Origin of the sequence: Gaiella sp. (assembly GCF_035710885.1) — a bacterium.
In the GTDB taxonomy this organism is placed as follows: domain Bacteria; phylum Actinomycetota; class Thermoleophilia; order Gaiellales; family Gaiellaceae; genus Gaiella.
Genome location: NZ_DASTCS010000066.1, coordinates 1 through 55421, shown reverse-complemented (window position 1 = coordinate 55421; position 55421 = coordinate 1). Strand labels below are relative to the sequence as shown.

At 72.0% G+C, this 55421-nt stretch carries 57 protein-coding genes, 1 tRNA gene and 1 pseudogene (1 of these 59 running past the window's edge); 29 read left to right on the top strand and 30 right to left on the bottom strand.

Features of this window, described 5'->3' with window-relative positions:
* The 7 genes from VFO26_RS15560 to VFO26_RS15530 form a co-directional block, all read right to left on the bottom strand.
* Positions 1-1347, bottom strand: partial view of a homocysteine S-methyltransferase family protein gene (locus tag VFO26_RS15560; RefSeq protein WP_325115976.1) — the 5' portion only. It extends 384 nt beyond the left edge of the window; 1347 of the gene's 1731 nt are visible here — the first part of the coding sequence; the start codon lies at positions 1345-1347; the stop codon falls past the left edge of the window.
* Between the two features lie 31 nt (positions 1348-1378).
* Positions 1379-2752: an FMN-binding glutamate synthase family protein gene (locus tag VFO26_RS15555; RefSeq protein WP_325115975.1), complete on the bottom strand. Its 1374-nt coding sequence runs from the start codon at positions 2750-2752 to the stop codon at positions 1379-1381.
* Positions 2752-3435: a hypothetical protein gene (locus tag VFO26_RS15550; protein ID WP_349259094.1), complete on the bottom strand. Its 684-nt coding sequence runs from the start codon at positions 3433-3435 to the stop codon at positions 2752-2754. Before VFO26_RS15550 ends, VFO26_RS15555 begins: the two co-directional genes overlap by 1 nt.
* A gap of 23 nt (positions 3436-3458) precedes the next feature.
* Complete coding sequence (locus VFO26_RS15545; RefSeq protein ID WP_325115973.1) at positions 3459-4364, bottom strand: glutamine amidotransferase family protein; 906 nt, start codon at positions 4362-4364, stop codon at positions 3459-3461.
* Positions 4365-4481: 117 nt separating this feature from the next.
* Positions 4482-5837: a type III glutamate--ammonia ligase gene (gene glnT, locus VFO26_RS15540; protein WP_325115972.1), complete on the bottom strand. Its 1356-nt coding sequence runs from the start codon at positions 5835-5837 to the stop codon at positions 4482-4484.
* Between the two features lie 81 nt (positions 5838-5918).
* On the bottom strand, positions 5919-7577 hold the full coding sequence (locus tag VFO26_RS15535) for a GAF domain-containing protein (RefSeq protein ID WP_325115971.1): 1659 nt from the start codon (positions 7575-7577) through the stop codon (positions 5919-5921).
* Positions 7578-7679: 102 nt separating this feature from the next.
* Positions 7680-8837: an aminotransferase class V-fold PLP-dependent enzyme gene (locus tag VFO26_RS15530; protein ID WP_325115970.1), complete on the bottom strand. Its 1158-nt coding sequence runs from the start codon at positions 8835-8837 to the stop codon at positions 7680-7682.
* A 21-nt stretch (positions 8838-8858) separates the two neighbouring features.
* On the opposite strand from VFO26_RS15530, the gene VFO26_RS15525 reads away from it, so the two are divergent.
* Positions 8859-9839, top strand: a complete 981-nt coding sequence (locus tag VFO26_RS15525) for a zinc-dependent alcohol dehydrogenase family protein (protein ID WP_325115969.1) — start codon at positions 8859-8861, stop codon at positions 9837-9839.
* On the opposite strand, the gene VFO26_RS15520 is transcribed toward VFO26_RS15525, so the two are convergent.
* The 4 genes from VFO26_RS15520 to VFO26_RS15505 are packed head-to-tail and all read right to left on the bottom strand — an operon-like array spanning position 9836 to position 13101.
* Positions 9836-10870, bottom strand: coding sequence for an NAD-dependent epimerase/dehydratase family protein (locus VFO26_RS15520; protein WP_325115968.1), 1035 nt, complete (start codon positions 10868-10870; stop codon positions 9836-9838). The genes VFO26_RS15525 and VFO26_RS15520 overlap by 4 nt on opposite strands.
* A 53-nt stretch (positions 10871-10923) precedes the next feature.
* Complete coding sequence (locus VFO26_RS15515) at positions 10924-12231, bottom strand: copper resistance protein CopC (RefSeq protein ID WP_325115967.1); 1308 nt, start codon at positions 12229-12231, stop codon at positions 10924-10926.
* The gene (locus VFO26_RS15510) at positions 12228-12809 is read right to left on the bottom strand and encodes a hypothetical protein (protein WP_325115966.1); all 582 of its coding nucleotides are present in this window, start codon (positions 12807-12809) and stop codon (positions 12228-12230) included. Before VFO26_RS15510 ends, VFO26_RS15515 begins: the two co-directional genes overlap by 4 nt.
* Positions 12793-13101 carry a hypothetical protein gene (locus tag VFO26_RS15505; RefSeq protein ID WP_325115965.1) on the bottom strand — a complete coding sequence of 103 codons (309 nt, stop codon included), beginning with the start codon at positions 13099-13101 and terminating at the stop codon, positions 12793-12795. Before VFO26_RS15505 ends, VFO26_RS15510 begins: the two co-directional genes overlap by 17 nt.
* A gap of 120 nt (positions 13102-13221) precedes the next feature.
* On the opposite strand from VFO26_RS15505, the gene VFO26_RS15500 reads away from it, so the two are divergent.
* Complete coding sequence (locus tag VFO26_RS15500; RefSeq protein ID WP_325115964.1) at positions 13222-13653, top strand: cytochrome P460 family protein; 432 nt, start codon at positions 13222-13224, stop codon at positions 13651-13653.
* 26 nt (positions 13654-13679) lie between these two features.
* Here the strand turns inward: VFO26_RS15500 and VFO26_RS15495 are convergent, their stop codons facing one another.
* Both VFO26_RS15495 and VFO26_RS15490 read right to left on the bottom strand, forming a co-directional pair.
* Positions 13680-14813: a CapA family protein gene (locus tag VFO26_RS15495; protein ID WP_325115963.1), complete on the bottom strand. Its 1134-nt coding sequence runs from the start codon at positions 14811-14813 to the stop codon at positions 13680-13682.
* 11 nt (positions 14814-14824) lie between these two features.
* Complete coding sequence (locus VFO26_RS15490; RefSeq protein ID WP_325115962.1) at positions 14825-15511, bottom strand: zinc metallopeptidase; 687 nt, start codon at positions 15509-15511, stop codon at positions 14825-14827.
* 38 nt (positions 15512-15549) lie between these two features.
* On the opposite strand from VFO26_RS15490, the gene VFO26_RS15485 reads away from it, so the two are divergent.
* Positions 15550-16398, top strand: coding sequence for a hypothetical protein (locus VFO26_RS15485; protein WP_325115961.1), 849 nt, complete (start codon positions 15550-15552; stop codon positions 16396-16398).
* Between the two features lie 70 nt (positions 16399-16468).
* Here VFO26_RS15485 and VFO26_RS15480 read toward each other — a convergent pair whose 3' ends face one another.
* Genes VFO26_RS15480 through VFO26_RS15470 form a run of 3 tightly spaced genes read right to left on the bottom strand, consistent with a single transcriptional unit; the run spans position 16469 to position 19133 of the window.
* Entirely contained in the window at positions 16469-16756 is a 288-nt protein-coding gene (locus VFO26_RS15480) for a metal-sensitive transcriptional regulator (protein WP_325115959.1), read from the bottom strand.
* Positions 16756-18933: a heavy metal translocating P-type ATPase gene (locus tag VFO26_RS15475; RefSeq protein WP_325115958.1), complete on the bottom strand. Its 2178-nt coding sequence runs from the start codon at positions 18931-18933 to the stop codon at positions 16756-16758. The genes VFO26_RS15480 and VFO26_RS15475 overlap by 1 nt, the downstream gene beginning before the upstream one ends.
* Complete coding sequence (locus VFO26_RS15470; RefSeq protein ID WP_325115957.1) at positions 18933-19133, bottom strand: heavy-metal-associated domain-containing protein; 201 nt, start codon at positions 19131-19133, stop codon at positions 18933-18935. Before VFO26_RS15470 ends, VFO26_RS15475 begins: the two co-directional genes overlap by 1 nt.
* Before the next feature lie 89 nt (positions 19134-19222).
* Between VFO26_RS15470 and VFO26_RS15465 the strand changes: the two genes are divergently transcribed.
* Positions 19223-19648, top strand: a complete 426-nt coding sequence (locus VFO26_RS15465; RefSeq protein ID WP_325115956.1) for a hypothetical protein — start codon at positions 19223-19225, stop codon at positions 19646-19648.
* A 104-nt stretch (positions 19649-19752) separates the two neighbouring features.
* Here VFO26_RS15465 and VFO26_RS15460 read toward each other — a convergent pair whose 3' ends face one another.
* Genes VFO26_RS15460 through VFO26_RS15450 form a run of 3 tightly spaced genes read right to left on the bottom strand, consistent with a single transcriptional unit; the run spans position 19753 to position 22041 of the window.
* The gene (locus VFO26_RS15460) at positions 19753-20301 is read right to left on the bottom strand and encodes an NADPH-dependent FMN reductase (protein WP_325115955.1); all 549 of its coding nucleotides are present in this window, start codon (positions 20299-20301) and stop codon (positions 19753-19755) included.
* Positions 20302-20304: 3 nt separating this feature from the next.
* Positions 20305-20856 (bottom strand): YceI family protein, encoded by a 552-nt coding sequence (locus VFO26_RS15455; RefSeq protein ID WP_325115954.1) that lies wholly within the window; start codon positions 20854-20856, stop codon positions 20305-20307.
* Between the two features lie 45 nt (positions 20857-20901).
* Positions 20902-22041, bottom strand: a complete 1140-nt coding sequence (locus tag VFO26_RS15450) for a nitronate monooxygenase (protein WP_325115953.1) — start codon at positions 22039-22041, stop codon at positions 20902-20904.
* 137 nt (positions 22042-22178) lie between these two features.
* On the opposite strand from VFO26_RS15450, the gene VFO26_RS15445 reads away from it, so the two are divergent.
* The gene (locus VFO26_RS15445; RefSeq protein ID WP_325115951.1) at positions 22179-22505 is read left to right on the top strand and encodes a helix-turn-helix domain-containing protein; all 327 of its coding nucleotides are present in this window, start codon (positions 22179-22181) and stop codon (positions 22503-22505) included.
* A gap of 47 nt (positions 22506-22552) precedes the next feature.
* On the opposite strand, the gene VFO26_RS15440 is transcribed toward VFO26_RS15445, so the two are convergent.
* Complete coding sequence (locus VFO26_RS15440; RefSeq protein ID WP_325115950.1) at positions 22553-23080, bottom strand: hypothetical protein; 528 nt, start codon at positions 23078-23080, stop codon at positions 22553-22555.
* Positions 23081-23164: 84 nt separating this feature from the next.
* Positions 23165-23359: pseudogene (locus tag VFO26_RS18010) on the bottom strand (helix-turn-helix domain-containing protein); the annotation flags it as partial.
* Positions 23360-23465: 106 nt separating this feature from the next.
* On the opposite strand from VFO26_RS18010, the gene VFO26_RS15435 reads away from it, so the two are divergent.
* On the top strand, positions 23466-24014 hold the full coding sequence (locus VFO26_RS15435) for a hypothetical protein (RefSeq protein ID WP_325115949.1): 549 nt from the start codon (positions 23466-23468) through the stop codon (positions 24012-24014).
* 140 nt (positions 24015-24154) lie between these two features.
* Here the strand turns inward: VFO26_RS15435 and VFO26_RS15430 are convergent.
* Positions 24155-24227: transfer RNA gene (locus tag VFO26_RS15430), tRNA-Thr, on the bottom strand.
* A gap of 104 nt (positions 24228-24331) precedes the next feature.
* Here VFO26_RS15430 and VFO26_RS15425 point away from each other — a divergent pair.
* Positions 24332-25288: a hypothetical protein gene (locus VFO26_RS15425; RefSeq protein ID WP_325115948.1), complete on the top strand. Its 957-nt coding sequence runs from the start codon at positions 24332-24334 to the stop codon at positions 25286-25288.
* Here VFO26_RS15425 and VFO26_RS15420 read toward each other — a convergent pair.
* The gene (locus tag VFO26_RS15420; RefSeq protein ID WP_325115947.1) at positions 25263-26345 is read right to left on the bottom strand and encodes a hypothetical protein; all 1083 of its coding nucleotides are present in this window, start codon (positions 26343-26345) and stop codon (positions 25263-25265) included. The two genes, VFO26_RS15425 and VFO26_RS15420, sit on opposite strands and share 26 nt — an antisense overlap.
* On the bottom strand, positions 26329-26916 hold the full coding sequence (tmk, locus tag VFO26_RS15415; protein WP_325115945.1) for a dTMP kinase: 588 nt from the start codon (positions 26914-26916) through the stop codon (positions 26329-26331). The genes VFO26_RS15420 and tmk overlap by 17 nt, the downstream gene beginning before the upstream one ends.
* Before the next feature lie 216 nt (positions 26917-27132).
* Here tmk and VFO26_RS15410 point away from each other — a divergent pair, with 216 nt between their 5' ends.
* Together VFO26_RS15410 and VFO26_RS15405 are read left to right on the top strand one after the other, a co-directional pair.
* On the top strand, positions 27133-28023 hold the full coding sequence (locus tag VFO26_RS15410; RefSeq protein ID WP_325115944.1) for an NAD-dependent epimerase/dehydratase family protein: 891 nt from the start codon (positions 27133-27135) through the stop codon (positions 28021-28023).
* Between the two features lie 29 nt (positions 28024-28052).
* Entirely contained in the window at positions 28053-28571 is a 519-nt protein-coding gene (locus tag VFO26_RS15405; RefSeq protein ID WP_325115943.1) for a LytR C-terminal domain-containing protein, read from the top strand.
* A gap of 35 nt (positions 28572-28606) precedes the next feature.
* Here the strand turns inward: VFO26_RS15405 and VFO26_RS15400 are convergent, their stop codons facing one another.
* The gene (locus tag VFO26_RS15400) at positions 28607-30562 is read right to left on the bottom strand and encodes an O-antigen ligase family protein (RefSeq protein ID WP_325115942.1); all 1956 of its coding nucleotides are present in this window, start codon (positions 30560-30562) and stop codon (positions 28607-28609) included.
* A 149-nt stretch (positions 30563-30711) separates the two neighbouring features.
* Here VFO26_RS15400 and VFO26_RS15395 point away from each other — a divergent pair, with 149 nt between their 5' ends.
* The 3 genes from VFO26_RS15395 to VFO26_RS15385 all read left to right on the top strand — a co-directional run bounded on the left by VFO26_RS15395 (position 30712) and on the right by VFO26_RS15385 (position 34852).
* Complete coding sequence (locus tag VFO26_RS15395; protein ID WP_325115941.1) at positions 30712-31266, top strand: hypothetical protein; 555 nt, start codon at positions 30712-30714, stop codon at positions 31264-31266.
* Between the two features lie 73 nt (positions 31267-31339).
* Positions 31340-31891, top strand: a complete 552-nt coding sequence (locus VFO26_RS15390; RefSeq protein ID WP_325115940.1) for a hypothetical protein — start codon at positions 31340-31342, stop codon at positions 31889-31891.
* A gap of 177 nt (positions 31892-32068) precedes the next feature.
* Positions 32069-34852 carry a vitamin B12-dependent ribonucleotide reductase gene (locus VFO26_RS15385; protein ID WP_325115939.1) on the top strand — a complete coding sequence of 928 codons (2784 nt, stop codon included), beginning with the start codon at positions 32069-32071 and terminating at the stop codon, positions 34850-34852.
* A 51-nt stretch (positions 34853-34903) separates the two neighbouring features.
* Here the strand turns inward: VFO26_RS15385 and VFO26_RS15380 are convergent, their stop codons facing one another.
* Positions 34904-35401, bottom strand: coding sequence for an RNA polymerase sigma factor (locus tag VFO26_RS15380; RefSeq protein WP_325115938.1), 498 nt, complete (start codon positions 35399-35401; stop codon positions 34904-34906).
* A 76-nt stretch (positions 35402-35477) separates the two neighbouring features.
* Here VFO26_RS15380 and VFO26_RS15375 point away from each other — a divergent pair, with 76 nt between their 5' ends.
* The 4 genes from VFO26_RS15375 to VFO26_RS15360 all read left to right on the top strand — a co-directional run bounded on the left by VFO26_RS15375 (position 35478) and on the right by VFO26_RS15360 (position 38476).
* Complete coding sequence (locus VFO26_RS15375; RefSeq protein WP_325115937.1) at positions 35478-36269, top strand: hypothetical protein; 792 nt, start codon at positions 35478-35480, stop codon at positions 36267-36269.
* Positions 36270-36456: 187 nt separating this feature from the next.
* A complete protein-coding gene (can, locus tag VFO26_RS15370; RefSeq protein ID WP_325115936.1) occupies positions 36457-37071 on the top strand; it encodes a carbonate dehydratase in 615 nt (204 codons plus the stop codon).
* A complete protein-coding gene (locus tag VFO26_RS15365) occupies positions 37061-37417 on the top strand; it encodes a cupin domain-containing protein (RefSeq protein ID WP_325115935.1) in 357 nt (118 codons plus the stop codon). The genes can and VFO26_RS15365 overlap by 11 nt, the downstream gene beginning before the upstream one ends.
* A gap of 117 nt (positions 37418-37534) precedes the next feature.
* Positions 37535-38476, top strand: a complete 942-nt coding sequence (locus tag VFO26_RS15360; protein WP_325115934.1) for an alpha/beta hydrolase — start codon at positions 37535-37537, stop codon at positions 38474-38476.
* A 16-nt stretch (positions 38477-38492) separates the two neighbouring features.
* Here VFO26_RS15360 and VFO26_RS15355 read toward each other — a convergent pair whose 3' ends face one another.
* On the bottom strand, positions 38493-39056 hold the full coding sequence (locus VFO26_RS15355; RefSeq protein ID WP_325115933.1) for a MarR family transcriptional regulator: 564 nt from the start codon (positions 39054-39056) through the stop codon (positions 38493-38495).
* Positions 39056-39679 carry an NADPH-dependent F420 reductase gene (locus VFO26_RS15350; RefSeq protein ID WP_325115932.1) on the bottom strand — a complete coding sequence of 208 codons (624 nt, stop codon included), beginning with the start codon at positions 39677-39679 and terminating at the stop codon, positions 39056-39058. The genes VFO26_RS15355 and VFO26_RS15350 overlap by 1 nt, the downstream gene beginning before the upstream one ends.
* 130 nt (positions 39680-39809) lie before the next feature.
* On the opposite strand from VFO26_RS15350, the gene VFO26_RS15345 reads away from it, so the two are divergent.
* From VFO26_RS15345 to VFO26_RS15300, 10 genes are read left to right on the top strand one after another with little or no spacing between them, the layout of a single operon-like run.
* Positions 39810-40241: a CBS domain-containing protein gene (locus VFO26_RS15345; RefSeq protein WP_325115931.1), complete on the top strand. Its 432-nt coding sequence runs from the start codon at positions 39810-39812 to the stop codon at positions 40239-40241.
* A 54-nt stretch (positions 40242-40295) separates the two neighbouring features.
* Complete coding sequence (locus tag VFO26_RS15340; protein ID WP_325115930.1) at positions 40296-42683, top strand: endonuclease MutS2; 2388 nt, start codon at positions 40296-40298, stop codon at positions 42681-42683.
* A gap of 49 nt (positions 42684-42732) precedes the next feature.
* Positions 42733-43101, top strand: coding sequence for a c-type cytochrome (locus VFO26_RS15335; RefSeq protein WP_325115929.1), 369 nt, complete (start codon positions 42733-42735; stop codon positions 43099-43101).
* A 55-nt stretch (positions 43102-43156) separates the two neighbouring features.
* The gene (locus VFO26_RS15330) at positions 43157-46066 is read left to right on the top strand and encodes a DEAD/DEAH box helicase (protein ID WP_325115928.1); all 2910 of its coding nucleotides are present in this window, start codon (positions 43157-43159) and stop codon (positions 46064-46066) included.
* Positions 46063-46791 (top strand): SWIM zinc finger family protein, encoded by a 729-nt coding sequence (locus tag VFO26_RS15325; RefSeq protein ID WP_325115927.1) that lies wholly within the window; start codon positions 46063-46065, stop codon positions 46789-46791. Before VFO26_RS15330 ends, VFO26_RS15325 begins: the two co-directional genes overlap by 4 nt.
* Positions 46792-46819: 28 nt before the next feature.
* Positions 46820-47257, top strand: a complete 438-nt coding sequence (locus tag VFO26_RS15320; RefSeq protein ID WP_325115926.1) for a VOC family protein — start codon at positions 46820-46822, stop codon at positions 47255-47257.
* 15 nt (positions 47258-47272) lie between these two features.
* Entirely contained in the window at positions 47273-47701 is a 429-nt protein-coding gene (locus tag VFO26_RS15315) for a hypothetical protein (RefSeq protein ID WP_325115925.1), read from the top strand.
* A 20-nt stretch (positions 47702-47721) separates the two neighbouring features.
* A complete protein-coding gene (locus VFO26_RS15310; RefSeq protein WP_325115924.1) occupies positions 47722-48696 on the top strand; it encodes an aldo/keto reductase in 975 nt (324 codons plus the stop codon).
* The gene (locus tag VFO26_RS15305) at positions 48693-49658 is read left to right on the top strand and encodes an ornithine cyclodeaminase family protein (protein WP_325115923.1); all 966 of its coding nucleotides are present in this window, start codon (positions 48693-48695) and stop codon (positions 49656-49658) included. The genes VFO26_RS15310 and VFO26_RS15305 overlap by 4 nt, the downstream gene beginning before the upstream one ends.
* Positions 49607-50602, top strand: coding sequence for a threonine/serine dehydratase (locus tag VFO26_RS15300; protein WP_325115984.1), 996 nt, complete (start codon positions 49607-49609; stop codon positions 50600-50602). The genes VFO26_RS15305 and VFO26_RS15300 overlap by 52 nt, the downstream gene beginning before the upstream one ends.
* A gap of 7 nt (positions 50603-50609) precedes the next feature.
* Here the strand turns inward: VFO26_RS15300 and VFO26_RS15295 are convergent, their stop codons facing one another.
* Both VFO26_RS15295 and VFO26_RS15290 read right to left on the bottom strand, forming a co-directional pair.
* Positions 50610-51134 carry a DUF6328 family protein gene (locus tag VFO26_RS15295; protein WP_325115922.1) on the bottom strand — a complete coding sequence of 175 codons (525 nt, stop codon included), beginning with the start codon at positions 51132-51134 and terminating at the stop codon, positions 50610-50612.
* Between the two features lie 27 nt (positions 51135-51161).
* On the bottom strand, positions 51162-51683 hold the full coding sequence (locus VFO26_RS15290; RefSeq protein WP_325115921.1) for a hypothetical protein: 522 nt from the start codon (positions 51681-51683) through the stop codon (positions 51162-51164).
* Between the two features lie 59 nt (positions 51684-51742).
* Between VFO26_RS15290 and VFO26_RS15285 the strand changes: the two genes are divergently transcribed.
* From VFO26_RS15285 to VFO26_RS15275, 3 genes are read left to right on the top strand one after another with little or no spacing between them, the layout of a single operon-like run.
* The gene (locus tag VFO26_RS15285; RefSeq protein WP_325115920.1) at positions 51743-52885 is read left to right on the top strand and encodes a winged helix-turn-helix domain-containing protein; all 1143 of its coding nucleotides are present in this window, start codon (positions 51743-51745) and stop codon (positions 52883-52885) included.
* Positions 52882-54048: a winged helix-turn-helix domain-containing protein gene (locus VFO26_RS15280; RefSeq protein WP_325115919.1), complete on the top strand. Its 1167-nt coding sequence runs from the start codon at positions 52882-52884 to the stop codon at positions 54046-54048. Before VFO26_RS15285 ends, VFO26_RS15280 begins: the two co-directional genes overlap by 4 nt.
* A gap of 43 nt (positions 54049-54091) precedes the next feature.
* Positions 54092-55144, top strand: coding sequence for a DNA glycosylase AlkZ-like family protein (locus tag VFO26_RS15275; protein ID WP_325115918.1), 1053 nt, complete (start codon positions 54092-54094; stop codon positions 55142-55144).
* Positions 55145-55421: the final 277 nt, after the last annotated feature.

Below are 55421 nucleotides of genomic sequence, written 5' to 3'. Positions count from 1 at the left end.
GCGCTCCTCCGGCTCCCACTGGTAGAGGTCGACGGCGTCGCCGTGCACACGGTCCGCGACGCCGCAGCGGTAGGCGTTGGCGAGCGTGTTGGCAACCGCAGCGGGGTCGATGTCCACGGCCGTCACGTCCGAGGCTCCGTTCCGGGCGAGCTGGACCGCGAGGATGCCGCACCCGCAGCCGACGTCGACGCACCGCTTCCCGGCGCCGACGCTCTCGCGAAAGAGGTGCTTCCACAACAGGTAGCTCCCCTGGGTCGGGACGAACACGCCGGGGTCGACGACGATCTCGGGAAAGGGCAGCGGCGCGAGGACTCGGCCCTGCTGGTCGCGCCACGGCGGAGGCGGCGCCCCCCCGGGACGACGGGCGGGGGCGAGTGTCAGCGGCTCCCGCCGCTTCGCGCCTCGGGGAACGGCTTCGAGGGCACGGACCGCCGCAGCGAGGTGGTCCGGGCCGACGCCGCAGCAGCCACCGATGATCGCGGCTCCCTCCTCGCGCCACTCCAGGGCCAGCTCCGCGTACCGCTCCGCGGTCACGTCCTCGTCGAAGCGCCAGGAGGGGCCGGCGAGCCGACCGAGGTTGGGGTATGCGCCGAGCGGGAGATCGGTGAAGTCGCGCAGCCACGAGAGCATCCCCGGCACGTGGTCGACCGGCAGGCAGTTGACGAGCAGTGCCTGGACGCCCATCTCCTCGAAGCGGCGGGCGGCACGACCGAAGAGGTCGCCTTCGGGCGGGCCCCAGTGCTCCCCGTACACACCGCAGACACCGTGCCGGCACCGGCGGAAGGAGAGCCAGAGGGGAAACCCGCTCTCGACGAGCAGCGCGACGACCTCGAACGTGAGCGGTTCCCGGATGAGCGTGAGGGTCTCGAGCAGCAGGAGGTCGGGCGGCTCGTCCTCCCACACGCGGCGCAGCAGGGCGACGGTCTCCTCCGGGTCTCCGCCGGTCACGTCGTCGGACATCGTGTACGCCACGGCGCATCCCCGGTCGCGACCGGAATCCGCGACGGCCTCACGGGCGAGGCGCACCGCGGACCGCGCGACGTCCATCCAGTGCATGACGTCGCCCGCCCGCGCGGAGAGCTCCGTCGACGACAGCAGCGACCACGTGTTCGTGGACACGATGTCGCATCCCGCCTCGGCGTAGAGCCTGTGTACGTCGTAGACCGACCGCGGCGCCTTGTACAGCGCGGCGCTTCCCCAGAGGCCGCCCTCGGACGGACGGGCGCCGAGCTTCTGCAGCTCGGTCGCGACGCCGCCGTCGAGCACGACGCAGCGGTCGCTCGCGAGCTTCTCGACGATGTGGGAGTAGCCGGCCCGGACCGCCGCGGCCGGAGGTATGGCTGTCACGTCCGGAGGATAGTGCTGCCGCGGCCCGTCGCTACGGCGCCGCGATCCGCGACGCGACGCGGTCGGCGAGCTCGTCGACCAGGCCGCGCTGCATCCCCGCGAGCGGCACGCCGGTCATCAGCGCCGCCTCGAGGGTGACTGCCACCAGGTCCTCGGGCTCCATGTTGTGCACGTGCGACTTCCCGCAGGCCCGTGCGAGCGTCTGGGCCTCGAGCGTGAGCACGCGGAGGTAGTTGGCGAGACGTCGCCCGCCGAGGACCGGGTCGAAGCGCGCCGCCAGCTCGTCTTCCTGCGTGGAGATGCCCGCCGGGTCGCGGCCCGCCTGCCAGTCGTCGTAGAAGCCCGCCGCGCTGCCGATCGCCCTGTACTCGTTGTCGAGCTCCGGTGCGTTGTCGCCGAGCGCGATCAGAGCAGCGACGCCGATCGACACCGCGTCCGCCCCGAGGGCGAGCGCCTTCGCGACGTCCGCGCCCGTCCGGATGCCACCCGACACGACGAGCTGCACCTTCCGATGCATGCCGAGCTCCTGCAGCGCGTCCACCGCGAGCTTCACGGCGGGGAGCGTCGGTATCCCGACGTGCTCGATGAAGACGTCCTGTGTCGCGGCGGTCCCGCCCTGCATACCGTCGACGACGATCACGTCCGCGCCGGCCTTCACCGCCAGCTGGACGTCGTAGTACGTCCGCGTCGCGCCGACCTTCACGAAGATCGGCTTCTCCCAGTCGGTGATCTCGCGCAGCTCCTGGAGCTTGATCTCGAGGTCGTCCGGGCCCGTCCAGTCGGGGTGGCGCGACGCGCTGCGCTGGTCGATCCCCTTGGGCAGGTCGCGCATCTCCGCGACACGGTCGGAGATCTTGTGGCCGAGCAGCATTCCCCCTCCGCCCGGCTTCGCGCCCTGGCCGACGACCACCTCGACGGCGTCGGCCCGGCGGAGGTCGTCGGGGTTCATCCCGTACCGCGACGGGAGGAGCTGGTAGACCAGCGTCTCCGAGTGCTCGCGCTCCTCGGCCGTCATGCCGCCGTCGCCGGTGGTCGTCGACGTGCCGGCCTCGGTGGCGCCGCGGCCGAGCGCCTCCTTCGCGGGCGCGGACAGCGCTCCGAAGCTCATGCCGGCGATCGTGATCGGGATGCGGAGCTCGAGCGGCTTGCTCGCGAACCGGGTGCCGAGCGTGACGTCGGTCGCGCAGCGCTCCCGGTATCCCTCGAGCGGGTACCGCGAGATGCTGGCGCCGAGCACGAGCAGGTCGTCGAAGTGCGGGAGCCGGCGCTTCGCGCCGAACCCGCGGATGTCGTAGATGCCCTCGCGGGCCGCCCGCTGGATCTCGGCGATCGTCAGGCGGTCGTACAGCGCCGACTCGCGCAGCCCCTGCTGCGCGGGCGAGAGCGGACGCTCGACGGCCGCCATCAGTAGGCGTTGTCGATCTTGAAGTTGTACAGCCGTCGCGCCGAGCCGTAGCGCCGGAACGAGGCGGCGTCGACGTCGCCGATCTCGGCCCGGGCGAGCAGCTCACGGACCTCCTCGACGTGCTCGGGGCGTACCTCCTTCTCGACGCAGTCGGCCCCGAGCCCGGCGACGTCGCCCGCAACGTACAGCCGCGATTCGTAGATGGAGTCGCCGAGCGCCTCGCCGGCGTCGCCGCAGACGACGAGCCGGCCGGTCTGGGCCATGAATGCGCTCAGGTGCCCGACCGACCCCCGGACGACGATGTCGGCTCCCTTGAGCGAGATCGCGCAGCGGGCCGACGCGTCGCCGTGGATCACCAGCAGCCCTCCGTGGGCGGTCGCCCCGGCGGACTGGCTCGCGTTGCCGTCGACCACGACGAGCCCGGACATCATGTTCTCCGCAACGCCCGTCCCGGCGCTCCCGCGAACGCGTACGGTGGCGCGCTTGTTCATGCCCGCGCAGTAGTAGCCCGCATGGCCCTCGATCTCCACCTCGAGCTCAGTGTCGAGGCCGCACGCGAGTGCGTGCGCGCCGTTCGGGTGGACGACGCGCCAGTGCCGCGGCCCCGCGCCGGTCCGGGCGACGTCGTGGAGACGCTGGTTGAGCTCGCGGAGCGGCGTGACCGCGAGATCGACCGTCTCCACCGCAGCCGACTGCGCCACCGCGCTCACGCCGCGACCCGCTCCCACGCGTACACCACGCCGGGGCTCGGCTCCCAGACCCGCGCGTCCTCGGCGCCCGGGAGCACCGCGATCGCGCGCACCTCGGAGGCCATCGCCACCCACTCGTCGGTCTCGGCGAGGACCGCGGGCTTGCAGGCGATCGGGTCCCTCAGGACGGCGAACCCGTCGGCCGTGCCGACGAGGAAGGTGTAGAAGCCATCGAGGTCCTCGAGGCAGCCCTCGAGCGCCTGCTCCAGCGACGCGCCCTCCCGCATGCGCCACGCGAGATAGCCGGCCGCGACCTCGGTGTCGTTGTCGGTCTGGAACGCGATCCCCTCGCGGCGCAGCGCGAGCCGGAGGCGGTTGTGGTTCGAGAGGGAGCCGTTGTGGACGAGGCAGACGTCGAGGCCTGTCGAGAACGGATGCGAGGCCTCGGTCGTGACGCGGCTCTCCGTCGCCATCCGTGTGTGGCCGAGGGCGTGTGTCCCGCGGACGTCCTCCAGCGCGAACTGCCGGGCGAAGTGCTCGGGGCGACCCACCTCCTTGTAGACCTCGATCGCGCGCCCGGCGCTCATCACCCTCAGCCCGGGGCGGTGCTCTCGCACCCAGCGCTCGGCCTCGTCGGCGTCGGCCTCGACGACGACGCACGCGTGCGTGGCGCGCACCGCCGGATCGCCAGCGCCGCCGAACGCGTCGCGGAGCGCCCCGCTCACGGCCGTCCAGTCCTCGCCTGGATCCGCCGAGTAGAGCGTGAGCTTGCTCGAGCCCGACGGCACCTCGTCGCGGTAGAACGCGACACCGGCGCTGTCCGGGCCGCGGTCCGAGAGCTGCACCAGCATCGCGGCGAGATCGGTCCCGAGCCGCGCCTCGACCCGGCTGGACTTCGCGAAGAGGCCGACGATTCCGCACACGGAGTGGAGACTAGCTCTATACGCACCCGCCGCCACGCGCCGCATTCGCTAGAAAACGGCGGGCAGGTATGTCGAATGTGCACATACACCCGCGCGGAGCGTCGGGTGCATGGGGCGTCAGACGCGGGTCAGGTATTCGCGGATCTCCCAGTCGGTCACCTGCTCGTGGTAGCGGTGCCACTCGTCGCGCTTGATCCGGACGATCCAGTCCACGATGTCCTCGTCGCGGCCGCGGCCGAACGCCGAGCGCAGCACCGCGTCACGCTCGAACTCGTCGAGCGCCTCGGCGAGCGTGGCGGGCAGCGTCGAGAGACCGGACGGGCGGGACTTGCCGGTGGAGGCCTGGTAGAGGTTCTCCGTGTTGGGCTCTCCGGGGTCGATCCCGCGCTCGATCCCGTCGAGACCGGCCGCCAGGACCGCGGTCGCGGCGAGGTAGGGATTGCAGGCACCGTCGATGGTGCGGTCCTCGATCCGTCCCGGTCCGGGGATGCGCAGCATCTGGGTGCGGTTGTTGTAGCCGTAGGAGATCCACACGGGTGACCACGTCGCCCCGGAGGTCGTGGAGCCCAGCTTGAGCCGCTTGTACGAGTTCACCGTGGGTGCAGTGACCGCGGAGTAGGCGCGCGCGTGCTCCTTGAGCCCGCCGATGAAGCGGTATGCGGTCTCCGAGAGCCCGAGCCCGCGGGGGTCGTCCTCGTCGAGGAAGGCGTTCTCACCGTCCCGCCAGAGCGACATGTGGAAGTGGCACCCGTTCCCCGTCAGGTGCGTGAACGGCTTGGGCATGAACGTCGCCAGCAGGCCCTGCCGCTGGGCGAGCGTGTGCACCATGTAGCGGAAGAAGATCGCGCGGTCGCAGCTGACCAGCGCCTCGTCGTACGTGAAGTTCTGCTCGAACTGGCCGTTCGCGTCCTCGTGGTCGTTCGCGTAGTTCCCCCACCCGAGCTCGTTGACGTACCGCGAGACGGTCGTGAGGAACTCGTAGTTGCGCGTGAGGCCCCGGAGGTCGTAGCAGGGCTTCTCGAGGTCGTCGAGCGGGTCGGCGAGCTCGATCCGGCCGTCCTCGGCACGGCGGAGGAGGAAGTACTCGAGCTCGAGGCCGATCTTGAAGTCGAAGCCGGCATCGCGCGCCCGCGCGAGCTGGTTGCGGAGGATCGTCCGGGGGTCGTACGGCCACGGCTCGCCCTCGACCGTGACGTCGCATGCGAACCGCGCGACCGAGGAGTCCCACGGGACGGGGGTGAAGCTCGAGAGGTCGGGGATCGCCGCGATGTCCGGGTCGCTCGGGACCTGGCCGATGTCTCCGGCGGCGAAGCCCGCGAACCCCGCCCCGTCCGCGATCAGGTCGTCGAGGTAGGCGGCCGGGATCAGCTTCGCGCTGGGGCGTGCGTGGAGGTCGACGAACTGGGCGAAGATGAACTCGACGCCGCGGTCGGCGATCTCCTTGCGAATCGTCTCGATGCCCTCCACGGCCACGGTGACCCCTCCTCGTCGCTCACGGGTGCACGGTTCTACCACGGCCCTCCGACCGCCTCACAGGTCGAGAATCGACACTCGCTAGGCCCCGGATGTGTCCATCCCGGACGCCAGCCGGAGCAGCACGAGCTTGACCGCGATCTCGATCATCAGCCAGTCGTCGGTGCGGAGGTCGAGGTCCGTGAGCTCCGCGATCCGGCGCAGCCGCTGCCGGAGCGTGTTCGGGTGGACGAACAGCGCCTCGGCGGTCGCGCTGATGTTCCCGCGGCGGCGGAGGAACTCGTCGAGCGTCGCGAGGAGCTGCGTCTGTCGCTGCCGGTCGTACACCGCAAGCCGCCCGACGGCGTCGACCGTCGCGTCGCGGATGGCGTCGCTCGCGATGCGGAGCAGGTACTTGTGGGCGCCGAGCTCCTCGTACATCGCCACCCCGGCCACCTTGCCGAGCACGGCCGCCCCGGTGAGCGCGTGCCGAGCCTCCTCGAACCCGTCGACGTACGCGGCGGGCTCGGAGCAGACGCTCGAGAGGCCGATCGCCTCGGCGCCGGGTGCCGCCTGGAGCGCACGCGCGGCGTCGGCGACGTGCTCCGCGCCCCGTCGGGTCACGGGGACGAGCGCCCTCACTGCCTCCCCGTCGCGATGGACGAGCGTCCCGGGCAGCGCGGACGGGAGCGCCGCATCGAAGCGCTCGTCGACCGCCTGCGCGAGGAGCACGACGTGCGGCAGGGAGAGATCGCAGCCGAGCCGCGCTGCCCGCCCCTCCAGCTCCGGGCCGGCGCGGCCGTGCGACAGCTGCTCGAAGAAGTCGGCGATCAGGTTCTGCTCGGTGAGCCGCTCGATCAGCCGCACCTTCTTGATGCCGACCGCGACCTGGCCTGCGATCGCGCGGGCCAGCTCCACGCGGCGCGTCGCGTCCGCCACGACGAGCCCGAGCAGCTCGTCGTCGGCGACGAGCGGCACGGCGACGCGTCCACGTCGCGCGCGCGTCGACAGCTCCGGCCCGAGCTCGGCGAGGGGGATCATCGGCCGCGCGGTCGCACCCGGCGGATGCGAGTAGCACAGCGTGAGGTCGTCTCCGCCGCGCTCGATGAGATACACGTGACACGCCTCCGCGTCCAGCAGCCGGCGCGCGCCGCCAGCAACCGCGGGGAGCAGCTCCTCGAGCGCCTCCGTGCGCGCGATCGCCTCCGCGAGCTCCGTCAGCGCCTCGAGCTCCTGCACCCTCCGGCGCATCTCGCCGTAGAGGCGCGCGTTCTCGATCGCGCCCGCCACGAGCGAGGCGGTGGTGACGACGAACTCGACCTCCTCCGGCGAGAACTCTCGCGGGGCCTCGGTGTGGGCGGAGATGACCCCGATCACGTCGCCGTCCGTCCCCACGATCGGGACGGAGAGCAGTGACTGGAAGCGCTCTTCCTCCAGCTCGGGGACGTACTTCACACGGGGATCCGCGAGCAGGTTCTCCGGGATGAAGGCCGGCTCCCGGTGCTCGGCCGCCCACCAGGCGAGCCCCTCGCCTCGCGGCAGGTCGATCTGGCCCGCAAGATGGCCGTACGGCTCGGAGGCGGCGCGGAGCACGAGACGGCCGCCGCTCGATTCCATCAGGTACACGAAGCACGCGTGCACCGCGCTCGCGTCGGTCAGGAGGCGGACGACCGCGGCGAGCACCTCGTCCAGCTCGAGCGAGGAGGAGACCGTCGACACGATGCGTGTGAGGAACGAGTCCTCGCGTGCGCGCGAGCTCACGCGCAGAGGCTAGTAGGTGGCGCCGCACGGTGCAGGCGCAGGGGCGCGCGGGTGGGCCGTCGGCCGTTCGCTAGCCCGCCGGCGGAGGGTGCCGCCCCTCGCTCAGTGCTGCGCGAGGGCCCCCAGATGCCGCACGTGGGCGCCCGTCTCCAGGATCTGGCCGATCTGGTCGAGGACGAAGCGGAGCTCGTCGTCGGAGGTGTAGTAGTGCGGCCCGAGCCTGATGCCCGCGTCCGGGCGGAAGTCGCAGAGGATCTGCCGCTCGGCCAGCTCGCGGTGCACCGCCGGGAAGTCGGGTACGTGGACGGTGACGGTCCCTCCGCGGCGCTCGGGCGCACGGGGGCTCCGCACCTCGAATCCCGCGGCGTCGGCGAGATCGATCAGAAGCTGCGTCTGACGCAGCGAGTTGGCGCGGATCCGTTCGACGCCGATCCCCTCGATCAGGTCGTAGCCGGCGGTCGCCGCGTAGTGGGCGGGAACGTTCGGGGTGCCGGTGAGAAATCTCGCCGCGCCCGACGCGTAGCGCATCTCCTCCTCGAAGCCGAAGGGCGCCTCGTGCGCCTGCCAGCCCGTGAACGTCGGCGAGAGCCGCTCGGCGAGGTCGGGCCGGACGTAGAGCCAGCCGTTGCCGGGCCCGCCGCAGAGCCATTTGACCGAGCCGCCGACGGCGAAGTCGACGCCGAGCGCGGCCACGTCGACCGGAACGATCCCCGCCGACTGGTAGCAGTCGAGGATCACGTGGGCGCCGACCTCGTGCGCCCGCCGCACGATCGGCTCGACGTCCTGGATCTCTGCCGTCCTGAAGAGGACGTGGCTGATCGGCACGAGCAGCGTCCGCTCGTCGATCGCGTCGACGATCGCCCCGTCGTCCTCGCAGACCACGACCTCGAGCCCGGGTTGCGCCTGGTACAGGTAGCGCACCGAGGGGAAGTTCCCGCGCTCGTACACGACCCGGTTCCGCTCCGGCGCGATGGGGAAGAAGCAGGAGAGCACCACGGCCTCGGCGACCGCGACGTTCTGGTGCATCACCGTCGAGCCCGGCGGGGCTCCGACGATACGGCCGACCTGGTCACCGACCGTCATCGGCATCGTCCACCAGCCCTCTCCCCACGCCCGGATCCCCCTCTCCCGCCACATCCGTGCGTACTGCGCGAGCCGTTCCTCCGCCCCCCGCGGCATCGCCGCGAGGGAGTGGTTGATGAGGTACGTGGTGTGCTCCAGGATCGGGAACTCGGAGCGATAGTCGAGGAGATCCCGCACGAGGAGGAGACTAGACCGACGATGAGGGCGATGGTGCTCCGCAGCCCGGGGGCCCCGTTGGAGGCGGCCGAGCTCCCCGATCCCGTGCCGGGCCCGGGCCAGGCGCTGCTCCGCGTGCTCGCCTGCGGCGTCTGCCGCACCGACCTCCACGTGCTGGACGGCGAGCTGACACGTCCCAAGCTGCCACTCGTGCTCGGGCACGAGATCGTCGGTGAGGTCGTCTCGAGCGCCGGGCGCTTCGACGCGGGCGACCGGGTGGGCGTGCCCTGGCTCGGGTGGACGTGCGGCGAGTGCGCGTACTGCCTCGGGGGTCGGGAGAACCTCTGCGACGGCGCACGCTTCACCGGCTACGACACCGACGGCGGGTACGCGGAGCTCTGCGTCGCCGACGAGCGGTTCTGCTTCCCCATCCCCGGCGGCTACCCCGATCTCCAGGCCGCTCCGCTGCTCTGCGCCGGGCTGATCGGCTACCGGTCGCTGCGGCTCGTGGGAGACGCCACCCGGGTCGGGCTGTACGGGTTCGGGGCGGCGGCGCACATCGTGTGCCAGGTCGCAGCGCACGACGGACGCGAGGTGTACGCCCTGACCCGGCCGGGAGACGAGGCGGCGCAGGCGTTCGCGCGCTCGCTCGGTGCGACATGGGCCGGCGACACCGCCGAAGGACCGCCGGTCGAGCTCGACGCGGCGATCCTCTACGCGCCGGCCGGCGAGCTCGTCCCGACCGCGCTCCGCCATGTCGGGAAGGGCGGCAGCGTCGTCTGCGCCGGGATCCACATGAGCGACATCCCCGCCTTCCCCTACGAGCTGCTCTGGGGAGAGCGCGTGGTGCGCTCGGTCGCGAACCTCACGCGTGCCGACGGCGAGGAGTTCCTCTCGCTCGCCCCCGCGGTGCCCGTGCACACGGAGGTCGAGGCGGTCCCGCTGGCCGGGGCGAACGAGGCGCTCGCCCGCCTGCGAGCGGGCGCGGTCCGCGGCGCGCTCGTGCTCGTCCCGGAAGCCTAGGAGAGGCGCCTGAGCAGCCCCAGCGCACGCTGGTCCCACGGGACACGGTGCGTGAGCCCCGCCCCGCGGAGCTCGTCACGGTGCGAGAGATACCAGTCGTACGTCGCGCACAGGGTCTCGGCGTTCGAGAGCCGCGGCTCCCAGGCGAGCAGGTCGCGGGCCTTGTCGATCGAGACGAACGAGTCCTTGTGCGCAGTGCGGTAGTGCCACTCGGCGAGCGGAGAGAGCCGCGCGAGCTCCAGCGCCCGCAGCGCCAGCTCGGCCGGTCTCGCGGGCACGGGCCGCAGTCTCGAGCGCGAGCCCGCATGTTCGATCAGCGCCTCGAGGTCCTCCCGCACGGTGCCGAACCGCCCTGCGCCGACGTTCAGCGCCTCGCCCGCCACCACGACCGCGTCCAGGCATCGAGCCATCGCCTCGACGAGGTCCTCGACGGCGAGCAGCTGGTAGCGGTTCCCGCCGTCTCCCAGGATCGGGATGCGCCTGCCCTCGCGGATCCAGTCGAACAGGATCTCGAACACGCCGAGCCGCTCCGGCCCGACGAACGTCTTCGGCCGCACGATCACGGCCTCGAGCCCCCGGAGCCCGAATGCCTCGCACAACCGCTCGGCGTCGATCTTCGACTCGCCGTAGTGGCCGACGCCCACGAGGGGGTCGTCCTCGCGGATCGGATGGCGCTCGGGCACGCCGTAGACGGCGGTCGACGACACGAGCACCACGCGGCGCACTCCCGCCTCGACGGCCGCGCCGAACGTCACCGCCGCGCCCTCCACGTTCACCGACCGGATCGCCGCCCGGCTCTCCTGGATCGGAAGCGCGGCGGCGGCATGGACGAGCACGTCGGCTCCGGCCGCCAACCGCCGTGCATCCGACGCGAGCCGGACGTCGCCGCGAAGCTCCTCCACGTGGCCCTCCAGCGCCGAGTCGTCGAGCGGTGCGAGATCGAGGGTGCGCACCGAATGCCCGTCGGCGACGAGGCGTCGGGAGAGATGCAGGCCGAGAAAGCCCGCGCCGCCGGAGATCGCGACGAGCACGGGTCGGAAAGCTAGCGACGGCGCCGCCGCCCGCGGCGTGCGCTCGGCGGTACCTACGGCACGGAGCTGGGCACCGCGCTCGACGGGCCGGTCTCGACCGGCGGCGGCGCTCCGTTGACGAGGACGGCCGCCGCGAGCAGCACCGCCATCGCGACGGCACTCTCCCCGAGCAGGCTGCGGCCGACCCCCGAGGGCGACTCTCCGCGCTCGAGGCGCGGCCGGACGAAGGTGTGGTGGATCCCGCCCCAGGCGAGCGCGACGAGCACGAGCCCGATCTTGACGAGCAGCGTGTGGCCGTACGAGGTGCTCCAGAGGTCGTCCAGCGCGGGCAGCCGCTCGATCGCGACGAACGTCCCGGCCAACACGAGGACGCCGATCAGGACGACGGCGATCCGCGAGAAGCGCAGGAAGGCGGTGCGGCGGAGGTCCGGCGCGAGCGGCCAGACGACGAGGGCGAGCGTGAGCACGCCCCCGACCCAGAGCATCGCCGTCACGAGGTGTACCCAGTCCGCGATCTGCCCGAGCACCGACGCGTTCGGCTCGGTCGCCTGGTGCCCCGACAGGGGATAGCCCCATACGAGGGCGATCACGAGCAGGAACGCGGGCCAGCGGAGCTCCGGCCGGTCGAGCGCCCATGCGACGACGAGGATCGTCAGGCAGATACCGAAGCCGAGCGTCGTGACCAGGAACGCCGTTCCGAAGCGGGTCGAGTCGGCGAAAGGCGACAGGTCGGCGTAGAGGAGGTCGACCCCCGAGACCTGCAGGGCGTTGGCCGAACGGATCACGAAACCCACGATCCCGGCGTTGAGGGCGAGCACCGCCCCGAGCGTTCCCAGCAAATAGACGCGCTGCTCCACACGCTCGTCCACGACCCGCGGGAGGACGAGCAGCCGGATCCCGACGACGCCCAGCACGAGCGCCAGCGAGGCGAACAGGGCCCAGCGCGCGACGTCGTCGCGCCACGTCATGCCGGAGGCACCCACCGCCTCCGTCGGAGGCGGCGCCTCCACCCCCACGCCGAAGGTGAACACGCCGTGGCCGATGTGACCGTCGGCGGACAGCTCCCGCCAGCGAACCGTGTAGGCCTCGCCCGCCACGAGCCCCGTGACCGGCGCCCGCATCACCGTCCCGCGGTCCGACTGCTCCACCGCCCCCGACACCGTGCGCCCGTCGGAGGCCAGCACGACGATCCCGTCCGGGGGCGCCGTGACCGCCTGGTCGAAGCGCAGCACGACCTCGCTCGGCGGCGTGTCGACAGTCCCCTGGACCGCAGGCGTCGCGCCGGACATCGACGCGTGTGCGGCGGCGAGGCCCGGGACGACCAGCGCGAGCGCTCCGGCCGCGAGGAGCGCGCGTCTCACGGCGGCCCGCCCGCCAGGTCGGAGAGGTGCCCGAAGATCGGCGCGACGTCGCGGTCTGCGAAGAGCATCACCGCGACCGCCACCCACGTCGCCGCGAACCCCCACGCCCAGATCGAGCGGCGTGGCCGGAACGCGGCCCCGAGCGGGAACAGGGCCGACACGACGAGCGTCCAGCCGATCAGGTGGTGCAGGAAGGCGGACCGGGCGAACAGCCACCCGTTCTGCTCGTGGACGAGGAAGGCCGCACCCGTGACCAGGAGCGCTCCCGAGGTCACGAGCGACCAGTAGGACGAATGGAGCCGGCCGCGCACGACGGCGAGCTGAACCGCGCCCGCGGCGGTGGCCGCCTGCGCCCAGAGCGAGTGGGCGACCAGGTGCAGCGTCGAGAACGTCGAGAAGATGGTGATCACCCACAGCCACATCCCTGCGAGCAGCGCCAGGGAAGGCCACAGGCACGCGCGCCACGCGCGCCGGCGGAAGACGGCGGGCCCGACGATCGCCTCGGCGAGGAGGACGAGGCCGAAGAAGAGGAATCCGGCGGCGAACAGCCAGTGAGCTACTTCAGCCCGAGGCAGCATCTCCGCTCTCGCCGCTCGTCCGGTCGAGGTCCTCGATGAGCCCGGGCGCCACCAGGAAAGCGAAGAGGAGCCCGACGAGCACGACGAGGAGCGGCGGCTGGACCGCCCAGTCCCAGAAACCCTTTCCGTCGGGGTAGAAGAAGGTCACGCGATACGGCTGCGCGAACGCCCAGACGATCCCGCCGAGCACCGTCAGTGGGCCGAGCGCCTCGACCGCGAGCACGCGCAGGCCCTTCCGCGCGGCGCGCGGCTCGTCCGCAGTGTGTGCACGGGGGGTGACGAGCTCGTTCACGACGGGTCGGGGGGTTTGCCTGCCGTCAGTCTGCACAGGCGGACCGCCGCAACGCAAACCGGTACCGATTTAAGGATTCCGTCGTGGTCACGGCCGGGGCGGGCCGGGATGATGACCCGTATGCGCGTCGCCGTGTCCGTGCTCGCAACCGTTGTCGCCGTCGCCTCGGCCGTCTCGGTCGCAGCACTCTCCGCGCCGACGAGGAACGGGCTGCCCGCGTACACGGACGGGTACGCCCGGTGGACGAAGCTCAATCGACGGCCCCTGACCGCTCCGGGCGCGCACAACGGCGTGAAGAACGTCTACGCGAGCAGGCCGCGTGGGAGGAATCGCCTGTTTCCGAACGGCACTGTGATCGTCAAGTCGATCGCCGAGCCCGGGGCGAAGGGCCTGGCGCGCCAGGTGGCGGTGATGCGAAAGGCCCGCGGGCGCTGGCAGTGGGTCGAGTACGACCTCCAGGGTGCGCGCTACGGCGTCCTGGCGAAGGGCTCGCTCTGCACGTCGTGCCACATGCAGGCACGGGCCAACGACTGGGTGTTCACGAAGCGCTGACGGCGGCGCCGGGCACGTGCCCTTCGCTAGCCGGCGAGGATTCCGTCCGCCGAGATCTCGACCGCCCGGGTCCCGAAGTCCTCGCGCGAGAGCGAGCGCAGCATTCCGTGGGCCGTCTCGGCCGGATCGAGTGCCGGCAGGCCCGGGCCGACGAGGTGCGTGGGGACGACCCGGCCCGTCTCGAACGTCCCATCGCCGCGCAGGGTGATGCGCAGAATCGCGCTCGTGGAGAGCGGGCCGCCCATCGAGAACACCTTGTACCCGGCGAAGTTGCCGAGTGAGTAGGCGATCAGGCGCTTCTTGTGCCATTCCATCCCGCGCAGCACGTGCGGGCCGTGGCCGACGACGAGGTCGGCCCCGGCGTCGACGACCGCGCGGGAGAAGCGCACGACGTTTCCTCGGTTCTCGCCGAGGAAGCGCTCGGTGCGGCGGGTGACGTGCTGATGGTCGCGGCCCTCGGCTCCGGCGTGCATGGTCACGACGACGACGTCCGCGAGCCGCGACGCCCTGCGGACGAGGCGCTTCGCGGCCGCGATGTCCGTGAGCGACGCGGCCCAGGGGTACGATGCGAAGCCGACCAGCGCCACGCGGATCTCCCCGACCGTCTGCACCGTGACCTGGCCGGGCCTCCCCGTGTGCTCGAGCCCGACGCCCGTCAGCGCGGCGATGGTCTGCTCCAGCCCCCGCCGGCCGAAGTCGTAGGCGTGGTTGTTGGCGAGGTTCATGACCGTGAACCCCGCCTGCGCGAGCCAGCGCGCGTACGACGGGGGCGTCTGGAACGCGAAGCAGTCGGTGCTCCTCGCCCCGCACTTCGAGCCGCCGCCGGTCGAGAGGGTTCCCTCCAGGTTCCCCAGCACGACGTCGCCGGCCAGGTCGGTCTGCACGTCGGAGAAGAACGAGCGCCCACCGTCCGGGGGCAGGTTGGGGGTCGACCCCATCACGATGTCCCCCGTCGCGACGATTGCCACCACCCCCGGCGGGACCTTCGGCCTCGCCGGCACGGCCTTCGCCGCCGGCCGAGGCTCCGGCTGCTCGACGGCCTGGACGTCGGGGCGTGCGGCGGTCGCCGGTCTCGGCCCGCCGTCGACGAGCAGCGAGAACACGAACGCGCTCGCGGCCACGACTGCGCCGGCACGCACGATCAGCGCGATCACCCGCACGACGGGGCTGCCTAGTTGCGGTTGCCGAGGAAGACGAGCGCGTAGTACGCGAGCTGCGACAGCGCGGCGAGCGCGCCGGCGACGTACGTCATCGCCGCCGCCGTGAGCACCTTGCGGGCGCCCTGCGCCTCACCCTTCGTGACGAGGCCCATCCCGTTCAGCTGGCTCATCGCACGGCGCGACGCATCGAACTCGACCGGAAGCGTCACGAGCTGGAAGAGCACGACGACCGCGTAGAGGATGATCGCGAGCGTGACGAGCCCGAAGATCTGCGCGAAGGCGCCGATCATGAGCAGGAAGATCCAGGCGTTCGAGGCGAACGCCACGACCGGCCACATCGCCGACCGCGCCCGGAACGGCGCGTAGGCCTTCGCATGCTGGATCGCGTGCCCGACCTCGTGCGCGGCGATCGCGGTGGACGCGATCGCGCGGCCCGCGTAGACCGGCTCCGAGAGGTGCACGGACTTCTTCCGCGGGTCGTAGTGGTCGGAGAGCGGCCCGCCGGGCGACGGCTCGACGGGAACACCCTGGAGGCCGTTCTGGTCGAGGATCTGGCGGGCGACCTCGGCTCCTGTGAGGCCGTTCACCACCTCGACCAGCATGTTCGCGGCCACCGTCCGCTTCAGCCACGCCTGGACGGCGAAGCCGATGATCAGCGGCGGAATCAGGAAGAGGAGATAGAGGCCCCAGTTGCCCATCGGCGTGAAGGGTAACAACGACGTACGATCGCGCCAACGTGGGAGACGCTTCCGACGTGCACGGGCAGGGCGCGCAGCTCGGCGAGGCGTTCGACAACCCGCTCGAGCGGCTACGCCTGCTCTCCGGCGACGACGACGCGATCGCGACGTTCCTCGACGAGCTCGACGTCCAGTCCCCACGCGAGCGCGAGATGCTGGCGGAGCTGGCCCGCGCGTCCGTCCTGGCGCGACCCGACCGCTTCGACGAGGACCACCGTCGTGCGATCGAGGCGCTCGAGAGCCTGCGGCGCCACGGCTTCCACGGCTCGCAGGCGGGCGCGGGCCTCGGCCCGTTCCGGCTCGTCGTGCGCTGGCTCGTGCAGCTGGTCGCGCGCTACCTCGTCGTCTCCTACGTCAAGGAGGTCTCGACCACGCTCCGGAACCTCTACTGGATGCGCGAGATGGAGGCGGCGCCGGACTCGAGGGAGCTCAAGCTCCTCCGCCCCGCCCGCTTCGACGCGAACTACCTCGTCGAGATCATGCGCTCGCGCGAGATCGGCGTGCCGTCGTTCGTCATCGCGGGCCTGCTGATCCCGCTCGGTGCCTCGATCTGGCGCCTGATGACGGGCTTCACCTTCGACGACTGGTGGGTCGCCCTGGTGATCGGGCTCGTCGGAGTCGCGATCGGCGTCGGGCTCTCCTGGATCGTCCTGCGGGGAAGCGCGCTGGCGAGCACCCGTATCCGGCTCGCGGTCAGGGAGCCTCTGCAGGCGGTGTGGGACTCGGTCGGCCACTGCGGCCGCCCTCCGAAGGACGGCACGCGCAAGTTCGCGATCATCGCGATCGTCCTGATGGTCGGCGTCTGGGTCGTGTTCCCCGCGATCGTCGCCCTGGCGCTCGCGGTCTGAGCGCGAGCCGGCGGGAGCGAGCCGAGCGGGATTCGGCCTCGGCTCCGGCCCGGGCCTGCGTCCCTGCCCTTCAGCGCGTCCGTGAGAAGCGCTGCACCGCGGCAAGGAGCTCCTCGCTCTTCGCCCCGGCGACCGCGGCGTCGCCCGACGCGAGCGCCTCCGCGACGCAGTGCGTCACGTGGTCCTCGAGGAGCTTCGCGCCGACCTGCTCGAGGGCGGTGCGGACGGCGGCGATCTGCGTGAGGATGTCGATGCAGTAACGATCCTCCTCGACCATCCGCTCGATTCCCCGCACCTGACCCTCGATGCGGTGCAGGCGCCTGGTCAGGGCGTCCTTGTGCTTGGCGTAGCCGTGCATCAGATCTCCTCCCGGAGCGATGAGAAGCGCCGCAGGCGCAGGCTGTTCGTGACGACGAAGACGCTCGAGAACGCCATCGCCGCCGCCGCGACGATCGGATCGAGAAGCCCCGCGACGGCCAGCGGGATCGCCGCGACGTTGTAGGCGAAGGCCCAGAACAGGTTCACCTTGATCGTGCGCAGCGTCTTCCGCGACAGGCGGATGGCGTCGGCCGCGCCACGGAGGTCGCCGGAGACCAGGGTCAGGTCGCTCGCCTCGATCGCAACGTCGGTGCCGGTTCCGATGGCGAGCCCGAGGTCCGCCTGCGCGAGCGCGGGGGCGTCGTTGACGCCGTCGCCGACCATCGCCACGACCTCGCCGGAGGCCTGCAGCGCCTCGATCTCCGCGCTCTTCGCCTCGGGGAGCACGTTCGCGTGCACGCGCTCGATCCCGACCTCGGCGGCGACCCTGCGGGCGGTGCGCTCGTTGTCCCCGGTCAGCAGGACGGGCTCGAGCCCGAGGTCGCGCAGCCGCGAGACAGCCTCCGCGGAGGAGGGCTTGATCCGGTCTGCGATCACGAGGAGCCCGGCAGGGCGCCCGTCGATCGCCGCGGCGACGACCGTGTGACCCTTCGCCTCCTCGTCCGCGAACCGCGCCGCGAGGGCCTCGCCGAGCTCGACGCCGAGCTCCGCGAGCATCGCCGCACGCCCGACGACGACCGTGCGGCCCTCCACCACGGCCTCGACCCCGAGCCCCGCGCGGCTCGTGAAGCTCTCGACGGCCGGCAGCCGTCCGACAGCGTCACTCGCAGCCGCGGCGATCGCCTGTGCGATCGGGTGCTCGCTCGCCGCCTCGGCGGCGCCCGCCAGGCGAAGCAGCCTCTCCGGCTCGACGCCGGTCGCGGGGAGGGCGTCCGCGACCCACATCCGGCCCTCGGTGACCGTGCCGGTCTTGTCGAGCACGATCGTCGTGATCCGCCTCGTCTGCTCGAGCACCTCCGGCCCCTTGATCAGGATCCCGAGCTGCGCGCCTCGTCCCGTGCCGACCATCAGCGCCGTCGGCGTGGCGAGCCCGAGGGCACACGGACAGGCGATGATCAGCACCGCGACCGCTGCCGTGAAGGCGGCGGACCCGTCGCCCGTCGCGACCAGCCAGCCCGCGAGCGTGGCCAGCGCGACCACGAGCACGATCGGCACGAAGACGGCCGCTACGCGGTCGACGAGCCGCTGGATCGGCGCCTTCCCCGCCTGCGCCTCGGCCACGAGACGCGCGATCTGGGCGAGCGCCGTGTCCGCGCCGACCCTCGTCGCGCGAACCACGAGACGGCCCGAGGCGTTGATGGTCGCACCGGCGACCTCTGCACCGGGAACGACCTCGACGGGGACGGGCTCGCCGGTCAGCATCGACTCGTCGACCGCGGAGAGCCCCTCGAGCACGACGCCGTCGGTCGCGATCTTCTCGCCGGGCCGCACCACGAACACGTCGCCGACGGCGAGGTCGTCCGCCGGCACGAGCACCTCCTCGCCGTCACGGAGCACACGTGCCTCCCGCGCGCCGAGCTCGAGGAGGGCGCGGATAGCCTCGCTCGAGCGACCGCGGGCCCGGAGCTCGAGCCACCGGCCGAGCAGGATCAGCGTGGTGATCACCGCAGCCACCTCGAAGTAGGTGTGCGCCTCGATCCCACCGACGAGTACGACCGTCGACCACGTCCAGGCCGAGATCGTCCCGATCGAGATCAGCGTGTCCATCGTCGCGGCCAGGTGCCGTGCGTTCAGAAGCGTGGCGCGGTGGAAGGCGAGGCCGCACCAGAACACGACCGGGGTCGCGAGCGCGAGCGCGAGCCATTCCCAGCCGTCGAACTGCAGCGGCGCCACCATCGCCAGCACGGCCAGCGGCGCGGTGAGCCCGAGGGCGACGACGAGCCTCGTTCGCACCGCGCGGGCTGCGTCCGGAGCGTCGTACGGCTCGGTCGGCAGCGCAGCGTGGTAGCCGACGGCCTCGACCGAGGCGATCAGGTCGTCGACGGAGACGGCGGCCGGGTCGAACGACACCGACGCCTCCTCGGTCGCGTAGTTGACGGTCGCCTCGACGCCGTCGAGCTTGTTCAGCCTGCGCTCGATGCGCGCCGCGCACGAGGCGCACGTCATCCCGTCGAGCTCGAGCCGGAGTTGTTCCCTCTCTGGCGTCGCGACGGCCATCACGCCGCCTCGTACCCGGCTTCCTCGATCGCCGCGCGGATCGCCGCGTCGTCGAGCGACTGCCCACCCACGTCGACCCGCTTGGTCTCGAGGTTGACGTCGACCTCCTCCACACCGGGCACTCCGGACACCTCCTCGCGGACGGCCGCGACACAGTGCTCGCAGTGCATCCCGGGGACCGTGTAGCTACGAGCCTCCATGCTGCACAGCATACCCTATTGGGGTATAGGGTGCCCGCTCGCCGTCATGATTCCGCAATGACCGCCGGTTCCCACCGTCCGACGGCCGCGTGACCGGCCGGACGAGATCCGCCGCCGCGGGCGCCGCGGCAGCCGGCGTCTGGGCGCTGCAGGAGCCGCTCGACCAGCGGGTCTTCCGCTGCGACTACTCGGACGTCGCGATCCTCGGCAAGGCCTTGACCGGCGGGCAGCGCTGGCGGCCGGCGGGGCTCGTGCTCCACGTCGCGAACGGCGTCGCGTTCGGGCTCTTCTACCACGAGGTGCGCGCCCGGTGGCCTACCGCGCCTCGACGGCTCGCGCTCGGGCTGGCTCTCGGCGAGCACGTCGCGCTCTACCCGCTCACCCACCTCGTCGACCGTCTCCACCCGCGCCGCGGGACGCGGGGCATCCCGCCGCTCCTTCGCAACCGGCGCGCGTTCGCGCAGGCGACCTGGCGGCACGCGCTGTTCGGCGTCGTGCTCGGGCGGCTCGCCTGAGGGCTAGGGCGAGGCGGGCTCGAGGGCGAGCCAGACGGCCGGCGCGGCGGCGGCTCGAGCGAACGACGTCGCCGATCTCTGCTCGATGCAGTGTCCTGGCCCGGTCAGGCGGCACGGCTGGCCTGGCTGGCCGCGAGCTCGTCGACGGTCCTTTGGAGCGCCGTGGCCAGACGTGGGTCGCGGAGGCGGCCGTCGTCGGCGAACGCGGCATGTGCCGCGGGAACGGCGACCTCCGCATCGAGGACCGCGGCGCCGAGTGTCGTCAGTACCTTGCGGAGCTCGGCTTGCGCCCAGACCGCGCCGAAGAGACCGGTGCTCGCGCCGATGACGGCGACCGGCTTCCGCCTCAGGACGTTGTCCGGGAAGGGCCGCGAGACCCAGTCGACCGCGTTCTTCAAGTGACCCGGGATGGAGGAGTTGTACTCGGGCGTGGCGATCAGGAGCGCGTCTGCGGAGGCGATCGCGCGGCGGAGCTGCTCGACGGCCGGGTGCGCTCTCTCGAGGTCGAGGTCCTCGGAGTAGGGTGGCACAGCCGCGAGATCGGTATAGATCTCGAGGTCCGCGGGCGGCGGCAACAGTCGTCCGGCTGCCCGGAGGAGGGACGTGTTGTAGGAGCCGCTCCGCAGGCTCCCGGATAGGCCGAGGACGCGCACTCGCTACGCAGCGTCGGCGACGAGCTCGAGGTGAACGGAGACGTCGACGTCCCAGGAGAGCACGTCGTCGCCGTTTGGCAACTGTCCCTGGTAGTTCATCTGCCAGTCGCGGCGATCGATCCTCGAGACGAGGTCGATTGCGGCCCGTTGCCTGCCGTAGATGTCTTCGATCGGCGGCCGGTACGTCCCTGTGGCACGTATCGACTTCTCCATGCCCTTGATCGTCAGCGTGCCCTCGAGCTCGACGTTGCCGTCGTCGTGCATTCGCAGCGTCGCGGACTCGAAAGAGATGTACGGGTGGTTGCCTGCGTCGAGGAACTCGCTGCCTTCGACCACGTGCGCACGGAACTCGGGCGGGTGCTTGATGCCGATCGAGTCTGCCCGGGCGCGGCCCACCAGCCGATAGCCGCCTGCGGTCGACTCGAGCCGGGCGTCGACGTCCTCGAACGCGGTGCGGAACGAGCCCACGCCCATGTGACGTAGCGACACCTGGAACGAGGAGTGGGCGGGGTCGGCGCTGTATGCGCCGCTGAACGGATGAACTGCGGACGCCATTGCGGCTCCTTTCTGCTGTCTGTTCGGGATCGAGACGATGAACCGTCAGGCTTCTGGAATGGGCGCCTCGATGCGGTGGCCTTCGCCGGCGAGGAGCTGGTCGACGCCGTCGACGAGCGCCTCGAAGAGCTCCCGTGCGTGGTGGTGGCGCAGGAGTGGAGCGGCTTGGCCCGACCACAGGGAGTAGAGGTCGGTGCGGCCTTGCCTGCGAGCGGCGTCGACGACCGGTTTGAGCAGATAGCCCTGGTAGGGGTACGGCTCGATCGCGCCGCTCTCGGCGAGCTCGCTCATCGGGCGGTTCGGGATCCCGCGGGCGAGCCGCCCGCTGAAGGCCCGCGTCAGCTGCGTATGTCTCGCAGCCCGGCCGAAGAGCAGCGCCCGGTGCTCGGGCGTCGTGCCGGATTCCTCGGTTGCGAGAAACGCGGTTCCTATCTGGACGGCTTCCGCGCCGAGCATGAACGCCGCTGCGATCCCGCGCGCGTCGGCAATGCCTCCCGCGGCGACGACGGGCGCCCGAACCTCCTCCGCGACGACCCGGACGAGCGCCATCGTGCCGACGAGGGAGTCTTCGGCGTTGGCGAGAAACGCGCCGCGATGCCCACCCGCTTCGGAGCCGGACGCGACGATCAGGTCGACGCCGGCCTCGTCGAGCGCGACAGCCTCGTCGGGGGTGATGGCCGTGCCGATCGTGACGACTCCGCGTTCGCGACACGCCTGCAGCACGCCGTCGCCCGGAACACCAAAGACGAAGCTGAACGCTCGTGGCGCTGCGGCGATCACCGCTTCCACCTGATCCTCGAACGACGCGGCGAATCGATCCGGGTACAGCGGAGGCGTCACTGCGAGCTCTTCGTAGAGGGGCCCCAGGCGGTTCACCGCGTCGGCGAACCGTTCACGCGTCATTTCCGCCTCGACGACGTCATGGGTCGACACCCAGAGGTTGATCGCGAACGAGCTCTTCGTCGCCGCGCGAAGCTCCGAGGTCAGACCCGCGATCTCACCCGGCTCGAGATGGTGAGCACCGAATGAGCCCAGGCCACCCGCATTGGAGACAGCCGACACGAGCGCCACGCTCGACAGCCCGCCGCCGAACGGCCCCTGGATGATCGGATAGCGAAGATCCAGCATCTCGGCGACCCGCGTCCGTGGCCAGCCGCCGCCGGTCTGTGGGGGTCGAACTCGCATCGAAGATCACCATAGGTAACCAAGGTGCTTCTCGCAAGCAACTGCCAGTAGGCATCTGGTAACTTGGTGACACCTTGGTCAAGTACCGCAAGAGCCGGGTGGAGGCTCCGCCGACCGTGTGTCCGCTTTCGGAGTGCATGGCCTTCCTCGGGGGCGCATGGACGCCGAACATCGTCTGGTACCTCCGCGAGGGCCCACGACGCTTCAACGAGCTCCGGGGCGACATCGGTGGCGTCTCCGCCAAGATGCTCTCGGCCAGACTTCAGCGACTCCGCCACGACGGCATCGTCGAGCGCACGGTCATGCCGACCTCCCCGCCGACAGTGGAGTACGAGCTCACCGAACTGGGGCGGGAACTGCTCCCGGTGGTCGATGCGATGGTGCAGGTCGGGCCTCGCCTCAAGGCGCGTAGGCAGAAGACTCTGCAGTCGCATCCCGCCGCCGCACCGGCCGACGCCGCTTGACCCTCACCCCGGGCGTGTCCGCGCGGATTCCCGTACGTCGGCGGCAGCTAGCCGGTGCCCCGCGTCCAGGCCTGATGCGTTTCGGCGTTACCGGGAAAGAACGCTTCGACCCGGAGCTCTTGCGCGGTGACGTCGATCGGCGTGCCGATCGTCGACACGACAGAGAAGAAGCTGAGGCGATCGCCGCCGAACGCGAAGGCGACGTCGATGACCGGCAAGGTCGGTTTCGCGGCAGCGGCCTGGTCGATCAGCGACGCGACGTCGCGTCGGGAGCGGAATCTCTCGAGCCGTTCGGCGGTGGCGGGATCGATGACGCCCCCGACCGCTTCGCGCCGGCAACGTTCCAGAAGCTCGGGCACGACGGCCTCCCAGTTCAGCACGGCATCGCGGACCGCGCCGGGCTCGATCATCAGGTCGAGGACGTTGGCCGGCTCGGGTAGCGGCTCCGGAGCCAGCAGCTCGCCGAAGAGTCGCTGGGCCCCGTCGTTTGCCTGCAGGACGTTCCAGGCTCGGTCCATGACGACGGCGGGGAACGGCTCGTGCTTGGACAGCATCGATCCGAGCGCCAGGCGCACGCGGTCCAGCTCTGGGCCCTCGAGCTTGCTCGCCGCGTAGAGCGGCGCGTACCCGGCTGCGAGCAGGAGGCCGTTGCGCTCGCGAAGCGGTACCTCGAGCGCCCGTGCGAGCCGGACGACCATCCGGCGGCTGGGTTGCGACCGGCCGGTCTCGACGAAGCTGACATAGCGCGCCGTGGTTCGCGCCGCCCCTGCGAGGTCGAGTTGGCTCTTCCCCCGGACGCGGCGCCAATGCCGCAGCAACTCGCCGAAATCGACACGTGCTTGGGCGACGGCCACGACCCAATGCTAGGCGGCTACGGCGAGCTCGCACTTCCCTCCCAGGGAATTGCCGGGCTCACGGGGCGGCCGCATTCTTCGGACTCCGACGACCGAAGGAGATCCCATGATGGAGCTCACCATCCACAGCGCCGAGGACGCCCCGGACGGGTCGAAGGCGATCCTCGACGGCATCGCGGCCGATCTCGGCTTCGTACCGAACATGGCCGGCACCGCCGCGGGCTCGCCCGCCCTGCTGAGCGCGTTCGACGGGCTGCGCCGCGCAGTCGGATCCGGCCGGCTCGACCCGGTCGCACGCGAGACTGCCGGCGTGGCCGTCGGCGTCGCGGTCGACAACCGGTACGGCGTGGCGTTCCACTCGACGGTCCTGGCCAGCCTCGGCGTGGACGACACCGAGCTCGAGCGCATGCGCTCGAACAGGCCGCCATCGGACGCCAAGCTCGCCGCCGTCTACGAGCTCGCCCGAAGCATCGTGGTCGACCGTGGCAAGGTGGACGACGAGGCGGTCTCGCGCGCGACCGCGGCAGGGGTGACGACGCCGGAGATCCTCGAGATCGTTGCCGAATGCACGTTCGCAGGCCTCGTCGGGACACTCGACAATCTCGCCGGCCGAGTCGAGCTGGACGAGTTCCTCAGGCCTCGCGCCTGGAGCTGAGCCGCCTCGCAACCTGCGGCGGTCGGTGGCCGATCGTGTGACCGAGCGACCCGCGTGACTCGCTGTCGGCAGTGACGGACGATCGAGAGGCCCCCGAAAAGGGCCTCTCGACGTAGCGCGATCCCGCGTGAGTCCCGGAAAGCCGACGCGCGGCCTCGAACCGCGGACCCCTTCATTACGAGTGAAGTGCTCTACCAGCTGAGCTACGTCGGCCGGGGACGGCGAAGTGTAGCGCCGTGGGCCCGGCGAAAACCCCCCTGGGACCGGGGCGCGTGCTTAACCCGGGCGACACGAGCCGGCCTCTACCCTGGCCGGAGATGGCACGGTCGGCGCTGGTCGGGATGCTCGCAGTCATTGCCGCGCTCTCCTTCTCCGGCACCGTCTCCGCCCGCGAGGTCGTGTTGCAGGACGACGACGGGAGAGCGATGCACTTCGACGTCCGCGCGGACGTCGAGCTCGGGTGGTACGCCGGGTTGCTGCGGCGCGCCGCGCACGCCCACGAGATCTCGCGGGTGACGATCCGGATCGTGACCTGGGACGAGCTGCGCGACCGCTGCGGGCACGGCGCCGCGGGCTGCTACTCGCGCCGGACGGGCAACCGAGGAGTGATGGTCGTGCCGGCCGGAAGCGGCTTCGACACCGCGCACACCCTGATCCACGAGTACGGTCATCACGTCGACGCGAGCAGGCGCCACGGCGGCCTCGACGAGCCCAACGGGACGCCGCTCTGGTGGAAGGCTCGCGGGATGGCCGAGCTGGTCGAGGCCCGCAGCGTGCGCGACCGCTACGAGGTCGGCTGGGACCGGTCGATCAGCGAGGTGTTCGCGGAGGACTACGCATACACGAACCTCCGACGCGGCTACAAGATCGCCTGGCTCCATCCTCCCTCTCGAACCGTTCAGCAGGCGATCCGTGCCGACCTCGGCCTCGCCGAGCCGCCCGTGATCACGGGCACCGCACCTGCTCTCAAGCCCGTGGTGATCGTGAGGCAGGGGACACTCGACCCCAACGACCGTGTCTCGGTCCCCTTCGGGCTTCTCGGCCCGAACCGGCGTGTGCGCCTCGACGGCGCCTTCCGCCGCGGCTCGGGTGCTCGCGGCCGGGTCGAGGTCACGTGCGGGGACGTCCTGCGCCGCAAACTCCTCACGGGCACGAGCTCTACCGCGGCCCTCGTGCTGCCGCGGGCGGGCCCCGGTCAGTGCACGGCCTCGATCCTGAACACGGGCTCTCGCCCGCAGCGGTTCCGCTTCACGGTGCGACTGACGGTCGGCTGAGCTCACGCCGGAGGCGGACGAAGAGCGCCTCGAGCAGCAGCGGGGCGTTGAGGTTGAACTCCTCCGCCTCGCGCCATGCCTGGCGCACCAGGGCTGCGGCCCCCTCGGCACCGGCCCCCGCCCCTGCCGCCGCGTCCTCGCGCAGCTCTTCGAGCCGGTCGGCGTGGACGACCGCGGCCTCCGCGCCGTTCGCGACCACGACCAGGTCGCGGTACCACGCGCCGAGGTCGTCGAGGGAGGCGAGCACCTCGGCCTTCTCGGCGCCGAACTCGGCTCGACGCACCCGTTGCTCCGACTCGCGGGTAGGAAGATCGAGGTCGTCGACGCGAGCCTGCTCGCGCTCGCGGGCGGCTGCCCCCAGGGCGTCGGCGGCCGCCACGATCACGGCCGCCGCCGCGGCGGGGTCGAAAGCGTCGTCGCGGTACGCGGCGCGCGCCGTGTCGAGGAGGGCCGTGCGCCGGGCGCGCGCCGGCTCGTCCAGCAGCCTCGCCGCCCGGTCGAGCCGCCCGCCCGCGACCCGCCCCAGCACGGCGACCTCAGCGGGGGCGAGGCCCGGCGCCTTCACGGAGATCCACTCCTCGATCGCCGCGCGCGAGAGGCGCCGGAACGGAACGAGCTGGCAGCGCGATCGGATCGTCTCCGGGAGGGGGCCGAGCTCGTCGGCAACGAGGACGAGGGTCGCGTACCCCGGCGGCTCCTCGAGGTCCTTGAGGAGGCTGGCTGCAGCCTCGTCGTTCATCCGGTGCGCGTCGAAGATGAGGTAGACGCGGCGATCGGCCTCGAAGGGCCGCATGTGCAGGTCGTGGTGGAGAGCCCTGATCTCCTCGATCCGGATCATCTCGCCGAGCGCCTCGATCACGCGCAGGTCGGGGTGGGTGCCCGCGTCGACGCGACGGGGGTCGCCGAGCAGCACGCCGGCGAGGGCGCGGGCCGCGGAGCGCTTGCCGACGCCCGCCGCGCCGTGGAACAGGTAGGCGTGCGCCGGCCCGTCCGCGAGCGCGGCCTCGAGGAGGCGCTTCGCCTCGGTCTGCTCGGGCACGTCAGCGAAGGTGGTCACGGATCTCCGCCGCGATCTCGTCCGGGCCTCGCCGGCCGTCGACGACGACGTAGCGCTCGGGGAACCGGGCCGCCAGGTGATGGTACGCGTCCACGACACGGGGCCAGAACTCGGCGCCCGCACGTTCGATCCGATCTCCCTTGTCGCCGACGCGCGCGAGAGCGGTCTCGACGTCGATGTCGACGAGGAACGTCCGGTCAGGGACCAACCCGCCGACGGCGACGAGGTTCAGGTCGAGGATCGTGTCCAGCCCCAGGCCCCGGCCCGCACCCTGGTAGGCAGCGGAGGTGTCGAGGTACCTGTCGGAGATCACGGTGGCGCCGCGCTCGAGCGCCGGCCGGATCACCTGCTCCACGTGCTGGGCCCGCGACGCGACATAGAGCGCGGCCTCGGCCCACGGCGCAACGTGGTCGCCGTGCAGGACGAGCTCGCGGATCCGGTCTCCGAGCGGCGTGCCGCCGGGCTCGCGGGTCGACACGACGTCCACGCCGTCGCGCGCCAGCGCGTCGGCGAGCAGCCTCGCCTGGGTCGTCTTGCCGCTGCCGTCGAGGCCTTCGAACGTGACGAACATCGGCCGGACGTTAGACCACGCGTCCCGACACACGTCTAGAGGCTCGATGTGGGTTGGGGGGTGCGTGGCGGGGAGGGCATGCGCCAAGCAGCGTGGTCGTATCCGTGCTCGCCGATACCCGAAGGCATCGGTGAGCAGCGGGACGCCCGCGATGCGCCGCGCGCAGGCCCCAACCGCGCGTGCCCAGAACCCACATCAAGCGTCTAGATTGCACCGATGCGAGCCCTCGTCACCGGCGGTGCGGGCTTCATCGGCTCGCACCTCGTCGACGCACTGCTCGCACGCGGTGACGAGGTCGTCGTGGTCGACGACCTCAGCACGGGCCAGCGAGAGCACGTCGACCCGGCGGCGACGCTCCTCGAGCACGACATCCGAGAGCCGTTCGAGACCGACGCGGAGCTGGTCTTCCACCTCGCGGCGCAGGCGGACGTCGGCACCTCGATGGAGCAGCCGGCGTACGACGCGGAGGTGAACGTCGTCGGAACCGTGAACGTGCTCGAGGCGGCGCGGGCTGCGGGCGCGCACCTTGTCTTCTCCTCGACCGGTGGGGCGATCTACGGCGAGGTCGACGGGCCGGCGCGCGAGCGCTCCGCATTGCTGCCGGTCTCGGCCTACGGGCTCGCGAAGCGCTCGGCCGAGGTGTATGTCGACGGCTGGAACCGGGTCTTCGGGACGCGACACGTCACGCTCCGGTTCGCGAACGTGTACGGGCCACGCCAGTCCGCGTCGCTCGAGGGCGGCGTGGTCGCGATCTTCCTCGAACGGCTCGCCGCCGGCGAGCCGACGACGATCTTCGGCGACGGGTCGATCACCCGCGACTTCGTCCACGTCGACGACGTCGTCCGCGCCCTGCTCGCCGCCTCCGCCCAGGGCGGCGGTGTGTTCAACGTCGGCACCGGCGTCGAGACGACGATCGCCGGCCTGCACCGGCTCTGCGAGCAGGCCGTCGGGGTCGACGCGCCGCCCTCGTTCGGGCCACCCCGGCCCGGCGACGCGCAGCGCAGCGTGCTCGACACGGAGCTCGCGTCGCGCGAGCTCGGCTTCACTGCCTCGGTACGGCTCGCCGAGGGCATCGTCGCGACGTGTGCGGCGGTGGAGAAGGAGTAGCCGCACGGCGGGCGAACCTCGTTCGCGTCGTGGACCATCCGATCCGCCTCGATCGCGTCGAGCTCGCCGTCCGTCCCTGGCGCACTGCGACGCTGGTCGTCGCCGCCATCGCCGCCGTCGAGCTCGTCCTGCTGGTGATGATCGGCGGGGCGCTCCTGGCGAAGCCCGAGCCTGCCGTGCGCAGGGCCGCGCCCGAGGCTGCGGTTCCGACGAAGGCGGCGAAGGCGAAGCCGTCGCGCGCCGCGAAGGCGGCCCCGGCCGAGCTTCCGCGCCGCAAGGTGAAGGTCGTCGTCCTGAACGGGAATGGGCGCCAGGGCGCCGCCGCGTCCGCCGCCTCGCGCGTGACGGGGAAGGGATATCGGATCGGCCTCGTCGGCAACGCCCCCAGCCATGACTACGTCACGTCCCTCGTCATGTACCGCCGCGGCTTCGAGGGCGAGGCGCACCGGCTCGCCCGGGATCTCGGCGTGAAGGTGGTCAGCCCGCTCGACGGCGTCCGCCCGAAGCAGCTCCAGGGCGCGCACACCGTGCTGATCCTGGGCGGCTGACCCTCGGCCCGAGCTCGCGTGGGCCGGCGTTCGCGTCAGCGCTCGCACGCGCCGGCGTTGACGGCGACCCGCGCGATGTCGAGCGGCCCTCCCGGCGCCCACCTGCTCGACCGAGGGTCGAGCGTGTACGAGCGGTTGAGAGCCTGGTAGGCGGCGCACTGGTCCTCGGTCGCGACGACGTGGTAGAGGCCCAGGTCGAACCACAGGTCCGGGTTCTCAGGCTGGAGATCGGTCGCCCGCTCGTACCAGGCGACGGCCGCGCGACGGTCACCCTCGGCGTCGGCGGCCAGCGCGCGGGCCTGCAGCGGGGCGGGAGAGAGCGGGTTGAGCGCGCGGGCGCGATCTGCCGCCTCGACGGCATCCGAGATCCTCCCCGCGTCCACGGCCCCCAATGCCCGCTCGGCGTCGCGGTCGGCGAGCGCCGGCAGCGCGACGGCGGCCGCCGCGGCCACGGCGACGGCGCCGAGCGCGACGAGACCCGGCAGGCCGAGGCGGAACGCCGACGCAGGTCTCGCCACCGCGAGGAGCGTGCCGGTCGCAACCAAGGCAGGCGCCGTCACCGCCAGGAAGTCGAGGTCGTAGTCCACGAGGGCGTGCACCGCGTAGGCGAGGACGAGGGAGGCGAGCGCGACGGCCGCCGGCCTCTCGCTCGCCGCCGTCCGCCGCAGCCCGCGCACGATGCCGACGGCGGCGCCGCACGCGACCAGCAGGCCGAGCGCGAAACCGATCGCCCCCAGGTCGGCCAGGAGCTGCAGCGGGACGCTGTGCGGCTGGCTCACGGCTGTTGCGTCCTCCCGATGGCGGCGCCTGGCGAGCGCGAAGGTCCCCGCGCCCGAGCCGCGTGCGGGGTGATCCGCGGCCACACGAATCGCCTCCTCCCACCACGCGAGGCGGTTGTTCGCGCAGAGGTCGGTGAGCCGGCCGGGGTCGTTCACGCATTCGCCGCCGGAGATCTGCGAAGACGCCCAGGAGAACGGGTTTCCCACCGTCGCCACCAGCCCCACGGCACCCACCGCGACGGCGAGCGCACACATGCCGACCAGCACGGCACGGACGGCCGGGCCGCGCTCCGACGCGAGGCGACGGGCGCGCACACGCCAGGCCGCCACGCCGACGACGAGCGCACCGACGATCAGGAGCACGGCGAAGACGCGTCCGTCGTCGACCCGGTCCACGCGCAGGGCACCGTCCTCGACAAGGGCGGGCCGGGTGAACGCCCAGCCGCCGACCGCCAGTGCCGGGAGCAGCGCGAGCGCCGCCCGCAGACCGTCGCTGAGGCGCTCGTCGGAGAGAACGAGCCAGAGGGCGAGCACGGCGACGGCGCCGGCCACGCCCGCCCGCGACTGCGTGAGGAGCAACGCGACGGCGGCGACATACACGAGCAGGCAACCGCCGACGCGCACCGTCACCCTGGGCGTGCGTGCGATCCAGAGCCCGAAGGCGATCGCAGCGCCTGCGAGAAGCGCGAGCGCGTTCCAGTAGCCGACCGGCTCTCGCAGCCGCGAGATCCGGTCGCCGTCGGGGAAGAGCGACGGGATCGCGACGCCGAGGAGAGCCCACGCGAGGGCGGCCGCGATCACGATCGCCGTCAGGGCCGCGACGCGACGGGCGCCTTCCGCCGTCGCCCCGGCGAGTAGCCCGAGCGCGAGGAAGGACAGGTAGACGAGCCCGCGTGCGAGCCACTCCCAGGACAGGTCTCCGGCGACCGACCACGCGATCGAGAGGCCGGCCCAGGCCGTCAGAGCACCAGAGCCGACGACCAACACGACCCCTGCGCGTTCCAGGCGAGGCAGCGGGAGCGCACCCCGGAAAGCAACTCCGAGGCCGAGCGCGGCGCACACGATCGCCGCGATCCCGACCGTGGCGAGCGAGTCGTCACGCGAGCCGGCGCCGTCGAGGACCGCCCCGGCGAGGAGCGCGCCGACAGCGATCAGGAGGCCGATCTCCGCGACGCGCCCGGTCCTGAGCGCGGGTCGCGCCGCCGCGGTCATGACGCGGCGAGGCTACCATGGGCCGTTCGGCGGGCGGAGGTCTCCCGCCGTATGCCGCGAACGGCGTCTTACACATCGTTTACCCTTCCATGATTACCGACCCACGGAGGGCGGGAAGACTCAACCCGGCTCGTCCGATTCGATTGCCCTTGCCTGACGTCTTCTCCCGTCGCTTCCTCGGTCTCCCCGCGCTGATCGCGCTCGTCGCGCTCGTCGCGTTCTGGGCTGCGCCGACCGCGTCGGCCGAGGCGAAGACGTGTGCCGACGAGGTCGTGGCCGACTGGTACGGGGACGGCCGGGTCGACAAGATCTTCCCCAAGCACTGCTACCAGGAGGCGATCCGCTCGCTGCCCGTCGACGTGCTCGACTACTCGAACGCCAAGGAGGACATCCTCCGCGCGCTCGCGTACGCGCGCCAGGGCAAGCCCGACCCGGGCGCGTCGGGCGGCCAGCGGCCGACCGAGACGACCCCGGAGGACCCCGGGGATTCGACGGTGACCGGAGCCGAGCCGGGTGACCCCGGCCCGGGCGAGGAGACCACCGCGTCGGAGCCCGTCGACACGTCGGGCCCCTCCTCCCTGCCGATCCCGCTCTTGATCCTCGGCGGCCTCGCGCTGCTCCTGCTCGCGGCCGGTGGCGCCGGCTACCTGAGCCGCCGCGCGCAGGCGCGCCGCGCCGGCGGCCCGCCGCCCGGCGCCGCCTAGCCCCGCCGCTTTTCTCGGCAACCTGGCGACCACGCCAGGTTTGAGAGCCGTTGACTTGGGGCATAAATAGCGAATGCCCTTCCGTCGACTGCTCGTCCTGGTATCGGTGACGTCGTCGTTCCTGGCGGTGGCGCCAACCGTGACGGCGGGCTCGCTCGACGAGTGCGCAGAGCGTGTGATTCGCGACTGGTACTCGGGCGGCCGGGTCGACGGCGTATACCCGCTCCCCTGCTATCGAGCCGCGATCAGTGCCCTCCCGGACGACGTCCTCCAGTACTCCGACGCCGACCGCGACATCGCCCGGGCGCTCGAGTACGCCCGACGCGGTCGGAGCGACCCGGGCAACGGACCGCCCGGGCCGGCCGCAGCCGAGGCTCCCACGGCGGAGGCCGAGCGGGACACGCGGGCAGAGACCGAGGCAGAGGGCGCGCCGCAGCCGGTGACGGGGAGGGCAGATCACCCGCCGGTGAGGGGTGCGACGAAGAAGCCCGCCCGGCTTGCGAGCGAGCCCGCCGAGGAGACCCAGAGCGCGGGGCTGCCGCTGCCGGTGATCGTGCTCGCTGCGCTCTCCGGCGTGCTCCTCGCGAGCGGCGCAGCAGGCTGGCTCGCCGCCCGCCGACGCTGACCTCGGACACGGCGCGGCAGCTAGAATCCGTGGGTGAGAGCGCGCCCGATTTTCAGCAATTTGCAGGAATTTCGGTGCCGTCCGACCCGCGTCCTAGCATGCCCGGTCCGCTCGCAGGACGCGCTACAACGCGCCCGGCGCAAAGGGTGACTCGACATCTCGGCCCGGGAGGACAGCATGGCCACCGCCAAGCAGGCGACGCAGGCACCGCAGACCAAGTCCGAAGAGCAGGAGGAGTACGTCAACACCGTTCTGGACGGCAAGGCCGGCGTCTCGCCGCGGCGATACTTCACGATCCCCGGCCGCGATCCCTTCGACGAGATCGAGTGGGAGACCCGTGATGCGCTGATCCCGGGCAAGAGCGGGCCCGTGTTCGAGCAGCGCGACGTCGAGTTCCCGAAGTTCTGGTCGCAGACAGCTACCAACATCGTCGCGCAGAAGTACTTTCGCGGCCGCATGGCGTCTCCCGAGCGCGAGCGGAGCGTCAAGCAGATGGTCGGCCGCGTCGCCGACACCGTCACGGACTGGGGCCGTCAGGGCGGGTACTTCGCCTCCGACGAGGAGGCCCAGACCTTCCACGCCGAGCTGAAGGCGATCCTCGTCAACCAGTACGCCTCGTTCAACTCCCCGGTCTGGTTCAACGTCGGCTTCGAGGAGACCCCGCAGTGCTCGGCCTGCTTCATCCTCTCGATCGACGACTCGATGGAGTCGATCCTCGACTGGATCCGGCGCGAGGGGATCATCTTCCGCGGCGGCTCGGGCTCCGGCCTCAACCTCTCGCGGCTCCGCTCCTCGAAGGAGCAGCTCTCGAAGGGCGGCTACGCGTCCGGGCCCGTGTCGTTCATGCGCGGCGCGGACGCCTCGGCGGGGACGATCAAGTCGGGCGGCAAGACACGGCGCGCGGCCAAGATGGTCGTGCTCGACGTCGACCACCCGGACATCGAGGAGTTCATCTGGTGCAAGGCACGCGAGGAGCGCAAGGCCCGCGTGCTCGAGCAGGCGGGCTACGACATGTCGCTCGACTCGGCCGACTGGGCGTCGATCCAGTACCAGAACGCGAACAACTCGGTGCGCGTGACGGACGCGTTCATGGAGGCCGTCACGGAGGGGAAGGAGTGGTCGCTCACCGCGCGCACCGACGGCACGGTCGTCGAGTCGGTCGACGCACGCGGCCTGATGCGCGACATCGCCGCGGCGGCCTGGGAGTGCGCCGACCCGGGCGTCCAGTACGACACGACGATCAACTCCTGGCACACGTCGCCGAACACGGGACGGATCAACGCGTCGAACCCGTGCTCCGAGTACATGCACATCGACGACTCGGCGTGCAACCTCGCGTCGCTCAACCTGATGAAGTTCCGCCGGGAGGACGGCGAGTTCGACGTCGAGATGTTCGAGCACGCCGTCGACGTCGTCTTCCTCGCGCAGGAGATCCTCGTCGGCTACTCGTCGTACCCGACCCCCGAGATCGGGCGGAACGCGAAGCGCTTCCGCCAGCTCGGCCTCGGCTACGCGAACCTCGGCGCCCTCCTGATGGCGCGCGGCCTGCCGTACGACTCGGACGAGGGCAGGGCGTACGCCGCCGCGATCACGGCGCTGATGACGGGCCGCGCGTACCGCAAGTCGGCGGAGGTCGCGAAGCGCATGGGCGCGCACGCGGGCTACCAGGAGAACCGGGCGGCGATGGTCGGCGTGATCGCCAAGCACCGCGCCGCGGTCGGGAACATCGACCACACCGAGTCGGTCCCCGACGACCTGCTCGACGGCGCGCGGCGCGCGTGGGACGAGGCGCTCGAGATCGGGGAGGTGCACGGCTTCCGGAACGCGCAGGCCACGGTGCTCGCCCCCACCGGGACGATCAGCTTCATGATGGACTGCGACACGACCGGGGTGGAGCCGGACTTCTCGCTCGTCAAGTCGAAGAAGCTGGTCGGCGGCGGCGAGATCACGATCGTCAACAAGACCGTCCCGATGGCGCTCGGCGAGCTCGGCTACGCGCCGCGCGAGGTCGAGGAGATCGTCGCCTTCATCGACGAGCGCGGCGGCGTCGTCGGGGCGCCTCACCTGAAGACCGAGCACTACCCCGTGTTCGACTGCGCGATCGGCGACCGCGCGATCCACTACATGGGGCACGTGAAGATGATGGGCGCGGTGCAGCCGTTCATCTCGGGCGCGATCTCGAAGACGGTCAACCTGCCCGAGTCGACGACGATCGACGAGATCGCGAAGCTGTTCGTCGAGTCCTGGCAGCTCGGCGTCAAGGCGATCGCGATCTACCGCGACAACTGCAAGGTCGCCCAGCCGCTCTCGTCCTCGAAGGAGGGGCCCGCCCCGGTGGTGCTGCCGATCGGCGCGACCGGCGTCGTCGCCCATCCGCAGCGCCGCCGCCTGCCCGATGACCGCACCGAGGTCGGCCGCAAGTTCAAGGTCGGGGAGTACGAGGGGTACATCCACGTCGGGCTGTTCGAGGACGGCACGCCAGGCGACATCTTCGTGGACATCGCGAAGGAGGGAACGACTCTCGCAGGGCTCATGAACTCCTTCATGATCTCCGTCTCGCTCGGCCTCCAGTACGGCGTGCCGCTCGAGGTGTACGTCTCGAAGTTCAGCCACATGCGCTTCGAGCCGAGCGGCCTCACGAACGACCCGGACATCCGCGTCGCGAAGTCGATCGTCGACTACATCTTCCGCTGGATGGGCAAGAAGTTCCTGACCGCCGACCAGCAGGAGGAGGCGGGGATCCTGACCGCCGAGGTGAAGGCGCGCCTCGCCGCGGCGTACACGGACGACCCGACCGCGGGAGCCGCCGCCGCGGCCGTCGAGTCCGCGCCGCCCGGCCAGACGGCGCTCTTCAACCAGTGGGAGGACGCGGTCGAGTGCGCCCGCTGCGGCGGCCGCATGGTCAGGACCGGCTCGTGCTACACCTGCCGCGACTGCGGCACGAACACCGGCTGCTCGTAGCGCCTCGGGTTGCGACCGTGTCACGGGATTCCACGTCCCGTGACACGGTCGCTAGACGTTCTCGCCCTCGACGTGCCGCACGATCCGCTGCCGCGCACGGTAGAGCCGGCTCATCACGGTCCCCTCGCGGGCGCCGAGCGCATCGGCCGCCTCCCGGTAGGAGAGCCCCGCGACGTCGACCGCGACGAGCACGTCGCGGAACTCGTCCGGGAGCGCGGCGATCGCGTCGTAGATCTCGCGGGCCTCGTGCGCTCGCTCGGGCTGCGTGGTCGCGCGCTCCTCCACGAAGTCGGCGCCTTCCGGGAGCGGGCTCGTGCGTGGTCGCCGCGAGCGCGTGCGCTGCTCGTTGAGGAACGTGTTCCGCAGGACACGAAGGAGGTAGCCGAGGTCGTCGTCCCGGCGCAGGAAGCGCGGCCTCGCGAGCACGCGGGCGTAGGTCTCCTGGACGAGGTCCTCGGCGTCCTCACGCGACCCGGTCAGCGCCCAGGCCGCGCGGAAGAGCCGATCGACGTGGTCGCCGAGGCGTGCTGGGTCGAGCTCGCGATCCATGCGGAATAGGTCTCGGGACGGCGGTGTCCTCGGGGGAACACAGGACACCTGCCACTCGGGACTCGAAGGAGGAGACATGATCTCACGCCCAAGCACTCGGAGCCTCGCCGTACTCGCACTGCTCGGGACGGCCGCGGCGACCCTGATCGTGACCTTGCAGCCGGCCGGCGCGGCCCTGCAGGCGGGCCGCACGTTCGCGAGGAACGTGCTCGTAGGCGCCGACAACGACAACGCCGCCAACACGTTCATCCAACCGGCGAACGTCACCGCGAAGCAGCACCTCGACAACACGGACGTCCTCGTCGGCGGCGTGCGAGGCGACCTGCTGATCGGGATGAAGGGCGGCGACGTGATCGAGGGCGGCCTGTCGAGCGACATCCTCGTCGGTGGTGTCGAGAAGGGTCTCGCGCCGAACAGCGACGTCCTCTCGAGCGGCCATGGGAACGACGTCAACATCTGGGCTCCCGGCGACGGGAGCGACTTCTACCTCGGCGGCAGCGGCTACGACACGCACATCTCGGCGCCGCTCGTCCTCGATGGAGAGCAGGTTGCGTTGTTCCGGGCCTACGGCCGCGACGTGCCGCACGTCTCGATCGACTCGAAGCCGCAGTTCACGTGCACGGTCGAACGGGTGCCGAGGGAGCTCGGCCTGGGCTTCGGCTACATCACGCGGTTCTTCGCGAACGGCAACCTCGCCGTCACTATCCGCCTCCAGGACGTGGAGCAGGTCCTCTGCCCGAGCCCCAACGCCGGGAAGGTGCAGGTGGCCAGGCTCGTCGGCGCCAACCCGGCCTTCGTCGAGCGCTCGCTGTCCGACTTCTCCGGGTCGCTCCTCGGGGCGATCCTCCAGGCGCCTGCAGTTAGATGATTGATGCCACGATCTCGCGCGCTCGGCTGCGTGGTCTCGCGCGTCTGGGCCGCTTCCGGCCAGCCCACGCCCCGACCCGGACGATCTCATGGCATCGATCATCTAGTCGGGCCTCATACTCGACTGGACGGCTCCACGAGCCGTCCAGTCGAGTCACGCGGTGAGCGCCGCTATAGCCTCCCGGGGCATGAGCGACCTCGCAGACCTCTTCGAGCGGAACCGCGCGTGGGCCGCGGCCATGGTGGCGAGCGACCCAGACGTCTTCACGAGCCTCGCCGCGCGACAGTCGCCCGAGTACCTGTGGATCGGCTGCTCCGACAGCCGCGTCCCGGCCAACCAGATCGTCGGGCTCGCGCCGGGCGACGTGTTCGTGCACCGCAACGTCGCGAACGTCGTCGTGCACACGGATCTGAACTGCCTCTCCGTGCTCCAGTACGCGGTCGACATCCTGCGGGTGAAGCACGTGATCGTGTGCGGCCACTACGGCTGCGGCGGTGTGGCGGCGGCGCTCACCGGCGCGCGCCACGGGCTGATCGACAACTGGCTCCGGCACGTCGAGGACGTCTGCGAGAAGCACGCCGAGGAGCTCGGATCCCTGCCCGAGCAGCAGCGCCTCGACCGGCTCTGCGAGCTGAACGTGGCCGAGCAGGTGGCGAACGTGAGCCAGACGACCGTCGTGGAGGACGCCTGGGCGCGCGGGGAGGAGCTCATCGTGCACGGGCTGGTGTACGGCCTCGAGGACGGGCTGCTTCGCGACCTCGGCGTCAGCACGTCGGGCGGGAAGGCGACGGATGGGCGCTGAGCGCGCCGTCGTCGTCCGGCCGGGCGAGGGCCACCGGGTCGGGAACGTCGAGTTCCTCGCGCGTAGCGCCGACACGCCGCGGTTCAACCTGTCGTCGGTCACCGTGGCGCCGCATCGGGAAGGGCCGGAGCCGCACGTCCACCCGACCGAGGACGACGCGTTCTACGTTGTCGAGGGCGAGCTGGTCTTCCTCGTCGAGGACGACGAGGTCACAGCCGGAGCAGGGACGTTCGTGCTCGTGCCGCCGGGCGTGCGGCACACGTTCGCGAACCGCACGGATTCGATCGCACGATTCCTCAACGTGCACGCTCCGGCAGGCTTCGACCTGCGCCTCGCAGCGGACTGAGAACTCGAATCAGAACGACGCTTCTGCAACAGGGCGAGGCTTCGTTCCGATTCGAGCTCCAAGCCCGTGGCGCCGCGTCGCGACGTGGTCGCGCGGCACCTGCGAGACTCACGTCCGATGCCGATCCACCCACGGGCGCAGGCGCTGCTCGAGCTGATCGAGTCCCTCGGCGATCCCCCGATCGAGACGTCGACCCCCGAGGCCGTTCGGGCTCTGCGCAACTCGCGGATCCGTCCTCCCACCGTCTCCCTCGACGAGATCCGGGATGTCGACGCCGGAGGCGTGCCCGCGCGCCTGTACCGGCCGAGCGCCGAGCAGGGTCTCGGGTTACTCGTCTACCTCCACGGCGGCGGCTGGGTGCTCGGCAGCCTCGACACGCACGACAACCTGGCGCGGTCGCTCGCGGACGAGAGCGGATGCGCCGTGCTCTCCGTTGCCTACCGGCTTGCCCCCGAGCAGCCCTTCCCGTCGGGGCTGGAAGACGCGTTCACCGCGGCCCGCTGGGCGCACGCGAACGCAAGAGCCCTCGGCTGCGATCCCGGGCGGCTCGCGATCGGCGGGGACTCGGCGGGCGCCAACCTTGCTGCCGTCGTGACGCAGAGCGGCTCGCCGCCGTTTCGCTTCCAGCTGCTCGTCTACCCCGTGACGGACGCCCGCGGTGGCAGCGCCTCACACGAGGCCTACAAGGAGGGCTACTGGCTCACCGAGGCGGCGATGGACTGGTTCGTCGACCACTACCTCGCAGGCGGCGACGGCTCGATCGACGACCCGCGTGTCTCGCCCCTCCTCGCAAGCGACGAGGCTCTGGCGGTCTCTCCGCCCACCCTGGTGATCACCGCCGAGCTCGATCCCCTGCGCGACGAGGGGGAAGCCTACGCCGCCCGGCTGCGCTCACTCGGCGTTCCCGCCGAGGTGACGCGCTACGACGGCATGATCCACGGCTTCTTCTCGTTCGGTGAGTTCCTGGACGACGGCAGGCGCGCCGTCGCGCAGGCCGCGACCGCCCTCGCGGAGGCGCTCGCCGCTCCCGCACCGGCACTGCAGACGTCGACGTCCTGACCGCGAGCCGCGCGGGCTACTCGCAGGCGCCCGCGTCGTCCTGGCTGCGACCCAGGAGCGTCGTGAAGGCGTGGGCGAGCGTCTTGACCGTGGAATCGGAGAGAGGCGCAAAGAACCGCTCCTCGACGAACCCGAAGACCGCGTCCTGGGCCCCGCGGGCCAACGTCAGGCCGGCACGCGTCAGCGTCACGTTCGTGGCGCGTGCGTCGGCCGGGCACGGACGGCGCTGGACGAGCCCCCGGCGCTCGAGGGCGTCGATCAGCCTGGAGATCCGGCTGACACTGAGCCCCATCGCCTCGGCCAGCTCGGTCTGCCGCAGCGTCCGAGCCTCCGCGCGCTCCAGCCGACCCATGACCCCGAGCATGCTCACGCTCAGGCCGAACGGCTCGAGCAGGCCCTCGGCCGCACGACGTAGCTGTCGGCTGAGCTCGAGGAACCCCTCCCACGCGGCCGCGCGCTCGGGCGACCACGCTCGGTCGACGTTCCGCCCCATCATGTAGCCCGCGCGCGCGGTGATCGGGGCCATCCGGCCGTCGGCCTCGGGTGGTCCCGTGAGCGCGTCGCTCGGCTCGGGTCTCATCAGGCGAGGATCTTGACCGAGCTCGCGTAGCCCGTACCGAGCTGCTCCTGGAGCGCGATGTGCAGATAGCCGAGAGCCTCGAGCTGGTGCGCACGGCGGAGCGGGCCGGCGTCGACGGCACGCAAGCCGGCATCCTCCACGAGCTGCGCCACTGTCCGCTTGGCCTCGTCGTCGTCGGAGGCGAGGAGCACGTCGAGCGGGTGCCCGCCGACCTCACCGGGAACCAGCGTTCCTGCGAAGGTCGTGTTGAAGGCCTTTACGACCTTCGCGCCGGGCGCCGCAGCTGCGACCTCCTGGGCACCCGAGCCGGCGTCCGGGAGAACCGGCTCGAACGTCTGGACATCGAGCGGGTTGGAGATGTCCACGACCACCTTGCCGTCGAGCTGCGAGCCGTAGCGCTCCACGACCTCCCGCGAGACCGGGTACCAGACCGCGAGGACGACGACGTCGCCCGAGATCGGATCGCCGACCACGCCGGCGCGTGTCTCGCCGCCCAGCTCGCGTGCCAGCGCCTCGGCATTCGAGCCGTCGACGCCGAGCACCGTGAGCGGGTGGCCGCCTGCGACGACGCGGGTCCCGATGCCCCGGGCCATGTTCCCCGTGCCGATGATGGTGACGTCCATTCCGTTCTCCTTCCGCTCAATAGTTGTTAGAGCAATTATAATCAGTTTATTTGATACTGCAAGTACCGGGCCTCCCCCACCGGAACACGTGACGGTTGCCACATGTCCCGGGCGGGTACATGATGACCAGATGGGCCACGTGTCGGACATCCTCGAAGCGAAGGGCCACGACGTCCTCGAGATCGGAGGCGCGGCGACGGTGCTGGATGCGGTCACGAGGATGGTCGAGGGCAACGTCGGCTCCCTCCTCGTCATGGAAGCCGGACGGCTGGTGGGGATCGTCACCGAGCGGGACTACCTGCGCCGCGTGACCCTCGAGGGCCGCGACGAGCGCGTCACGCCGGTGAGCGAGATCATGTCCAGGGAGATCGCGTACGTGACCCCCGCCACGTCGATCGAGGAGTGCATGGCGGTGATGACCGAGCGGCGGATCCGGCACCTGCCTGTGCTGTCGGAGGAGAAGCAGGTCGTCGGGATCGTCTCGATCGGCGACGTGGTCAAGTTCCAGTCGCAGGAACAGCGCGTCCGGATCGAGTTCCTCACCGAGTACATCTCCGGCTAGCGGGAGGCGGTCTCGCGGGAGGGACCGCGCTCCCTCCCGCCCTAGACTGGCCGGATGGATGTCCGGGCGCTGGAGCTGCTGGAGCTGCCGGCAGTCCTCGAGCGCCTCGCCGGGATCGCGGCGAGCGAGCCGGGGCGCGCACGCGCGCTCGGTCTGCTGCCGTCCGCCGATCCGGACGAGGTCGCCGCCCGGCACCTGCTGACGGCCGAGGCGATCGCGCTCTACGAGCTGTCCGCCGAGCCGGACCTCGCGGGTGTCCGCGAGATCCGACCCGCGGCGGAGCTCGGGGCGCGCGGCAGCGTCCTCGACCCGTCGGCCCTGCGGGCGATCGCCGGGACGATCGAGGCTGCGCTCGCCGCGCGGGCCGGGCTGGAGGGCGTCGAGGGGACACCGCGCCTCTGCGAGCTTGCGACCGCCATCGAGCCGGGGCTCGCACCCGTGGCGGCCGCGATCACCAAGGCCGTGGAGGACGACGGCTCGGATCTCCGCGACGGTGCCTCACCGGCGCTCCGACGGCTTCGTCGCGAGCTTCGGGAAGGACGGGCGCGCGTTGCCGAGCGCCTCCGCTCGCTCGCCCGCGACGCATCGCTCCGGGAACACCTCCAGGACGACTTCGTCACCGAGCGCGGCGGACGGCCGGTACTCGCGCTCCGCGCGTCGGCCCGAGGGGCTGTCCCGGGGATCGTCCACGACAGCTCGGGATCGGGTCAGACGCTGTTCGTCGAGCCCTTCGCCGTCGTGGAGGACTCCAACCGGCTGCGCGAGGCGGAGAGCGCAGAGCGCGAGGAGGTGGCCTCGATCCTCCGCGGGCTGTCGCGCGAGGTCGGCGACCACGCGGAGCACCTGGCGGCCCTGGTCGAGGCGGCGGGCGAGATCGACCTCGTCCTCGCCCGCGGCGTCCTCTCGCGCCGCTGGCGCGGTGCTCGGGTGACCCAGGGCGACCGCGTCGCCCTGCGCGGGGCACGACACCCGCTGCTCGATCCGGAGAGCGCCGTGCCGATCGACCTGGAGCCGGGCGACCTGAGGGCGGTCGTGATCAGCGGCCCGAACACGGGCGGCAAGACGGTCGCCCTGAAGACGCTCGGCCTCGCCGCGGTGCTGCACCAGTGCGGGCTGCGCCCGCAGGCCGACCATGCCGAGCTGCCGGTCTTCGACCAGGTGCTCGCCGACATCGGCGACGAGCAGTCGATCGAGATGAGCCTGTCGACCTTCTCCGGCCATGTCCGCAGCCTCCTCGAGATCCTCGACGCCGCGACCGATCGCTCGCTGGTGCTCCTGGACGAGGTGGCGGGCGGAACAGACCCGGTCGAGGGAGCGGCCCTCGCGCAGGCACTCGTCGAGCGTCTCGTCGGGCAGGCGCGGCTGACGGTCGTGACGAGCCACTACCCGGAGCTGAAGGAGTGGGCGAGCGCGACGGAGGGCGTCGCAAATGCCGCCACCGGGTTCGATCCCGAGACGCAGGAGCCTCTCTACCGGATCACGCTCGGCCGACCCGGGACGTCGCACGCGCTCCGGATCGCGGAGCGCCTCGGGCTGCCTGCGGAGGTGGTCCGCGCCGCGCGCGACCGCATCGCGCCGGAGCGGCGTCGCGTGGCGGAGCTGCTCGCCGAGGCCGAGGCGGCCGAGGAGCGCGCCGCAGACGAGCGCGAGAGCGCAGCCGCCTCGCGAGCGGCGGCCGAGGAGGCCAGACAGGAGGCGGACGGGCGCGTCCGTGAGCTCGAGGAGGAGATCGAGCGTGTCCGGGCATCCGCCCGCTCGGAGCGTGAGCGTGCGCTGGCCGATGCCGAGCGCGAGCTCACCGAGACGAGGGCGGAGCTGGACGCACTCCGCAAGGAGATCCGCGAGGCCCGCCGGCTCGAGCGAGAACGCCGTCGGGCCACGACACCCAAGGCGCTCGCGAAGGAGCGCGAGCGCGACCGGCGGCTCGGTGCGGCGGCTGAGCGTTCCGCGCGTGCCGGGCGTGCTCTCCGCGACGCGGACGCGCCGCTGCCGGTCTCGGCGCCACTCGCGCCCGGTGACCCCGTGGTCTCTCCCGCGCTGGGCGTGAGGGGCACGATCGCGGAGATCGTGAGGGACGACGCGGTCGTCGTCGGCCGCGGCGGGCTCCGCGTCCGCGTCCCGGTGGCACGCCTCCAGCCAGACGGTGACCCGCAGCAGGATGTCGCCCAGGAGCAGGGCGTGACGATCCGCACGCCGACGCCGGCCGACGCGCCGTCGGAGCTCGACCTCCGCGGGCGAACGGCTCAGGAGGCACGGGAAGCTCTTCGCACGTTCGTCGACACTGCCGCGCTGGCCGGGAGGGACGAGGTGCGCGTGATCCACGGTCGCGGCACGGGGGCGATCCGCAGTGCCGTCCGCGACGAGCTCGCCCGCCACCCACTCGTCTCGTCGCACGAGCCCGACGCGGCGGACGGCGCGACCGTCGTGCACCTGAGCGGGTGAGGCGAAGCGGCAGGTTTGCGCGGACGGGCCACCGGGTAAGAGGCGCGCGATGCGCCTCGTGGTGGCACTCGTCGCGCTGGTCGGTGCGCTCGCGCTCGTCAGCGCGGGGTGCGGCGGTGACGACGACGGCGGCGGCAGCGCCGAGACGTCGCCCGCCACGACGCAGACCACAGGTGGCGAGGCCGGCGACGCGGCCAACGGCGAGGAGGTCTTCGCCTCGGCCGGCTGCGGCGGCTGCCACACGTTCGCTGCCGCGGGGTCGAGCGGCAGCGTCGGGCCGGACCTCGACAACGCCGCACCTTCGTTCGATGCGGTCGTCACCCAGGTCACCAACGGGGGTGGCGCGATGCCTGCCTTCGGCGACGAGCTGAGCGCGCAGGAGATCCGCGACGTGGCCGCGTTCGTCTCCGGCTCGTAGCTTCGGCGCAGCACCCCTGCAGCGGCGTCGTCCGTCGCGCCTATGCTGATGGGTCGTGCCGGACACGGTCTCCTCCACGCCGACACCCGCCGGCACCACGCTCGAGCTCCTCTGGCAGCAGGACGCGAGCGCCTTCGCGCTCGTGCGCGAGCCCGACGGCACGCTCTCCTCAGGGCGCCTGCAGATGGGGATGCCGGCCGTCGTCGACGTCGCCGATGCGGGCCACGGCGTCAGCGCCCGCAGGCTCGAGCTCGAGGAGCTGATCGAGCTCGCGTCCGAGCCGCCGGACGGCATCGAGCAGGGCGGAACCGCCCGGGTCGTGCTCGCCGTGCTCGACGTCGCACGCCGGTCGGTGGCCACGGGGCTCGTCCACCCCCACCTCCAGGCGGCCGACGGTCGCTGGCACGCGCTCTGGGGGGCCACGCTCGACGAGCACGTGCGCGCGGAGCTGGACGCGGTGGCGCACGCGGCGCCCGCCGCCGCCGCCGAGGCGTTCGACGGGGACACGCACGCCTTCGTCCACGACCTCCATGCCTGCGCAGTCGACGAGCTCGCGAGGCGGGCGCTGCGCGCCGCGGGGGTGACGCTGTCGCCGACCGCCCCGCAGCCCGGCGCGCCGGAGCTCTTCCTCGCCGGCCTCGCGGCCGCAGGCCCGGAGCTGCCGGGGCACCACGGCTACGTGGCGCTCGAGCGGCGGGTCAACGCATGGGTGGACGACGGGCTCGCGAGGCGTTCTCGCGCGCCGTGGAACCTCGGGCTGCGCCTCGACGAGGGCGAGACGCCGCGTGACGGCGCCGATGACCCGTCCGTCCGGCTCGAGCTCTGGCTCGAGGCCGCCGACGACCCCACGCTCGCCCTTCCGGCCGCGCTGCTTCGCGACGGCACCGATGGGATCTTCGCCTTCCTGCGGGAGAGCGATCCGCGCCGCGCGCTGGAGTTGCGCCTCGACACGATCCGCCCGATCCTCTCCGAGGCGGGCATCTTCCTCGACGGCGAGCTTCCCTCCGAGATCGAGCTCGACGCCGACCAGATACGCGCCTTCCTCCGACAGGCGATGCCGCGCCTCGAGGAGCTGGGAGTCCCCGTCCGCCTTCCGCGCGAGTGGGTCTCGTCGCCGAGCCGCGTGCGCGTCAATCTCGTCGCGACGAGCTCTCCGGCGACGTCGAGCGGCTTCCTGACGCGCGATGCGATCGCCTCCTTCGACTGGCGCCTTGCGATCGGGGACGTGGAGCTCTCCGAGCAGGAGCTGCGCGAGCTCGCGGCGGCGAAGGAGCCGCTCATCAGGCTCCGGGGCAAGTGGCACGCCCTCCAGGCGTCGGAGGTCGAGCGTGCCCTACGGTTCCTCGACGGTCGTGGGCGCTCCGCCGGCGTCGTCGAGCTCGTGCGGGCCGTGTCCGGCCTCGAGACCGACGAGGCGGGTATCGAGCTCGGGGCCGTGCGCCTCGACGCGACGCTCGACGATCTCCTCACGGGCGCGGAGGACCGACGCTATCGGGCGCTGCCCACCCCCGCCGGGATGCGGCACGACCTGTTTCCGTTCCAGGAGCGGGGACACGGCTGGCTGCGCCTGCTCGGCGACATGCGGGTGGGAGGGATTCTGGCCGACGACATGGGGCTCGGAAAGACCGTGCAGGCGATCGCGACGCTCGTGTCGGAGCGCGAGGACGCCGACAGCGACGTGGGGCCGACGCTCGTCGTCAGCCCGATGAGCGTCGCCCAGCAGTGGGCGCGCGAGATCGCCCGCTTCGCACCCGCACTGCGCGTGCACCTCCACCACGGGCCTTCCCGGCTCGCGGGCAAGCCCTTCGTCGCCGAAGCTTTGGCCAGCGACGTCGTGGTCACCTCGTACGACGTCGCGACGAGGGACGTCGAGCTGCTCGCGGGGCTCCAGTGGGACCGGCTGCTGCTCGACGAGGCACAGGACGCGAAGAATCCGCGGACGAAGCGTCATCGCGCGCTGCGGCGGATCCCGCGGCGGCGGACGCTCGCGCTCACCGGGACGCCGATCGAGAACCGGCTCGGCGAGCTCTGGGCGATCATGGACCTCGTCAACCCCGGCCTGCTCGGCACGCGGGAGGCGTTCGAACGGTCGCTTGCCCGCCCGATCGAGGCGCGGCGCGACGCAGCGGCGCTGGAGCGACTCCGCTCGCTCGTCGGGCCGTTCGTGCTGCGACGCGCGAAGGATGCGCCGGAGGTGGATCTCGAGCTGCCGCCGATCACGCTCACGAAGGTGCCGTGCAACCTCACGGTCGAGCAGGCGAGCCTCTACACCGCGACCGTCGACCGCTGGATGCCGCGCATCGAGAGCCACGAGCGGACGTTCGACCGCCGCGGAGCCGTGCTCGCGATGCTCGGTCAGCTCAAGCAGGTCTGCAACCATCCCGAGCTCGTCGTCCCCACGGGTCGGCCGCTCGAGGGCCGTTCGGGCAAGCTCGAGCGGCTGATCGAGCTCCTGGCCGCCGTCCCCGCGGACGACCAGGCGCTCGTGTTCACGCAGTACCCCGGCTTCCAACGGCTCGCGCCGCACCTGGCAGCCCGGCTCGGTCGCGAGGTCGGGTTCTTCCACGGCGGGCTCTCCGCCCGCGCGCGCGACGACCTCCTCACGCGGTTCGACTCGGGCGGCGGGCCGACCATCCTGGTCGTCTCGCTGCGCGCAGGCGGACGCGGGCTGAACCTCCCGGCCGCGAACCACGTCGTCCACTTCGATCGCTGGTGGAACCCGGCGGTGGAGCAGCAGGCGACCGATCGCGTGCATCGCCTCGGCCAGCGGAAGCCTGTGTTCGTGTCCAGCCTCGTGTGCACGGCGACGCTCGAGGAGCGGATCGACGCGCTCCTCGACGCGAAGCGCGAGCTCGCGGAGCAGGTGATGGCAGGGGGCGCGGACGACTGGCTCGGAGAGCTCGACCTCGATGCGATCCGCGCAGCGGTCGCGCTCGCGCCCGGTCCGATCGAGGAGGCAGCGTGACCGCCGTCCTCCTGGCGGGTGGCGAGCCCGTTCGCCCCGCGGACGGCGGCGACCGGATCGGCGTCGGTCCGTGGGCAAGGTGGCTCGCGAGCGCGGTGGTACCCGACGAGGGATCCGCCAGGGCCGAGCGCGGTCGCGAGCTCGCGCGCCGCGGCGCGGTCGCCTCGGTGGCCGTCGCCCCGGGGGCGGTGACGGCGCGGGTCGCGAGCTCGAGCGGCTCGGAGTACGTCGTCTCGCTCTCCACGCCGCCGATACCGCCCGAGGCATGGTCCGACGCGGTGCGGGCCGCTTCGGCGCGCCCCCACCTGGATGGAGGCCTCGCGGGGACGGAGCAGTCCCTCCACCTCGCGCACCTGCTCGAGACGGAGCTGCGGGAGCCGCTCGTGCCTCCGACCCGCGCCGTCACGACGAGCTGCACCTGCCCCGACCGGGAGCGGTCAACGGTGTGCAAGCACGTGGCCGCCCTCGCGTTCGCCGTGGCCGACGCGATCGACGGGGACCCGTCCCTCGTCCTCCACTGGCGCGGGTGCCGGCCCGTCGAGCCGCCTGCCTCGCGGAACGGCAACCCCTGGCGCGCCGGCCCGCTGCCCGCGCCGCAGCCGCCGAGGGCCCTTCCTCCGGGGGCAGTCGTCAAGCGGCTCGGGCGGAGCGGGATCCGGGTCGGCGGCCGCGACCTCGCCGAGGCGCTCGAGCCGGCGTATCGGGCCTTCTCGGCCTCTGCGTGAGCGTCGGCCACCGTGTCATGATCGGAACGTGGAGCAGCGCCTCAGCCTCGTGACGCTCGGGGTGGCCGACCTCGAGGCAGCGCGCCGCTTCTACGAGGCGCTCGGCTGGACGCAGACGCCGCGGGCCGAGGGAGTCGTGTTCTTCCAGGCGGGCTGCATGATCGTGGCCCTCTGGGATCGGGCTGAGCTCACGACCGACAGCGGCGTGACCGACGGCGGCGGCTGGGGCGGCGTCACCTTCGCGCACAACGTCCGCTCCGCTGCCGAAGTGGACGCGATCATCGAGGAGGCACGCACCGCGGGCGCGCAGATCGCACGGGAGCCGGGCGAGACGCTCTGGGGCGGCTACTCGGGCGTGTTCGTCGATCCGGACGGGCATCCCTGGGAGGTCGCCCACAACCCCTACTGGACGATCGCAGAGGACGGCTCGATCAGCCTGGATGCCGCCGAGCCCGTGTCCGGCTGACGTCGGCGGCGCGAGGTGCCCGCCGCCGGCTACTCGGGGACGCCGGTCGCCCGCAAGCTCGGGATCGGCGAGGGGACCACGTACGCGATCGTCGCCGACCCGGGCGGCGCGGAGGCGCTGCTCCATCCGCTGCCGGCCGGTGCGCAGCGCGTCGCGGAGCCGGCCGCCGCAGGCGTGACTCTCTTCTTCACGACCGAGCGCGCCTTGCTCGAGCGCAGGATCGAGGAGCTCGGCGGGGCGATCCATCCCGACCGGGTGCTCTGGGTCGCCTGGCCGAAGCGGGCGTCGAAGGTGCCCACCGACGTGACCGAGGACGTCGTGCGCGACGTCGCGCTTCCGCTCGGCCTCGTCGACACGAAGGTCGCCGCACTCGACGGGACATGGTCGGGCCTCCGGCTGGTCTGGCGTCTGGAGCGCCGGTCGGAGGTGGCGCCGGGCGGCTGACGGCCGCGTACGATCGCGACGTGGAGGAGCGCGCACTCGGGCGGAGCGGTGTCGCGATCTCCCGCATCGTGCTCGGCTGCGGCAACTTCGGTGGCGTCGGCTCCGCGCCGTCCCTGTTCGGCAAGGGGACGCCGCGCGACGAGGCCTTCCGTCTCCTGGACGCCGCGTGGGACCTCGGCGTGACCACACTCGACACCGCGGACGCCTACGGGGGCGGGCGCAGCGAGGAGTACATCGGCGCATGGCTGGCGACGAAGGGGTCCCAAGTGCACGAGCGGGTGGTGATCGCGACGAAGACCTTCAACCCGATGACGGAGGGCGCCGACCGCGGCCTCGCCGCCGCGAGGATCCGACGCCAGGTCGAGACGAGCCTGCGCCGCCTCGGGCTCGAACGGATCCCCCTGTACCTCCCCCACGCCTTCGACCCCGATGTGCCTCAGGAGGAGACGCTGTCCGTGTTCGACGAGCTCGTCCGCAGCGGAGTCGTCGGAGCGGTCGGCGCGTCGAACTTCACGGCCGAGCAGCTCGCCGAGGCGCTCGAGCTGTCCGCGCTCGAGGGTCTCACGCGCTACGAGTGGGTGCAGAACGCCTTCTCGCTCCTCGAGCAGGGCGACCGGGAGACCGTCTTCCCCCTCTGCCACGAACACGGGCTCGGCTACACGCCGTACAGCCCGCTCGCCGGCGGGTGGCTCACGGGGAAGTACCGGCGCGGCGAGCCGCCGCCGCCGGGCTCGCGGATGACCGTCCGCCCGGAGGGCGCCGAGGGCTACCGCACGGAGGCGACGTTCGACGCGCTCGAGGCCCTCGAGCGGGAGTCGACGGGCCACGGGGCATCGATGGCCGCGCTGGCGCTCGCCTGGCTGCTCCATACTCCGGAGATCACTGCGATCGTGGTTGGACCGAGCACGGTCGAGCAGCTCGCACCCGTCCGCGAGGCGCTCGAGATCACCTTCGACGCGGACGAGCGGGCGAGGCTCGGAGGCGTCTTCAGGTGAGCGTGCTCGTCCTCTCCGACGCGGACGTCCGCGCCCTGCTCGACATGGAGTCGTGCATCGCTGCGATGGAGGACGCGCTCGCCGCTCTCGCGCGCGACGAGCTCTCGATGCCGCTCCGGTTCGTGTTCCGGCCGCCGGCGCAGCAGCTCCTCGGCCTGATGCCCGCGCACCGTGGCGGTGCCAGGCCGCTCTTCTCTCTCAAGGAGATCGTGATCTCGCCGGAGAATGCCGCGCGCGGGCTCGACCCGCATCAGGGCGCCGTGCTCCTGCACGACGGGGAGACCGGCCAACTGCAGGCCGTGCTCAACGCCTCCCCCATCACGGAGATCAGGACCGCGGCGGTCTCCGCGGTGGCGACGAAGCTGCTCGCACGACCGGGTGCGCGGCGGGTGGCGATCCTGGGCTCGGGGGTACAGGCGCGCTCGCACGCGCACGCCATGCGCACCGTGATCGACGACCCGGAGCTTCGGATCTGGAGCCGGACGCCGGCCCATGCGGAGGCACTCGCGCTGGAGTCGCACGCCGTGTCGTGCGAGACCGTCGAGGAGGCGCTCGACGGCGCGGACGTCGTCTGCACGTGTACCGCCGCCCGCGAGCCGATCGTCCGTCATGCGTGGCTCGCGCCCGGCACGCACGTCAACGCCGTCGGATCGTCGGTGCCGTCCACACGTGAGCTCGATGCAGAGCTCGTCGCCGCGGCATCGCTGTACGTGGACCGGCGGGAGTCGACCTTGAACGAGTCGGGCGACTACCTGCGGGCCGTGGAGGAGAGGGGGATCGGGCCCGACCACATCCTCGCCGAGCTGGGCGAGCTCCTCCTCGGCGCGCATCGGGGACGGACCGACGACGGCGAGCTCACGCTCTTCAAGTCGCTGGGGCTCGCCGTCGAGGATCTCGCCGCGGCGGCGCTCTGCGTGGCCCGTGCACGCGAGCAGGGAGTCGGCACCGAGGTCGCGTTCTGATCGCGCTCGAGGCGATCGAGCGCGCGCGGTCGATCACCGCCGACGTCGTCTCGGAGAGCCCGCTGCTCCGCCTGTACGCCGACGCGCCGTGCGAGGTGTGGCTCAAGCTCGAATGCCTCCAGCCGATCGGCTCGTTCAAGCTCCGCGGCGCGACGAGCGCGATCCGTCAGTCCGACCCGGCGGAGTGGCGCGTAGGTGTGTGGACCACGAGCGCCGGCAACATGGCCCAGGGTGTCTGCTGGGTCGCGCGTGAGCTCGGCGTCCCCGCCACGGTCGTCGCTCCCGATCACGCTCCCCGCGCGAAGCTCGACGCGATCGAGCGGCTCGGCGGCCGCGTGATCCCGGTGCCCTTCGAGACGTGGTGGGAGACGATGGAGGAAGGCGCGTACCCCGGGGTCGAGGGGCTCTTCGTCCATCCGGTGCTCGACGAGCGGGTGATGGCCGGTAACGGCGTGATCGGGCTCGAGCTGGCCGAGCGGCTGGAGGGTATCGACGCCGTACTCGTGCCGTGGGGCGGCGGAGGGCTCACGACCGGGGTTGCGAGCGCGCTCGCGGCGGTGTCGCCGGAGACCCGGGTGATCGCCTGCGAGCCCGAGACCGGGGCGCCCCTCGCGGCGTCTCTCGAGGCCGGCGAGCCGGTTCAGGTCGACTACGCGCCGTCGTTCGTGGACGGCGCCGGCTCGAAGGCGCTTCTCCCGGCGATGTGGGACCGCGCCCGGCCGCTCGTCGCTGCCGCCGTCGCCGTCCCGCTCCGTGAAGTGGCGGCCGCTGTCGGGCTGCTGGCCACCCGTGCCCACGTCGTCGCCGAGGGCGCGGGGGCGCTGTCCGTCGCGGCCGCCCTCGCCGGGCACGCAGGCGAGGGACGCGTGGTCTGCATCGTGTCGGGCGGGAACATCGATCCCGGGACGCTCGCCGCGATCCTCGAGGGCGACGACCCCGCGTAGGGCCTCTTCAGTCGGTCCCGGCGCCGATCCGGGGGTGGCTCCCGAGCTCGTGCAGCTCCTCGTCGTCCACCTCGTCATCCCAGCGCTCGTACGGCCCCGAGAGCGGCAGCGCGTACCAGACGAGGAGGAACGCGGCGCCGACGACCGCCGTGACGGCGAGCGCGAGCCCGGTCCTCGCCATCTCGTCGATCGCGATGTAGGTGGCAGCCGTCATGGCGACCGCGAGGCAGGCGATCCCGGCGACGACGCCGAGCTGGGAGAAGCGGAGCATGCGCTCCTTGTTCCGCTCGCGCCAGCGGAGGCGGTGATACGCAGTCGGCGTCATCAGGCCCACGACCGAGAGCAGCGTGGCGAGGAACGCGACGACGTACGCCGCATGCTGAGAGTCCGTGGCGTCGTCCCATCCCGAGTTGAACGGGACGACGAGGAGGAAGCCGAAGAGCACGCTCGCCCCGGCGAGCGCCACCCTGACCTCGTTCAGGATCTCGATGAGCTCCTGATCCCGCTTCTCGCGCAGCTGCTTCTCGTTCACCCCCGCGACGATAGCGCCGCCGGAGCCTCAGCAGTTTCGGCGCACCGTCTCCGAGACGGCGAGCTTGACCCACTCGAGCGGGATGCCGACCAGGCTGTTCCACCACGACTCGTCGACGCCGTACGTCGCGACACGGAAGTCCCCACACCGCTGGAAGGCGCGCTCGAGGCGGAAGCGCTCGAAGTCCGAGCTGACGAGGATGAGCGTGTCCCAGCCGCGATCCTCGGCCAGACGGGAGATCGCCTGCGCCTCGCCGCTCGTCGCGAGCGGCCCGCCGTACACGCAGATCACGTCGTCTGCCTTGGTCCTGCAGAGCCGCGCGCGACGCTCGTCCCTGCCGCTCCGCTCGGCCGAGACGACCAGCATGGGCGCGATCCCGCCGCCGACGAGCGTCTGCGCCGCGGGCAGCGTCCGCTCGGAGCCGGACAGTGCGACGACGGCGTCGGCGCCCCTGGGCAGCGAGTCGTCGTCCTGCAAGAGGAAGAGCGGGACGCCCACGACGAAAGCCGCCGCCAGGGCCACCGCGCAGACGATGACGAACCGTCGCACGTGCGAACAGTGACAGGCGTGTCGGTCGTCTTCGACTGCCGTTCGGGTAGAAGAGGCCCGTGCCGAAGGCGAGCATTCCGCAGGCGGCCGTGCGCCGTCTCGCGATCACCGCGCAGCGGTATGCAGCGCGTGCGCGGCGCGGGACCACCGCGGAGGTGGAGGCGACCGTGCGCCGCCTCTCGTGCGTCCAGCTCGACTCGATCTCCACGGTCGAGCGGAGCCACCGGATCGTGCTCGGCGCTCGGATCGGGGCATTTCCGGACGAGTCCGTCACCCGCCTGCTCGGCGGTGGACGGCTGATCGAGTACTGGGCCCACGAGGCATGCCTGCTCCCGGCGGTGGACTGGCCGCTCCTCCGGCCGGCGATGCAGGTCGGCGGCCGACGGTGGTACGGCGAGGTCGACCGCACGCACCCCCATCTGCGGGACCACGTCCTGGACGAGATCCGCGCCCGCGGGCCGCTCGGATCGCGGCATTTCGACGGCGCCGCCCGCAAGGGCGAGATGTGGGGCTGGAAGCCTGCGAAGCGGATGCTCGAGCTGCTCTGGAACCACGGCGAACTGGTGGTCGCCGGCCGTCAGGGTTTCCAGCGGCTCTACGACGTCCCCGAGCGGGTCCTACCGGGCGAGATCCTCGACGCGCCGACGCCGCCCGAGCCGGAGCGGTTGCGCAAGCTGGTCGAGCGTGCCGTCCGCGGGCGAGGTGTGCTGACCGAGCGCGGCGTCGTCGAGCACTGGCGCCTGAAGGGCGGCGCGGCACGGGTGCGCGGCGCCGTCGACTCGCTCGTCTCGGAAGGCGTGATCCGACGGCTCGCGGTGGACGACGGAGGGGCTCCCGTGCTCGTGCCGGGAGACGCCGACCTCGAGGGCCGCGCACCGTCGTCGGCGGTCCTCCTCTCGCCGTTCGACAACCTGCTCTGGGACCGGCCGTTCGCCCGCCGCATTCTCGGCTTCGACCACCTGATCGAGGTGTACAAGCCGGCGCCGCAGCGGCGATACGGCTACTACGTCCTGCCTCTCCTGCGCGGCGACCGGATCGTCGGTCGAGCCGACCTCAAGTCGGAGCGCGCGAGCGGCGAGCTCGTCGTCAACGCGTTCCACCGGGAGGACGGAGTGCGAGCGTCGGCCGCGCTCGACGACGCCTTCGATCGGGCACTCGACCGGCTCCGCCGCGTGACCGGGCTGGAGTCGGTGCGGCGATGATCGAGCTCTCGATCGCGGAGGCGAGGCGGCTCGCCGTCGCCGCACAGCTACTCGACGGAAGCGCGCCGTCGAGCGTGGTCGAGGTCGTGTCGGCCCTCGGGGCCCTGCAGGTCGACCCGGTCGCGGCCGTCGCCCGCGCCGAGCGGATGGTGCTGTTCAGCCGGCTGGGGCCCTACGACGTGACCGAGCTCGACGCGGCGCTCGATCGCGGTGACCTGTTCGAGTACTGGGCGCACATCGTGCCCCGTTCCGACTACGGCATCCACCGGGAGACGATGCGGCGGTACCCGCGCGGAGATCTCAGCCGCGCCAGGTACATCCGCGAGTGGCTCGGAGCGAACAACGCGTTCCGCCGCTACGTGCTACGGGAGCTCCGTGACCGTGGGCCGCTCCGCTCTCGCGACCTCGAGGACCGCTCGACGCACCCATGGCGCACGGGAGGCTGGAACGACGGCAAGGGCCTCGCGCGCCTGCTCGACATCCTCTGGTTCCGCGGCGAGATCGCGATCGTCGGACGGGACGGCAACGAGCGGGTCTGGGACCTGGCGGCGAGACGTCTGCCGCACGACGAGCCGCGCTGGCGCACCGCCGAGGTCGCGCGCGCCGTCGTCGAGCGCGGGCTCCGCCGGAAGGGCATCGCCCGCCGCGCCGAGCTCGGCCGGGGATTCGACGGCCTGCCACCCGGTGCGGACGCGGCGTTCCGCGCGCTCGTGCGCGACGGGACCGCCGTGCCCGCCCGGATCACGGGCCTGGAGGGGGAGTGGTGGGCGCACGGCGCCCTTCTCGAACGTCGGCCTACGACGCAGCGCACCGTCCTCCTCTCGCCGTTCGACCGGCTCGTCCACGACCGTGAGCGCACCGCCGAGTTGTTCGGCTTCCGCTACCGGCTCGAGATGTACGTCCCTGCCGCGAGACGCGAATTCGGCTACTACGTGCTCCCGATCCTGAACGGGGGCGAGCTGATCGGGCGGGTAGACGCCACGTTCGAGCGGGGGCCGGGCGTGCTCCGCGTCGACGGTGTCTGGGCGGAGCGCGGGGCGCCTGCCGACGCGGGGGCCGGTGTCGGCGCGGCGCTGTGCGAGCTGGGAGCGTGGCTCGGCGCCGACCGCATCCGGATGGGCAGGCGCGTTCCGCGGGTCTGGGCGGGGAGTCTTCGTGCCTGAGGCGATGCGGCAACGGCTTTCTCCCGCCACGGCGGGGGAACGGTTGGTCGACGAGGCCGCGGCGCGACGGATCGCCGTCAGGTCGCAGCTCCTCGACGGGTCGGCGACGGGCGTCCTCGAGACGATCCGCCGGCTGGGCTTCCTCCAGCTCGACCCGATCGCGACCGTCGCCCCCGCGCAACATCTCGTCCTCTGGAGCAGGCTCGGCCGATACGACGTCACGGAGCTCGACCGGCTTCTCTGGGAGGAGCGCTCCCTGTTCGAGTGGGACGCGCTCATCTGGCCGATCGAGGCGCTACCGCTCGTTCGCGGTCTGATGCGTCGCTGGAGGACGTCGTCCCACTACAAGTCGGAACGCTGGGTGCGGGAGTTCGTCGCCGAGAACCGGGGGTTCCGCCGGTACGTCCTACGCGAGCTCGAGCGACGCGGCCCTCTTCTCTCACGCGAGCTCGAGGACCGTTCCCGCGGTGAACGGGAAGAGCGCCGCTGGTACGGGACGCGGAACGTCGGACTGATGCTGACCTCATTGCACCTGCGGGGGGAGGTGGCCGTCGCCGGGCGTGTCGGCGGACAGCGCCTGTGGGACCTCTCGGAACGAGTGCTGCCCCTAACCGATGCCCTTCCGTTGCGCGAGGCCGAGTTGGCGGTCGAGGAGACGAGGTTCCGCGCGCTCGGCGTTCGGCTGACACGTGACGGCTGGGCGGCACACCCCCACGCGACCGACGGCGAGATCCCGGACCGGGTGACATTCCTCTCCCCCTTCGATCGCCTGATCCACGACCGCGAACGCGCCGAGGCGCTGTTCGGGTTCTTCTACCGGCTGGAGATGTTCGTGCCGAGAGCGAAGCGCGTGTACGGGTACTACGTCCTGCCGATCCTCCGCGGCACGGAGCTGATCGGGCGGATCGAGCCGGTGTTCGACCGCCGGCGCGGGTCGCTCTCCGTCGACGGCGTCTGGCGGGAGCCCCGAGCACCGGCCGACGCGGGAGCGGCGATCCGCGAGGCGCTGGACGCGCTCGCCGCGTGGCTCGGGGCGGAGACCGTCACGGTCGGCCGCCGGATTCCTCGCCTGTGGGCGCGCGCGCTCCGCTCCTGAAGCCGTCCAATTCGGACACGGCCGCGACGGACGTGGCTACGTGCCTGGCACCTCTTCAGGCCTCGCGTGGCGCCGAGATGCCGCAACGAGCGACATTCCCGGCGGGCGCTTCTGTCGGCTCCGGACACGGCCGTGTCGGACGTGGCTACGTGCCTGGCACGAGCGTCCCGGCGCGGCGATCCCGCGGTGCGGCGGGGCCGTGCCCGCGCGCTGCACCCCGCCCTCGATGCCCATCCCGGGCCGGTAGTGGGGGGGAGGGCCCTCCCCCCACTACGAT

Excerpts from the sequence above, each read along its gene's own strand:
- VFO26_RS15455 (WP_325115954.1), bottom strand. The coding sequence starts at position 20,856 with ATGGCGTCCGCAGTTCATCCGTTCAGCGGCGCATACAGCGCCGACCCC.
- VFO26_RS15380 (WP_325115938.1), bottom strand. The coding sequence starts at position 35,401 with ATGGATCGCGAGCTCGACCCAGCACGCCTCGGCGACCACGTCGATCGG.
- VFO26_RS15435 (WP_325115949.1), top strand. The coding sequence starts at position 23,466 with ATGATGGAGCTCACCATCCACAGCGCCGAGGACGCCCCGGACGGGTCG.
- VFO26_RS15365 (WP_325115935.1), top strand. The coding sequence starts at position 37,061 with ATGGGCGCTGAGCGCGCCGTCGTCGTCCGGCCGGGCGAGGGCCACCGG.
- VFO26_RS15350 (WP_325115932.1), bottom strand. The coding sequence starts at position 39,679 with ATGGACGTCACCATCATCGGCACGGGGAACATGGCCCGGGGCATCGGG.
- VFO26_RS15475 (WP_325115958.1), bottom strand. The coding sequence starts at position 18,933 with ATGGCCGTCGCGACGCCAGAGAGGGAACAACTCCGGCTCGAGCTCGAC.
- VFO26_RS15510 (WP_325115966.1), bottom strand. The coding sequence starts at position 12,809 with ATGCTGCCTCGGGCTGAAGTAGCTCACTGGCTGTTCGCCGCCGGATTC.
- VFO26_RS15385 (WP_325115939.1), top strand. The coding sequence starts at position 32,069 with ATGGCCACCGCCAAGCAGGCGACGCAGGCACCGCAGACCAAGTCCGAA.
- VFO26_RS15450 (WP_325115953.1), bottom strand. The coding sequence starts at position 22,041 with ATGCGAGTTCGACCCCCACAGACCGGCGGCGGCTGGCCACGGACGCGG.
- VFO26_RS15340 (WP_325115930.1), top strand. The coding sequence starts at position 40,296 with ATGGATGTCCGGGCGCTGGAGCTGCTGGAGCTGCCGGCAGTCCTCGAG.
- VFO26_RS15470 (WP_325115957.1), bottom strand. The coding sequence starts at position 19,133 with ATGGAGGCTCGTAGCTACACGGTCCCCGGGATGCACTGCGAGCACTGT.
- VFO26_RS15355 (WP_325115933.1), bottom strand. The coding sequence starts at position 39,056 with ATGAGACCCGAGCCGAGCGACGCGCTCACGGGACCACCCGAGGCCGAC.
- VFO26_RS15445 (WP_325115951.1), top strand. The coding sequence starts at position 22,179 with ATGGCCTTCCTCGGGGGCGCATGGACGCCGAACATCGTCTGGTACCTC.
- VFO26_RS15480 (WP_325115959.1), bottom strand. The coding sequence starts at position 16,756 with ATGCACGGCTACGCCAAGCACAAGGACGCCCTGACCAGGCGCCTGCAC.
- VFO26_RS15335 (WP_325115929.1), top strand. The coding sequence starts at position 42,733 with ATGCGCCTCGTGGTGGCACTCGTCGCGCTGGTCGGTGCGCTCGCGCTC.
- VFO26_RS15525 (WP_325115969.1), top strand. The coding sequence starts at position 8,859 with ATGAGGGCGATGGTGCTCCGCAGCCCGGGGGCCCCGTTGGAGGCGGCC.
- VFO26_RS15360 (WP_325115934.1), top strand. The coding sequence starts at position 37,535 with ATGCCGATCCACCCACGGGCGCAGGCGCTGCTCGAGCTGATCGAGTCC.
- VFO26_RS15390 (WP_325115940.1), top strand. The coding sequence starts at position 31,340 with ATGCCCTTCCGTCGACTGCTCGTCCTGGTATCGGTGACGTCGTCGTTC.
- VFO26_RS15345 (WP_325115931.1), top strand. The coding sequence starts at position 39,810 with ATGGGCCACGTGTCGGACATCCTCGAAGCGAAGGGCCACGACGTCCTC.
- tmk (WP_325115945.1), bottom strand. The coding sequence starts at position 26,916 with ATGTTCGTCACGTTCGAAGGCCTCGACGGCAGCGGCAAGACGACCCAG.
- VFO26_RS15410 (WP_325115944.1), top strand. The coding sequence starts at position 27,133 with ATGCGAGCCCTCGTCACCGGCGGTGCGGGCTTCATCGGCTCGCACCTC.
- can (WP_325115936.1), top strand. The coding sequence starts at position 36,457 with ATGAGCGACCTCGCAGACCTCTTCGAGCGGAACCGCGCGTGGGCCGCG.
- VFO26_RS15490 (WP_325115962.1), bottom strand. The coding sequence starts at position 15,511 with ATGGGCAACTGGGGCCTCTATCTCCTCTTCCTGATTCCGCCGCTGATC.
- VFO26_RS15425 (WP_325115948.1), top strand. The coding sequence starts at position 24,332 with ATGGCACGGTCGGCGCTGGTCGGGATGCTCGCAGTCATTGCCGCGCTC.
- VFO26_RS15280 (WP_325115919.1), top strand. The coding sequence starts at position 52,882 with ATGATCGAGCTCTCGATCGCGGAGGCGAGGCGGCTCGCCGTCGCCGCA.
- VFO26_RS15375 (WP_325115937.1), top strand. The coding sequence starts at position 35,478 with ATGATCTCACGCCCAAGCACTCGGAGCCTCGCCGTACTCGCACTGCTC.
- VFO26_RS15555 (WP_325115975.1), bottom strand. The coding sequence starts at position 2,752 with ATGGCGGCCGTCGAGCGTCCGCTCTCGCCCGCGCAGCAGGGGCTGCGC.
- VFO26_RS15500 (WP_325115964.1), top strand. The coding sequence starts at position 13,222 with ATGCGCGTCGCCGTGTCCGTGCTCGCAACCGTTGTCGCCGTCGCCTCG.
- VFO26_RS15400 (WP_325115942.1), bottom strand. The coding sequence starts at position 30,562 with ATGACCGCGGCGGCGCGACCCGCGCTCAGGACCGGGCGCGTCGCGGAG.